This window comes from Zoogloea sp., assembly GCF_041908905.1.
Taxonomy (GTDB): Bacteria; Pseudomonadota; Gammaproteobacteria; order Burkholderiales; family Rhodocyclaceae; genus Zoogloea.
Window position 1 is genome coordinate 22805 of sequence record NZ_JAYREK010000015.1, and the last position, 55961, is coordinate 78765.

Below are 55961 nucleotides of genomic sequence, written 5' to 3' on the forward strand. Positions count from 1 at the left end.
GAGGCCGAGGGCTGGATCGCCGGCCCCGAGGACGAAGACCCCGGCTACGCCGAGGAATGCCGCAACCTCGCCGAGAGCCTCGGCCTCTCGGACAAGGTCAAGTTTTTGGGCTTCCAGCGCATCGACGAGATCCTGCCCAAGGTGGGCGCGCTCATTTTGTCGTCGATCTCCGAGGCCCTGCCGCTAGTGGTGCTGGAGGGCTACGCCGCCGGCGTGCCGTCGATCTCCACCGACGTGGGCTCCTGCCGCCAGCTCATCTACGGCTTCGGGCCGGACGACGAAGCCCTCGGCGCTGCCGGCCGCGTGGTGGGCATCGCCGACCCGGCGGCGCTGGCCGACGCCGCCGTCGAGATCATCGGCAAACCCGAGGTCTGGCGCGCCGCCCGCGCCGCCGGCATCGCCCGGGTCGAACGCTACTACGCCGACTCGATGATGTTCGGCGCCTACCGCCAGGTGTACGACCAGGCCCTCGGCATGGCGCCCCCTGCCGGAGGGCACGCCTGATGGCCGGCATCGGTTTCGAGCTGCGCAAGCTGCTCAAGAAGGACAGCCTGCTCGGCCTCGTCCAGGCCTACGCCTACGCCGGGGTGATCGGCTCCGGGCCGTGGGTGCTGTCCATCGTCGGCATGCTGCTGATCGGCTTCCTGTCGGCCTCGGTGGTGGTGCCGCCGATCCTCATCACCCAGTTCCAGGTGTCGGTGACCTGGCTGATCGCCAGCTCGCTGATCGTCACCGGAGTGGTGCAGCTCGCCTTCACCCGCTGGATCTCCGACCGGCTCTTCGAGAAGCGCGACAACCTCGTGCTGTCCAATCTCAACGGCCTGCTGCTGGCGGTGATCAGCGTCGGCGGCGCCCTCGGCGTGGTGCTGGCCTTCGTGGCCTTTCCCGGCCACGACCTGGTCTACCGGGTGCTGATGCTGGCCGCCTTCGTGCTGCTGTGCGGGATCTGGATCGTCACCATCCTGCTGTCGGGCCTCAAGCGCTACAAGCAGATCCTGCTGATGTACGCCCTCGGCTACGGCCTCACGGTAGTTGCCGCGCTCATCGCCCGGCCGTGGGGCCTCAACGGGCTGATGTTCGGCTTCGTGCTCGGGCACCTGGTGCTCTTCGTGGGCATGTGGGTGATCGTCGCCGCCGGCTACCCCAGCGACGAGGCCGTCAGCTTCGCCTTCTTCAAGAAGGAGACCCGCTACCCCAGCCTGATGATCATCGGCGTGCTCTACAACCTGGGCGTGTGGATGGACAAGTTCGTCTTCTGGCTCTACCCGCCCACCTCCGAGGGCGTCATCGGCCCCCTGCGCGCCTCGGTGATCTACGACCTGCCGGTGTTCATGGCCTACCTGTGCATCCTGCCCGGCATGGCGGTGTTCCTGGTGCGCATCGAGACCGACTTCGTCGAGTACTACGACGCCTTCTTCGAGGCCGTACGCACCGGCGGCTCGCTGGAATACATCGAGGACATGCGCGACGAGATGGTCTACTCGGTGCGCCAGGGCCTCGCCGAGATCGCCAAGATCCAGGGCCTGGCCCTGATCGTCGCCATCGTCCTCGGCCCCGCGGCGCTGGAGGCGCTGGGCATCTCCAGCCTCTACCTGCCGCTGTTCTACATCCAGACCCTCGGCGCCAGCCTGCAGGTGGGCTTCCTGGCGCTGCTCAACATCTTCTTCTATCTGGATCGCCGCCGCCTGATCCTCGGCCTCACCGCCCTGTTCTGCGTCGCCAACCTCGGCTTCACCGTCCTCACCCTCAAGCTGGGCGCCATCTACTACGGCTACGGCTACGCCGCCGCGGTGCTGCTGGCGCTGGTGTGCGGGCTGTACTTTCTGGACAAGCGGCTCGGGCGGCTGGAGTACGAGACCTTCATGCTGCAGTGAGGCGGTAGCGGCCGGGGGACCGGCCGGCTCGATCGCAAGGGCGGCGGACGGCAGCGGGCCGAGACCAGGGCTTCGGCCCCCGCTCACCGCAGCATCCCGTCGCAGCGGCGCGCAGGTGATGCCGCCTGCGGTTGGCGTGGCGAGCGGGTGGCAGAGTTCAGCCGTGGCCGGTTTCCGTCTCGGGGCAGCGCACTGCGCGCTTCCCCGCCAGGTCTTCGAGGTAGGCCCGGGCCACTGCGAGGGCACGGGCGTGGGGGCGGCCTTCGGGGGCGTTCTGGAGGATGATGATGCGTTGAAGCCACAATGCGGCCTTGCCGTCATGGGACCTCATCGCCTGTTCGATCACATCAATAATGTGGTTGGACGAAGTCATCGGGGCGTGTGTTGCAACCGGAGGCCGGTATTTTACGCCACCCGCCGCCGGTTCCGCCTGTGGAAAGCCCCAATCACGACGCCGCCCCTGAGCCCCCGCTCACCGGGCGGGCCCTCGCGATCGTGCCTCCGCGAAGGCCCGCCCGGCCGCTCAGGGCTGGCCGAGGTAATCCAGGGCCAGCGCGGTCATTGCGCGGGCGCCCACCGCCAGCGAGGCTTCGTCGATCTCGAACTTGGGCGAGTGGTTGGGCGCTGCGGTCTTGAGGTCGCGCTTGGGGTCGGTGGAGCCGAGGAAGAAGAACACACCGGGCACCTTCTTCTGGAACTCGGAGAAGTCCTCCGAGGCGCTCAGCTTGGGCGCCACCACGGCCTTGCCGCCGGTCACCTGCTGCAGGGTGGGCAGCATGCGGGCGGTGAGGTTTTCGTCGTTCACCGTGGCCGAGTAGCCGGGCTTGGCGAACTTCAGCTCGGCCTTGGCGCCGCTGGCCTGGGCGATGGATTCGGCGGTGGTGCGCATGCGGGCCAGGGCGTCGTCGCGCATGCGGTCGTCGAAGGTGCGCACGGTGCCGAGCAGCTCGACGCTCTCGGGGATGATGTTGTCCCGGTTGCCGCCGTGGATCGAGCCGACGGAGACCACCACCGGCTCCCGCGAGAGGTTCATCTGCCGGCTGACGATGGTCTGCAGGCCCATCACGATCTGGGCGGTGCTGACGATGGGGTCGATGCCGTTCCACGGGAAGCCGCCATGGGTCTGCCTGCCGGTGACCTTCAGCGTGAAGCTGTCGCCCGAGGCGAGGATCGGGCCGGAACGGTAGCCGATGGTGCCCACCGGGAAGGCCGGGATCAGGTGCAGGCCGAACACCGCGTCCACCTTGGGATTTTCGAGCACGCCGGCATCGACCATCGCCAGCGCGCCGATGTGCTGGTCCTCGCTGTGGGACGCCTCCGACGGGCCCTCCTCGGCCGGCTGGAAGATGAACTTCACCGAGCCGCGGAGCTGGCTCTTCATGCCGGCCAGCACCTCGGCGGTGGCCATCAGGATCGCCGTGTGGCCGTCGTGGCCGCAGGCGTGCATCACGTCGACCTCCTTGCCCATGTGCTTGCCCTTGGCCTTCGAGGCGAAGGGCAGGTCGGTCAGCTCCTTGACCGGCAGCGCGTCCATGTCGGCGCGCAGCGCGACGACCTTGCCCGGCAGCGCGCCCTTCAGCAGCCCGACCACGCCGGTGCCGCCCACGCCGGTCTGCACCTCGAGGCCGAGCTTCTTGAGGTGGTCGGCCACCAGCTTCGCGGTGCGGTGTTCCTGGTTGGAGAGCTCCGGGTGCTGGTGGATGTCCCGGCGCCAGCCGATCATGCGGCCCTCGACGGCGGCCACGCGCGTGTCGATGTCGGCCAGCACCGGGGCCTCGACGGCGCGGGTGGTGGTGCTCATGGCCATCAGGAGGGTGCTGAGGGCAAAGGCCGGCTTGGTGAATTTCATGGATCTCTCCTTCGGGATTTGTATCGATTCGATTTATATCTAGATAAATACAACTTGTTCCGAATGGTAGAAATCCGTACCGTATGCGTCCAATGCAAAGTTTTTTGGTATTTGATTACCAGAGGTAATACATGCACCTCAACCACCTGCGGCACCTGGTCGCACTGGCCGAGCATCAGTCCTTCCGCAAGGCCGCCGAAGCCCTGTTCCTCACCCAGCCGGCCCTGAGCCGCAGCATCCAGGCCCTCGAACAGGAGCTGGGGGTGAAGCTGGTGGACCGGGACGGCAAGCGCAACACCCTGACGGCCTACGGCGCCCTGGTCGCCGAACGGGCGAAACGCATCGTCTTCGAGGTCAAGGAACTAAAACGGGGCGTCGAGCTGCTCCAGGCGGGCCAGCTCGGCACCCTCAACGTGGGCCTCGGCCCGACACCGGCGGCGATCCTCACCTCGCCCTTCCTCACCCACATGGCCAGCCACCACCCGCGGATGCAGGTGAAGATCGCGCGCGGCTCGGTGGACCTGCTGGTGCAGGCGCTGCGCAACGAATCCATCGACATCGCGGCGGTGGACCGGCGCGCCCTGGTGCCGGCGGACGACCTCGCCATCGAGCCGGCCATCCGGCTGCGCGGCGGGTTCATGGGCCGCAGCGGCCACCCGCTGACGACGCGGGCATCGATCGACCTGACCGCGCTGCGCCAGTTTCCGGTGGCGTCCACGCCCCTCAGCGACGAACTGGCGCGGCGCCTCGTCGAGCAGCTCGGCCCCGACGCCCACCCGAGCCGGCTGGTTACCCTCAACAGCGAGGACATCCCCGGCCTGCTCGACCTGGTCGAGGCGACCGACACGCTGTTCTTCGGGATCTTTGCCTGCGCCCGGGCCCGCATCGGCGCCGGCCGGATCTGCGAGGTCCAGGTCCAGCCCCACGTCGAACGCTTCGGCGAATACGCCCTGGTCAGCCTCGCCCGGCGCAGCACATCACCGGCGGTGGAGGTGTTCCGGGGGTTCTTCCGCGACAACTTCCGCGAATAAGGGCGCGCCTCAGGCAAACACCCCGGCCACGTCCACCGTCTCGCGCCGGCCCACGTCGGCCCGGTGCATCCGGATCCAGCGGGCGGCACGGGCGCGGCCGAGGTCGCGCAGCTCGTGCAGGAAGGCGCGGGTGGCGTTGAGCTTGCTGCCCTTGCCGGCCTCGGCCAGCTCCTCGGCCTCGAGCAGGTGGAAACGCAAACCGGCCAGCTTGCGCTCCAGGCGGCCGCGGGGCAGCCAGCCACCGCCCTCCTGCAGGTAGGCGCGGGCCTGGGCCAGGGTGCGCATCTCGCGCAAGAAGGTGGTCGAGAAGCCCAGCTCCATGCTGCGCTGGGCGATCTCCTCGGCGCTGCGCGGGGCCTCCGGGTGGCGCAGCGGGTTGAGCAGCACCAGCAGGATGTCCGGCGTGGTGCAGTCGTAGATCAGCGGATAGACCGCCGGGTTGGCGGTGAAGCCGCCGTCCCAGTAGGCCTCGCCGTCGATCTCGACCGCGTGGTGGAGCGTGGGCAGGCAGGCCGAGGCGAGCAGCGCGTCGGCGCTGATCTCGTGGGTGTGGAACAGCCGGACCTTGCCGGTGCGCACCTGGGTGGCGGCGATGAAGAGGCGCAGCCGGCACTGGCTGCGGATGCGCTCGAAGTCGAAGCGCTTCTCCACCACGTCGCGCAGCGGGTTGAGGTCGAAGGGGTTGAGCTGATAGGGCGAGAACAGCCGGGTGAGGCCGAGCATCAGGTTCACCGGCGCCGGCAGGCCGCCGTCGGCACCGCCACCCAGGCTGCCCAGGCCATTGAGGCTGTGCAGCAGGTCGAGCTCGAAGGGCGTCGAGTCGGCCACCGCCTCCCAGAAGCCGGCCAGGCTCTCCCGCGCGCCCTCGGCGCCGCCGCGCACCCAGCCGTCGGCCAGCGCCACCGCGTTCATCGCCCCGGCGCTGGTGCCGCTGATCCCGTCGAGCCGCCAGTCGTCCTCCAGCAGCCGGTCGAGCACGCCCCAGGTGTAGGCCCCGTGGGCTCCGCCGCCCTGCAGCGCGAGGCTCAGCGCGGGCGCCGGCGCATCGGCGGCCTCTTTCCCCTTCCGTTTCCACCAGCTTCTGGCAAACATGCAAAGCTCCTTCCTGACATGGGCAAGCGATGGGTCAAATCGCATGCTGCACCGCACAATACCTGAAGGATGGACGGAAAAAGGTTTCAGAAGTTCAAGGGCGGGCTGGCACCCCCGCTCACTCCCCCACCCCGCCGCCGGCATTCTTGGCCAGCTGCACCGCGGCCAGCAGGCGGCGGGTGGCGATGTCGTTGGCGCTGCGGCGGGCGGCGAGGTGGGCGGCCTGGGCGGTGACGACGTTGAGGTAGCTCACCGTGCCGGCCCGGTACTGGTTGACGGCGATGGTCTCGGCCTCGGCGGCGGCGGTGACGGCCGCGGCCTGTTCGGCGGCGGCGGCTTCGAGCAGGCGCGCGCTGGCGAGGTTGTCCTCGACCTCCTGGAAGGCGGTCAGCACCGTCTGGCGGTAGGTGGCGATGGCCTTCTCCCAGCCGGCCTGGGCCTGGCCGACGGCGGCCTTCCTGGCGCCCCCGTCGAAGATCGCCGCCGCCAGCGTCGGGCCGAGGGACCAGTAGCGGCTGGGCACGGTAAGGAGATCCTCGATCCGCGCGTTGCGGAAGCCGGTGTTGCCCGACAGGCCCAGCACCGGGAAGCGCGCCGCCTGGGCCGCGCCGATGGCGGCGTTGGCGGCGGCGACGCGGCGCTCGGCGGCGGCGATGTCGGGGCGGCGTTCGAGCAGCGCGGACGGCAGCGTGACGGCCACCGGCGCCACCGGCAGCGGGGCTGCGGACGGCGCCAGGGTGAAGCCCGCCGGCGGCAGGCCGAGCAGCACCGCGATGGCGTGCTCGTACTGGCTGCGCGACAGGCTGGCGTCGAGGGCGGCGGCGCGGGTGCTGCGCAGCTGGCTCTCGGCCTGGGCCACATCGGCCTTGCCGGCGACGCCGGCGGCGTAGCGGTTGCGGGTGAGTTCGAGGGCGCGGGCGTAGGCGTCCACCGAGGCGTCGAGCAGGGCCTGCTGGCGCTCGGCGGCGCGCAGCTGGAAGTAGGTCTGGGCCAGCGTGGCCCGGGCCGACAGGCGCGCCGCGGCGAGGTCGGCGGCGCTGGCGGCGAGGCCGGCGTCGGCGCCTTCCACGGTGCGGGCGATGCGGCCCCACACGTCGAGCTCCCAGCTCACCGTGGCGCCCACGCTGAAGCTGTTGCGGGCCGGCGCGTTGCCGCTGGTGGCGGTGGCCGCCGAGCTGGCCGAGCGGGTTGCCCCGGCGCTGGCGTTGATGGCCGGAAACCACGCGGCCCGCGCCGCGTCGGCCAGGGCCAGCGCCTGGCGGTAGGCGGCCTCGGCGGCGCGCAGGTTCTGGTTGGAGATCTCGAGGCGGGCCTGCAGGTCGTCGAGCACCGGGTCGCCGAAGGCGGTCCACCAGTGATCGGCGGCGGGCTCGCGGGGCTCGGCGGGCTTCCAGTCGCCGAGCTCCTTGAAGGCCGCCGGCGTGTCGACGGTTGGGCGCTGGTAGTCGGGACCGGCGGCGCAGGCCGACAGCAGGACGGAAACGAGGGCGGGGATCAGGGCGGATGTCTTCATGGTCAGCGGGCGCTCTGGAGGCAGGCCTGCGGGGCGGCGGCGGGCTTCTTCCGCAGTTTGTCCATCATCACGAACACCACCGGCGTGGTGTAGAGGGTGAGGATCTGGCTGAGTATCAGCCCGCCGACGATGGCGATACCCAGCGGCTGGCGCAGCTCGGCGCCGTCGCCCGTGCCGATGGCGAGCGGGATCGCCCCGAACAGCGCCGCCAGGGTGGTCATCAGGATCGGCCTGAAGCGCAGCAGGCAGGCGTGGTGGATGGCGTCGCGGGCGGTTTCGCCGAGGCTGCGCATGCGTTCGAGGGCGACGTCGATCATCATGATGGCGTTCTTCTTGACGATGCCGATCAGCAGGATCACGCCGATCATCGCGATCAGGCTGAACTCGAAGTCCACCGCCATCAGCGCCAGCAGCGCGCCGACGCCCGCCGAGGGCAGCGTGGACAGGATGGTGATGGGGTGCACCAGGCTCTCGTAGAGCATGCCGAGCACGATGTAGATGGTCACCAGCGCGGCGAGGATCAGCAGCGGCTGGGTGCTCATCGACTTCTGGAAGGCGCCGGCCGAGCCCTCGAAGCTGGTGCGGATGCCCACCGGCACGCCGATGCTGGCCAGCGCCGCGTCGATCGCCACCGTAGCCTCGCCGATGGAGCGCCCCTCGGGCAGCGCGAAGCTGATGGTGGCCGCCGCCGAGCCGCCCTGGTGGCTCACCGACAGGGGCGCCAGCGTGGTCTCGAAGCGGGCCACCGCCGACAGCGGCACCAGGCCGCCGGCCGGGGTGACGAGGGTCAGCCGGGCGAGGGACTCGGGCCCCTGCAGGTAATCCGGCATCGCCTCCATCACCACCCGGTACTGGTTGAGGGGGTTGTAGATGGTGGACACCTGGCGCTGGCCGTAGGCGTCGTTGAGCGCCGTAGTCACCGCGCGCATGGTGAGGCCGTGGCGGGCCAGCGCGTCGCGGTCGATCACCAGGCTGGTCTGGGGGCCCTTGTCCTGGGTGTCGGAGCTGACGTCGGTAATCTCGTCGAGGCGGCTCATGGCGTTGCGGATGCGCGGCTCCCAGCGGCGCAATTCTTCGAGGCTGTCGGACTGCAGCGTGAACTGGAAGGACGAGTTGCCGGAGCGCCCGCCGATCCGGATGTCCTGCACCGGGCTGAGGTAGAGGCTGGCACCGGGCACCTTGGCGAGCTTCTTGCGCAACCGGCCGATCACCGCGTCGACGGGCTCGCGCTCGTCAACAGGCTTGAGGGTAATGAACATTGACCCGTAGTTGCGCTGACCGCCGCCGGTGAAGCCGGTGACGTTGGCCACCGCCGGGTCGGCACCGACGATGGCCAGGAAGCTGTCCATCTTGCCGCGCATGGCCTGGAAGGAGATCGCCTGATCCGCCTCCACGAAGCCGCGGACGCGGCCGGTGTCCTGCTGCGGGAAGAAACCCTTGGGGATGGTGGTGTAGAGGTACACGTTGGCGCCGATCGTCGCCGCCAGCACCAGCAGCATCAGCCACGGGTGGGCCAGCGCCCAGCCCAGGCTGCGCCGGTAGCCGCCGGCAAGACGCGCCAGCCCACCGCCCACCAGGCGGTCGAAGCGACCGCGCTCGGCCTCCGGCGGGCGGTGGCGCAAGAGGCGCGCGCACATCATCGGCGTGGCGGTGAGGGAGATCACCATCGACACCAGGATCGCCGCCGACAAGGTGACGGCAAACTCCCGGAACAAGCGCCCGACGATGCCCCCCATCGCCAGGATGGGGATGAAGGCGGCGATCAGTGACAGGCTCATCGACAGCACCGTGAAGCCGATCTCCCGCGCACCCTTCAGCGCCGCCCGGCGCGGCGACATGCCCTCGTCCACGTGGCGGGCGATGTTCTCCAGCACCACGATGGCGTCGTCCACCACAAAGCCGGTGGCGATGGTGAGAGCCATCAGCGACAGGTTGTCGAGGCTGTAGCCGGCCAGGTACATCACCGCGAAGGTGCCGATCAGCGACACCGGCACCACGATGCCCGGGATCAGCGTGGCCGGCAGGTTGCGCAGGAACAAAAAGACCACCATCACCACCAGCGCCACCGAGATCACCAGCGTGCGCTCGACCTCCTTCAGCGAACCGCGGATGGTGGGCGTGCGGTCCATCACCACGGTGAGGTCGATGGCCGGCGAGATACTCGCCGACAGGCGCGGCAGCAGCTCGTACACCCGGTCCACCGTCTCGATGATGTTGGCGCCGGGCTGGCGGTAGATCATCAGCAGCACCGCCGGGCGGCCGTTGGCGTAGCCGTAGTTGCGCTCGTTCTCCTCGCCGTCGCGCACCCGCGCCACGTCGGCCAGATGCACCGGGCTGCCGCCCTTCCACGAGACGATCAGCTGCCGGTAGTCGTCCGCCCGGCGGGCCTGATCGTTGGCGCCCACCTGCCAGGCGCGGTCCTCGCCCTCCAGCACGCCCTTGGGGCGGTTGGCGTTGGTGGCCACCAGCGCGCCGCGCACGTCGTCGAGGTTGAGGCGGTTGGCGGCCAGGCGATCCGGGTCCAGCTCGACGCGCACCGCCGGCAGCGAGCTGCCGCCGATGCTCACCTGCCCGACGCCCTCCACCTGCGCCAGGCGCTGGGCCAGCACCGTGGAGGCCGCGTCGTACATCTGCGGCCGGGCGAGGGTGGCCGAGGTCAGCGCGACGATGAGGATCGGCGAATCGGCCGGGTTCACCTTGCGGTAGGTGGGGTTGCCGGGCAGGCTGGTGGGCAGCTGGCTGCGCGCTGCGTTGATCGCCGCCTGCACCTCCCGCGCCGCGCCGTCGATGCTGCGGGAAAGGTCGAACTGCAGCGTCACGCGGGTCGAGCCGAGGGTGGAATTGGAAGTCATCTCGGTGACCCCGGCGATCTGCCCGAGCACCCGCTCCAGCGGCCCCGCCACCGTGGCCGCCATCACCTCCGGGCTCGCCCCGGGCAGGCTGGCCGAGACGGAGATCGTGGGGTATTCCACCTGGGGCAGCGGCGCCACCGGCAGCAGCCGGAACGCAATGATCCCCGCCAGCGCGATGGCCAGCGTCAGCAGGGTGGTGGCGACGGGGCGGAAGATGAACAGGCGGGAGAGGTTCATCCGGTGGCGCTCCGGAGGGTGTTTGCGGCGCCCTGCTTCTGCGACCGTGGGGAGTCACGGCCCTCGCTGCTTGATGTCCGCTGATGGGGACCAGCCGCGTTCCGTTCGCCGGGTTTGCACACCAAACGGTTTGCGGATCGCTGATGGAGACCAGCGGCTTTCCGTTGTTTGGCGTTCCGTTGGCCGGGTCGCGCCCCGGCGGGCGCCCTACTTCTTTGCGTCGCCAAAGAAGTAGGCAATAATGGCGACCCGGCTTCCCCGGTCGTCGGCTTCGCCGACGACTCCCCTGCGCTGCTCGCATCGGGCGGCCGGCGCAGAACTCGCCCGCTACGCGGGCTCAGACAGCTGCGCCGGAAGGCCCCGCCCGCTGCTGCGCTGCTCGGCGGCTCAGAAGGGGCTTTCACCCAGCACCGCGCCTTTACTGAAGAGGTTTGTGTAATCAGCGAATCGACCGGAACTTCTGCTTTTGCGTCGATCACACATGCCCGTGCTGAAACGCTCGGTGATTCCGAAAAGCCCCTTCCGGGGCGCCTGTTGCGAGCAGCGCAGGGGAGTCGTCTGATCAAGCACAGCTTGAGCAGACGACCGGCTCGGCGGGGTCGCCTTTCTTGGTTACTTCTTTGGCGACGCAAAGAAGTAACCCGCCCGCTGGGCGTAGGCGGGGTTTCGCGAAGCACCGCTTCGCGCCGCCGAAGCCGGCCGGGTGTGCAAACCCGGCCGTGGAACCGGGACCCGGCCAATGCAAGGCCAAACAACGGAAAGCCCCTGGTCTCCATCAGCGGACGATAAACAACAGCCGCCGGCCCAGCGCAGGGAGCCATCACTTCCTCCCCACCCGATCAAACGCCAGATAAATCACCGGCGTGGTGAACAGCGTCAGCACCTGGCTCACCAGCAGCCCCCCCACCAGCGTGATCCCCAGCGGCTGGCGCAGTTCCGACCCCACGCCGGAGCCCAGCATCAGCGGCAGCGCGCCCAGGAGTGCGGCGAGGGTGGTCATCAGGATCGGCCGGAAGCGCAGCAGGCAGGCCTGGAAGATCGCCTCGCGGGGGGGCAGGCCATCGTGGCGCTGCGCCTCGAGGGCGAAGTCGATCATCATGATGGCGTTCTTTTTGACGATGCCGATCAGGAGCACGATGCCGATGATGCCCACGATGCCCAGCTCGCTGCGCGCCACCAGCAGCGCCAGCAGCGCGCCGACGCCGGCCGAGGGCAGCGTGGACAGGATGGTGATCGGGTGGATGTAGCTCTCGTAGAGCACGCCGAGCACGATGTACATGGTCACCACGGCGGCGAGGATCAGCAGCAGCGTGCTGCTGAGCGAGGCCTGGAAGGCCAGCGCGGCGCCCTGGAAGCGGGTCTCGATGCTCGCCGGCAGGCCCAGCCCGGCCTCAGCGGCGCGGATCGCCTCGACGGCGTCGCCCAGCGCCACGCCCGGGGCGAGGTTGAAGGAGACCGTCGCCGCGGGGAACTGCCCCACGTGGTTCACCGCCAGCATCGCCGGCCGCTCGCTCACCTGCACCACCGCCGACAGGGGCACCTGCACGCCCCCGGTACCGGGCACGTAGAGCTTGGCGATGGCCTCGGGGCCACGGCGAAACTCCGGCGCCACCTCCAGCACCACCCGGTACTGGCTGGCCTGGGTGAAGATCGTCGAGATCAGGCGCTGGCCGTAGGCGTTGTAGAGGGCGTTGTCGATGGCCGCGGTGCTCACGCCCAGGCGGCTGGCGGCGGCGCGGTCGATCTGCAGCCAGGCCTGCAGGCCCTTGTCCTGCCAGTCGCTGGCCACGTCGGCGAGCTGCGGCAGGCCGCGCAGGTGCTCGACGAGGCGCGGCACCCAGGCGGCCAGCGCGTCGGCATCCGGCGAGCTCAGCGAGAACTGGTACTGGGTGCGGCTCACCCGGTCTTCGATGGACAGATCCTGCACCGGCTGCATGTAGAGCCGGATGCCGGCCACCCGCTCGAGTTCGGGGCCGAGGCGGCGGATCACCTCGGAGGCGCTGGCGTCGCGCTCGGCGAGCGGCTTGAGGCTGATCAGCATGCGCCCGCTGTTGAGCGTCGCGTTGCTGCCATCCACGCCGATGAAGGACGACAGCCCGGCCACCGCCGGGTCTCGGAGCACCACCTCGGCGACCGCCTGCTGGCGCTCGGCCATCGCGGCAAACGAGACCGACTGGTCCGCCTCGGTGATGCCCTGGATCGCCCCGGTGTCCTGCACCGGAAAGAAGCCCTTGGGCACCAGCACATACAGCAGCACCGTGAGCGCCAGAGTGGCGCCGGCCACGATCAGGGTGAGCCCCTGGCGCGCCAGCACCCACTCGAGCATCACCCCGTAGCGGGCGATCACCCGGTCGAAGAAGGCGCCGGTGGCCTTGTAGAAGCGGCCCTGCTCGGCCTCGGGCACGTGGCGCAAGAGGCGCGCGCACATCATCGGCGTCAGCGTGAGCGAGACGAAGGCGGAGATCAGGATCGCCACCGCCATGGTGATCGCGAACTCCCGGAACAGCCGCCCGACCACGTCGGCCATGAACAGCAGCGGGATCAGCACCGCGATCAGCGAGATGGTGAGGGAGATGATCGTGAAGCCGATCTGCCGGGCGCCCTTCAGCGCCGCGGCCATCGGCGACTCGCCCTCTTCCACGTAGCGGGCGATGTTCTCGATCATCACGATGGCGTCGTCCACCACGAAGCCGGTGGAGATGGTGAGCGCCATCAGGCTCAGGTTGTTGAGGCTGAAGCCGGCCAGGTACATCACCCCGAAGGTGCCGACGATGGACAGCGGCACCGCCACGCTGGGGATGATGGTGGCCGGCACGCTGCGCAGGAACAGGAAGATCACCATCACCACCAGCGCCACCGCCATCAGGAGCTCGTGCTGCACGTCGCGCACCGAGGCGCGGATGGTGGTGGTGCGGTCGTTGATGACCCGCACATCGAGCGAGGCCGGCAGGCTGGCGGTCATCTGGGGCAGCAGCGCGACGACCTTGTCGGCCACGTCGATCACGTTGGCGCCAGGCTGGCGCTGCACGTTGATGATCACCGCATCGCTGCGGTCGGCCCAGGCGGCGAGGCGCAGGTTCTCGGCGCCATCCACCAGCGTGGCCACGTCGGACAGGCGCACCGGGTTGCCGTTTTTATAGGCGACGATCAGGCGGGCGTATTCATCCGCCGAGCGCAGCTGGTCGTTGGCGTCGAGGGTCGAGGCCCGCCGCGGGCCGTCGAAGCTGCCCTTGGCCTGGGTCACGTTGGCGTTGGCGACGGCCGTGCGGATGTCCTCCAGGCCCAGCCCGTAGGCCGCGGCGGCGGTGGGGTTCACCTGCACCCGCACCGCCGGGCGGCGCCCGCCGGCGATGCTCACCAGGCCCACCCCCGGCACCTGGGCGATCTTCTGGGCCAGGCGGCTCTCGACGAGGTCGTGGATGCGGGTGATCGGCAGGCTGGGCGAGCTCACCGCGAGGGTCAGGATCGGCGTATCCGCCGGGTTCACCTTGCTGTAGGTGGGCGGCGCCGGCAGGTCGGTGGGCAGCAGGTTGGCCGCCGCGTTGATGGCCGCCTGCACCTGCTGCTCGGCCACGTCCAGGCCCATGCTGAGGGAGAAGCGCAGGGTGATCACCGAGGCGCCGCCCGAGCTCACCGACGACATGTCGTCCAGCCCCGGCATCTGGCCGAACTGGCGCTCCAGGGGCGCGGTGATCGCCGAGGTCATCACATCGGGGCTGGCCCCGGGGTAGAGCGTGCGGACCTGGATGGTGGGGTAATCCACCTCCGGCAGCGCCGAGATCGGCAGCAGCCGGTAGGCCACCAGCCCGGCCAGCAGGATCGCCACCATCAGCAGCGAGGTCGCCACCGGGCGCAGGATGAAGAGGCGCGAGGGGTTCATGCGGGCCGCCCCCTAAAGGCCAGATTGCCGGCGCCCACCTCAGTGCCCCGGCCGGCCGCCACCACCGCGCTTCGACTCGCGGCCCGGCGCGTCGACGGCCTTCGGGTCGATGGCCTCGACCTTGGCGCCGTCCTTCAGCTTGTCGAGCCCATCGACCACCACCCTGTCGCCGGCCGCGAGGCCTTCTTCGACCGCCGCCAGCGGGCCGTCGGCGGGCCCGAGCTTCACCGGCACCGCGGCCACCGTGCCGTCGGCCCCCAGCCTGTACACATAGCTGCCCTTGGCCCCCTGCTGCACCGCCGCGGTGGGCACCGCGACGACGCCGCGCAGGGTGTCGAGCAGCAGGCGCACATTGACGAACTGGTTGGGGAACAGGCTGCCGTCCCGGTTGGCGTATTCGGCCTTCAACTTGACGGTGCCGGTGGCGCTGTCGATCAGGCTGTCGACCGCCAGCAGGCGGCCCTCGGCAAGGCGGGTCTTCAGGTCCCGGTCCCAGGCCTCGACGGCCAGCGGCTGCCGGGCGCGCAGGCGCTGCAGGATCGCCGGCAGGCGGTCCTCCGGCACGGCGAAGACGGCGGTGATCGGGCTCAGCTGGGCGATGGTCACGAGGCCGGCGGCATCGGAGGCCTTCACGATGTTGCCCGGGTCCACCGCCCGCAGGCCGGCGCGGCCGGCGATCGGCGCCCGGATGGTGGTGTAGGAGAGCTGCAGCGCGGCGCTCTTCACCGCCGCCTCGTCGGCCTGCACGGTGCCCTGGTACTGGCGCACCAGCGCCGCCTGGGTGTCCACCTGCTGTTTGGCGATGGAGTCCTGGGCGAGCAGGCCCTGGTAGCGTTCGAGGTCGAGCTGGGCGTTCTTGAGGAGCGCCGCGTCGCGGGCGAGCTGGCCCTGGGCCTGGGCCAGCGCGGCCTTGAAGGGCTCCGGGTCGATGCGGGCCAGCACCGCGCCGGCGGCCACCGCCTGGCCTTCGGTGAAGGCCACCTCCAGCAGCGGGCCATCCACCCGCGTCCGCACCACCACCTGGTTGCGCGGCACCACGCTGCCGATGGCCGGCACCTGGACCCGGATGTCGGCGGTGCCGACGGTGGCGAGGCTCACCGGCGTCGGCCGATCCCCCCGCCCGCCCGGCCCGCCGGGGCGGCCCGAGGCGCTCTTGCCCTTGCCGTTCGGATTCGCCTCCCCCTCCGGCGCCGCGCCGCGCTGGCTGGCGTACCAGCCCCCCGCGGCGATCAGCGCAAGGCCGACGGCCCAGATCCACAGGCGGCGTTTTTTCGGGGAGGGGGCAAGGGACGACGGGGAGTCACTGGACATTTGGAGGTTTCCGGAACGCAAAGCGGCCCCCTCGGGGGCCGGCAAATCTGGGCCCAGTCACCGTGGGCCGTGGAGGATTCGGCTCGCCCCCAACCCCGCACCGCGCCGATCCGGGAAAGTGCACGACACCATTCACCGCGCGGGGACGAGGCGCGCAGCGGATCTCCGCCACCACGGCGGCAAACGGGAAAAGCAGGGGAAGAGCGCCAGAATCAACGCCGGCAATCCTACACCAAGCGCCCGGCGACCGGGTTTTCGGACAAGGTGAGGCGCCGGACGTTCCCGGCCCGGCGCAAGCGCGCGCCTCGCCGACGCGCAATCGGAAAAGCGCCGGCTGTGCGGGGTGCGGCCGCGCCGGCCTATTCGCCGAGGGCGCGGATCTCGGCGTCGAGGGCCTGGGCGAGGGCCTCGCCGAGTTGCGGGGCGAGCTGCGCGGCGGCCTCGGCCGTGGGATTGCGGGCGTAGGTCTCGCCCAGCCTGACGTAGGCGCCGTGGAGGGCGGCCTGGCAGGCCTCGGCGGCCCGCTGAAGGCCCTGCCAACGGGCCGTGAGCCCCAGAGCCCGGGCGAGGAAGCCCCGCTGGCCGTAGGCGGCCGCCCGCTGCGCGGCGCTGCCGGACATGAGACGCCCGATCTCGGCGCACAGGTCGGTCTCGGCCAGCCGGGCGCAGTCCATCGCCATCCGGGCCAGGGTGCGTCGTTGATCGGCCAGGAGGGCGGCGAGCTGCGCCAGCTCACCGTGCGCATCGAGCAGCGCCAGGACAGCCGCCTCCCCCAGCGCGTCGCCCTGGGTGGCGGTGGCCGGCTGCCGGGCGTCGCGGGCCATCGCCTGCAGCATCTGGCGCTGCTGTTGGCGCACGGCGCTGGCGTGGGCGGACGCGACGACGGCCACCCCCTGCCCGTCGAGCCGGGGCTCGGCGAGCGCCGCCACCAGCTCGACGCCCAGCGCCCGCTCCAGCCCCGCGCCCGGGTCGGCATCTCCCCGGGCCGCCGCGCGGAGGCGGAGCAGCTCGGCAAGGGCCGCATCGAGCTCGACGCGCCGGGCCGCGATGCGCTGGGCGGCCGGCCCACTGGCGGCGCAGGTTTCGGTGGCGAGGGCGATCACCTCGGCGGTCTCGTCGATGAGGCCACGCAGCCGGCCTTCGAGCGCCGCGGCGCCGTCGGCGAGCTTCCCGGCCTGGGTCCGGCAACGCTCCAGCCGGGTGAGCGCGTCGGCCTCGTAGAGCCCGTAGAGATCCTTCAGCGCCGCCTTCAGCATGCCCAGGGCCTTGCCCGCGCCCTCGCCATAGCTGGCGACGCTCAGTTCGAGGGCCGCGGCATCGCCCCGCAGGCGATACTGCAGCCCCATCACCCGGGCCCCGAGGGCCTGCCGGGTGGCAGGGTGCAGCCGGCCGGCCAGGCCGCAGGCGGCGATGTGCAGGAGATCATCCACCCGCAGCAGGTGGCGCGCGAGCGCGTCGATCTCCAGCGCCCGGGACATGGCCGCGGACACCCGCTGCACCAGCGGCGAGGCGCCGTCCGGCCCGGCGATCACGTCGTAGGCGACGCCGTCGAAAACAGCCTTCGAAACGGCCGATCCCGTTTCCGGCCCCGGATTGTCGGGCATGGGGAGCCCCCTTTCTTTGAACCTGAAAACGGCAGCTGCCGCTTTCCGCATTCCCGAAAAACGCACGAGCGCTTGCTTGCGCGCCTTCGCCGGCCCTCACCCGGAGGGTGGGCGCCGCCTCAGGGCGTGAGCAGGATGCTGCTGCGGTCGTCGAGCGTCCGCGCGAAATCCTTCAGGGTGTCCTCCAGGCTGCGCACTACCTCCTGGTCATAGCGGTCGAAGACGGGCGCCGGCGCGGTCGCCCCGGCCCGCTTCGCCAGCAGCTGGAGGCCCTGCTGCAGGGTGTCGATGGAGGCGATGCTGGAGTCGATCAGCGTGACGGTGTCGGTCCAGAACAGGGCCGCGTCCGACAGGCTCACCACCGCCGCGCGCAGGGTGCTCACCTGCTGTTCGAGGGCGCCGCGGCGGGTTTCGAGTTCCGCCTTCCGGGCCCGCGTCTCGCCGAGCGACGCCAGCTGGGCGGACACCTGCTCGCGCAGCTTCCAGCGCGCCGTCTCGATGTCGTTGCGCTGCAGGCGATTGCTCTCGATCTCGTTGTTGAGGTTGATCCAGCGGTGGGCGAACACGTCGGCGAAGCTGAGGCGCCAGCATTCGCCGCTATAGAAGATGCCCTCCATGAAGTGCGCCTTGCATTCCTGGCGCATCCTCACCTCCTGGGCGTGGACGGCCGCCTGGGCGACGAGCTGGTCGCGGGTGGCGTTGGCCTGGTTGAGCTGGGTGTTGAGGTCGGTGATGCGCGCCTCGAGGCCCTGGATCTCCTGGTCGGCGGCCTGCTCGGCGCGGAAAGTCTCGGTGATGCGCGCGGTGAGCTCGCGGGCCTCGGCCTCGCGCCGGTCGGCGGCAACGGCGGCCTGCTGGCCGAAGCCCTCGGCGCTGCGTCGCAGGGTCTCGGCCGAGCCCTTGATGTCGTCGAGCAGCCGGCGGGCCTGCGCGCTGTCGCCCTTGTCGAGGGCGGCGGCCGATTGCCGCAGGGCCTCGAAGCTGCGCTCGACGAGCAGGAGCTGGCTGGTGTCGGCCCGCGCCAGGCCGACGGCCAGCATCAGGCACACCACAAACGCATGGATCAGCTTGAACATCGTTGCCTCCCCTCGTGAGGCCGGCCGCCCCCGAAGGACGCCGGCGTGGCCCGGCTAGGCCGCCGCGGTGTCGATGAGCGCGGTGGCCTCGGCCTTCGCCGCCGCAATCTGCGCGGCCGTCTCGTTGGACTTTTCGATCTCCCGCTGCACCTGGTCGTCGAGCTGCAGGGCGAGCCGCTTGGCCTGGGCGCGGGCCTGCTCGATCGGCAGGTTCTGCTTGTAGGTCTCGCCGAGCTTGTCGTAGACCTTCATGGTGGCGGCGCGGTATTCGCTGGCGACCAGCTTGAGGGCGTGCCACTGGCCGGCCACTGTCAGCATGCGCAGGATGAAGTCCGGGCTGGAGTATTCCCTGATCCGGTCGGCGGCCGTGCGCTTCATGTAGATCTCGACGTCGGTGCGCAGGTCGTCGCTGGCCAGTTGCCGGCAGGCCACCGCCATCTGGGTCCAGAACTGGGTCACGTCCTGCAGGATCACGACAACGTACTTGAGCACGCCCACCGCGATGTGGAGCGACTCGACGGCCGCCTGCTCGAGCTGCTCGGTGCCCTTCTCGGCCTGCATCTGCACCGCGAACCTGGCGATCGCCCCCAGCGCCTCGCGCTCCTGCTTCTGCAGGTCCATCAGCATCTCGAGGTACTTGGCCTTGTCCTTGGCGTAGTTGGCGGCGATGTCCGCGTAGGAGCTGGCCGCGTCCTGGGCGCTGGCCCCCGCGGACTTGAGGCCGGCGGCCACGCCCGCCAGCGGCGCCTTGGCGTCCACGTCGTCCATCACGGCCTTGGCCTCGGACTCCTTGGCTTGCGCGGCCTCGAAGGCGGCCCTGGCTTCTTCCTCGGCGGCCTCTGCCGCTTCGAGGGCTTCCTCGGCGGCCTTGTAGGGGCCTTCCAGGGCCTCGAAGGCGGCCTTCTTGTCCGCTTCGTCCTGCTTGGCCTGGGCGTCCTTGGGCTTCTTCTTGCGGGCGGCCTCGTAGTCGTCGCGGGCCTGCTTGTAATCGTCCTCCAGCGCGTCGAGGGCTTCCTGCGCCTTGGCGGTCTTCGCCTGGGCCGCATCGTGCTTGCCCTTGGCCGCGGTCGTCGCGTCCTTGGCGACCCGGTAGGCTGCCTGGGTGGTCAGCACCTCGGCGGTCTTCTGCGACTTCTCGTCGGTCTTCCTGTCTTCCTTGGCCGGAGGCACCGTGGCATTGGTGGCGATCGCCGACGCCAGCTGGGCGCCCGCGATCGCCGGCGCGGCCTTGAACTGCAGGGCCGCCGACAGGCCGTCGCCGAGCGCCTTGGTGATGCTGCCGACGATCGCCAGGGTGAACATCCGCCCGTCGGCGGCGTTCTGGGCGGCCTTGGCCTCCTCGTACCAGCCCCTGACCTGGGGGATCTGCTCGGCGAGGGAGGTCTTCACCCGCTGCATCTCGGCGTCCTGGGCCTCGATCTCCTTCTGCCGCGCGATCGCCGCCAGGCGCGCCTTCTCGCGCAGGTCGCGGGTCTGGGTGGTGTCCTCGGCGATCTTCTGGGCCTCGTCGGCGAGGCCCTCGAAGGTGCCGCGGAGGGCTTCGGAGGTGTTGGCCATCTGGGTCGCCACCGCCTCGCAGCGGGCCAGCCGGGTGACGCAGTCGGCCTCGTAGAGCGCGTACAGATCCTTGAAGGCGCCGCGCAGGATGGGGATCATCTGCCCCGCCGACTCGCCGAAGCGCAGCAGCGCGGCGGCCATCTCCCCGGTGTTCTTGCGCAGCTTGTACTGCAGGCCCATCACCTGCGCGCTCAGGGACTTGCCGCTCTCCGGATTGACGAAACCGGCCACGCCGCAGGCGGCGATGTGGAGCAGATCGTCGGTGCGGTTGAGGTTGCGGACCAGCTTGTCGATCTCGATCGTCTGCAGGATCTGGGCGCGGGCCACCTGCACCAGGGGCGAGGTGTCGTCCGGCCCCTCCACCACGTTGTAGCTGACGGCATCCAGAACGATCACGGGGTTGGCTGCGCCGGCGACCGGTGCAGCATTCGGGTCGGTGTTCGACATTTGCGCGCTCCAGGTTGGATTGAACGCCACGGCGTCTGCCCCTCGCCGGCAAGGGACGGGGGCAAGGGAGCTCCGTCACGCCGGCGCCGGGAAGACAGTGGGCACCAACATGGCAAGGGGGTTTTCTCAGGGTAGTTCACGCCGAATGGAATACAAGGCTGCCATTTTTTCTGGTCCAGCCGCCGCCCCGCCCTGCCGTCCCAGCCCCTCCGCCCGGTTAACGCGCGGCCCGCAGACCGGTAAGATTCAGCCTTTACGCTGCGAGCGGCCCCGCGCCGCGCCCCCTGCGGCCCGAGACACGCCGGCCCATCGCGCCGGCCATCCCTCCGCGGTCCTGCGATCGCGCCCGAGACGACACAAGGAACTCCCATGACCCGACCCAACCCGTCCCTGCTGAGCCGGCTCGCCCTCGCCGTCTCCGTGCTGTTCCAGCCCGCGCTGGCCGCCCGCCTCCGCGACCTGCGCGACGGCGTCGCCGAACCCGCCCCAACGCCCCAGCCCGCCCCGGCGCCGGTCACCGTGACCGCGCCCGAACCCGCGCCCGCGCCGGCCCCTGCCGCCGCCCCGGCACCCCAGCTCCGCACAGCCCCCCACGAGGCCGCGCTGCAGCTCCTCGGCCTGCTGCAGCGGGACGCCCGCTTCATCGACTTCATCGAGGAGGACGTCAAGGCCTACTCCGACGCCGACATCGGCGCCGCCGCGCGGGTGGTGCACGAAGGCTGCCGCAAGGTACTGCGCGAGCACTTCAGCATCCAGCCCCTGCGCGCCGAGAATGAAGGCAGCCGGATCACCCTGCCCGAAGGCTTCGACGCCGCCGCGGTACGCGTCACCGGCAACGTGGTGGGCAAGGCCCCCTTCACCGGCACCCTCAGCCACCGCGGCTGGCGCGTCACCGACACCCGCCTGCCCCAGCTCGCCGCCGGCCACGACGCGGCCATCGTCGCCCAGGCCGAGGTGGAGCTGTGAGCGCCCCCCGCTACGCCATCGGGATCGATCTGGGCACCACCCACTGCGCCCTCTCCTACGTGGACGTGACCGCCAGCGACGGCGAGCAGGCGGCCCAGCAGGTGCTGGCCATCCCGCAGCTCACCGGCCCCGGCGCCGTCGAGGCGCGGCCGCTGCTCCCCTCCTTCCTCTACCTGCCCCACGAGAGCGAGCTGGCTCCCGGTGACCTGGCGCTGCCCTGGGCCACCGGCCAGGACTTTGCCACCGGCGAGTTCGCCCGCACCCGCGGCGCCGCCACGCCGATCCGCCTGGTGGCCAGCGCCAAGAGCTGGCTGTGCCACCCGGGCGTCGACCGCCGCGCGGCGATCCTGCCCGCCGAGGCGCCGCCCGAAGTAGCGCGCATCTCGCCGCTGACCGCCTCGATCCGCTACCTGTCGCACCTGCGCGACGCCTGGAACGCCGCCCACCCGGAGGCCCCCTTTGCGGAGCAGGACGTCACCGTGACGATCCCCGCCTCCTTCGACCCGGCCGCCCGCGAACTCACCGCCGAAGCTGCCCGGGCCGCCGGCTACGGCAGCATCACCCTGCTCGAAGAGCCCCAGGCCGCGCTGTACAGCTGGATCCAGCACAGCGCCGGCGAGTGGCGCAAAGAGGTGAAGAAGGGCGACATCATCCTGGTGGTGGACGTCGGCGGCGGCACCACCGACCTGTCGCTGATCGCCGTGCTGGAGCGCGATGGCAACCTCGAGCTGCACCGGGTCGCGGTCGGCGAGCACATCCTCCTCGGCGGCGACAACATGGACCTGGCCCTCGCCTACGGCGTGGCGCGCAAGCTCGCCGGCCAGGGCACCACCCTCGACCCGTGGCAGACCCGCGCCCTCGCCCACGCCTGCCGCGTGGCCAAGGAAACCCTGCTCGGCGACGCCAGCATCGACGCGGTGCCGGTGGTCGTGCCGAGCCGCGGCTCCCGGCTCATCGGCGGCAGCATCCGCACCGAGGTCACCCGCGACGAGCTCACCCGCAGCCTGCTCGACGGCTTTTTCCCCGAGGTGGCCGTCTCCGACGCGCCCCTCAGCCGCGCCCGCGGCGGCCTCACCCAGCTCGGCCTGCCCTACGCCCAGGACGCGGCAATCACCCGCCACCTGGGCGCCTTCCTGAGCCGCCAGCGCGGCGCCACCGCCGAGCTCGAAGGCTTCGCCGAAGCGGCTGGCGAGGCGAGCTTCCTGCACCCCACCGCGGTGCTCTTCAACGGCGGCGTGCTCAAGTCCGGCCTCGTCGCCGGGCGGGTGATGGATCTCATCAACCGCTGGCTGGCCGCCGAGGGCGCCGCCCCGGCGCGGCTGCTCGGCGGCACCGACCTCGACCTGGCGGTGGCCCGCGGCGCGGCCTACTACGGCTACGTGCGGCGCGGCCGCGGGGTGCGCATCCGCGGCGGCACGGCCCAGGCCTACTACGTGGCGGTCGAGTCGGCGATGCCCGCCATCCCCGGCATGGAACCGCCGGTGCAGGCCCTGTGCCTCGCCCCCTTCGGCATGGAGGAAGGCTCCGAGGCCGAACTGCCGCCCCAGCAGTTCGGGCTGGTGGTGGGCGAGCCGGTGCGCTTCCGCTTCTTCGGCTCGTCGGTGCGCCGCCACGACCAGGTCGGCACCTTGCTCGACTTCTGGGCGCCGGACGAGCTGCAGGAACTCGAGGAGATCGAGGCCAGCCTGCCCGCCGAGGGCCGCCGCGCCGGCGACATCGTGCCGGTGCACCTGCACGCCCGCATCACCGAGACCGGCACCCTCCAGCTCGAAGCCCTGCCGGTGGGCGGCAGCGAGCGCTGGAAGGTCGAGTTCGACGTGCGCGGCCAGGCCTGACGGCCGGCTATGGGCAGCGCAGGCACCGCCATGAGCCGCTACCTGGTCGGCATCGACCTGGGCACCAGCCACACCGTCGTCGCCTATGCGGCGGCGGGGAGCGAGGCCGTCCGGCTGCTGGAGATCCCCCAGCTGGTCGGCCCCGGCGAGGTCGCCGCGCGGCCGCTGCTGCCCTCGGTGCGCTACCACCCGGCCGCCGGAGAGCTCGACCCGGCCTCCCTCGCGCTGCCCTGGGCCGGTAGCGAGAGCGACACGGTGATCGGCAGCTACGCCCGCGACCTCGGCGCCCAGGTGCCGGGCCGGCTGGTGGCCAGCGCCAAGAGCTGGCTGTCCCACCCGGGCGTCGACCGCAGCGCGGCGATCCTGCCCTGGGGCGCCCCGGACGACGTCGCCCGGGTGTCGCCCCTCGCCGCCAGCGCCAGCTACCTGGCCCACGTGCGGGCGGCCTGGGACGCCCAGTTTGCGAGCCACCCGCTGGCCGAGCAGGACCTCGTGCTCACCATCCCGGCCTCCTTCGACGAAGGCGCCCGGGCCCTCACCGTCGAGGCCGCCCGCCTCGCCGGCCTGCCCCGCCTGCGCCTCATCGAGGAGCCCCAGGCCGCCTTCCAGGACTGGATCTTCCGCCACCGTGACACCCTCGCCGCCGAACTCGCCGAGGCCCGGCTGGTGCTGGTGTGCGACGTGGGCGGCGGCACCACCGACCTCACCCTGGTGCAGGTCGAGCCCGCCTCCGACGGCGGCCCGCCCAAGCTCACCCGCATCGGCGTCGGCGACCACCTGATGCTGGGCGGCGACAACATGGACCTGGCCCTCGCCCACCTGGCCGAGCAGCGCCTGGGCGGCGGCGAGCGCCTGTCGGCGGCCCGCTTCTCCCAGCTCGTCCAGCGCTGCCGTGCCGCCAAGGAGCAGCTGCTGGCCCCCGGCGCGCCGGAGCGGGTCACCCTCACGCTGCTCGGCGGCGGCACCCGGCTGATCGGCGCGGCACGCTCCATCGAGCTGACCCGGGCCGAGATCGAGCAACTCGTCGTGGACGGCTTCCTGCCCCCGGTCGAGGCCGACGCGCAGCCGCAAAGGCGGCGCGCCGGCATCGTCGAATTCGGCCTGCCCTACCCGGCCGATGCGGCGATCACCCGCCATCTGGCCGCCTTCCTGCAGCGCCACGCCGCCGCGGCGCGGGCCGCCCTGGGCGATGCGGCGCCGGGCGACGGCAGCCTGCCGCTGCCCGACACCCTGCTGCTCAACGGCGGCGTGTTCCGCGCCGGGCCGATCACGCGCAGGCTCGAGGAGACCCTCGCCCGCTGGCGCGGCGCCCCGCTGCGGGTGCTCCACAACGACGCGCCAGATCTGGCCGTCGCCCGTGGCGCGGTGGCCTGGGGGCTGGCGCGCAGCCATGGCAGCGGGCCGGCCATCGGCGGCGGCTCGGCGCGCAGCTACTTTTTGCTCCTGGACGACGCGGGCAGCCGCGGCGTGTGCGTGCTGCCCCGCGGCACCGAAGCCGGCCACGAGGTGCAGCTGCCCGGCCGCAGCTTCGCGCTGCGCCTCGGCCAGGCGGTGCATTTCCAGCTCGTCTCGTCGGTGGGCGACACGCCCTGGCAGGCCGGCGAGCTGGTCGAGGCGCTGGGCGATGGCTTCATCCGCCTGCCGCCGATTGCCACCGTCTTGCCCGCCGCCGAGGGCACCGGCCAGCGCGACGTGACGGTGCAGCTCACCGCCACGATGACCGAGGTCGGCACCCTCGAGATGCACTGCGTCAGCGCCGACGGCCGGCGCTGGCTGCTGGCCTTCCAGCTGCGGGGCGACGCGGCCAGCCAGCCGGCCGAGCCCACGGCGGCGGAACACCCCCGCCTGCCGGCGGCGCTGGCCGAGATCGAGCGGGTCTTCGGCGGGCAGGCCAAGGGCGTGGACGCCCGCGAGGTACGCGGCCTGCGCGCGCGCCTCGAACGCCTGCTGGGCCCCCGGGAAGACTGGGACCTGCCGCTGCTGCGCGCCCTCTTCGACGCGCTGATGGAACGCGCCGGCCGGCGCCGCCGCTCCGCCGAACACGAGCGCAGCTGGCTCAACCTGGCCGGCTACACCCTGCGCCCCGGCCTCGGCGCGGCCCTCGACGAGTGGCGCGTCGAGCAATTGTTCAGCCTGTTCGTCCAGGGCATCCAGTACCAGCAGGAGGGGCGCAACTGGTCCGAATGGTGGACCCTCTGGCGCCGCGCCGCCGGCGGCCTGCCCGAGGCCGCCCAGCTGGCGATCCTTGAGGTGCTGGCCGGCCACCTGGAAACCCTGGAGTCCAGCAAGCGCAACCGCGCCCTCGACAGCTACGACGACATGGTGCGCCTCGCCGCGTCCCTCGAGAAAGTACCGGCGATGCACCGCATCGAGGTCGGCAAGTGGCTGCTGGAGCGCCTCCAGCGCCCGGCCGAGAAGCCCCACACCTGGTGGGCCCTGGGCCGCGTCGGCGCCCGCCGGCCGCTCTATGGCAGCGCCCACACGGTGGTGCCGGCCGAGATCGCCGCCGGCTGGCTCGAGGCGATCCTCGCCCTCGACTGGAAGCGCGTCGAACCGGCCGCCTTCGCCGCCGCCCAGATCGCCCGCCTCACCGGCGACCGCGGCCTCGACCTGCCGCCCGAGCTGCGCGACACCGTGGTGCGCCGCCTCACCGCCGGCCGCGCCCCTTCGAGCTGGATCGCCCTGGTACGCGACGGCGGCCGGCTCGACGACGCCGACCAGCGCCGCAGCTTCGGCGAGGCCCTGCCCCCCGGGCTGCGGCTGATCGACTGAAGCACCGGGGCCGGGCAGATCCGGGCGCAAAGCCCTGGAGCCCGCCCATCCCGCCCTCGCCCAACCCCTGGACGACCGCGCGCCCACACTCCGCGCGCGGGGCGGCAACACCGAAGCGCCGGCCCTTCTCACCCGGGCGCAGGCGATCTGCGAGCACGCGCGGGGCCCCGGACTCCCGATGGTCACCGCGAACCTCGACAAGCCTGCGGTGATCCACACCGACGCGGCCACCCGGCGCGCCGCCATGATCAGCAGCCGGGCACCCTGGGCGCCCTGCCACCCAGCGGTGGCCACCAGCCCCACCGGCAGCAAGGGCTTCGGAGGCGATCAGACCACCAGCCCAGGCTCCGGGAGTCAAGAATCGGGCCGGCGTGACGTAATCGAGCTACCCGGTGGTGCAATGCATGTGCACCGCTGCCCGATCCCCGACCGAAGCCCGTCCGCCATGTTCAAACGCCTCAGCCTCACCCAGCGCCTGCTCGCCGGGACCGCCCTCGCCGTCACCCTCGCCTTCGGCATCCTGCTCGCCATCACCGTCCAGCAATCGCGCCAGAGTGCCGTGGAACAGGCGGAACTCGGCATGCGCACCCAGCTCGACCTGGTCGTCACGATGCTCGACTACGCCCAGGACGCCCTCAAGACCCGCGCCCGCGACCAGCTCACGCTGCTCGAACACGAGCTGCCCGGCAAGGCCAGCCTCGGCGCCCCGGTGGCCACCGGCAAGCTGGAGCTCCCGCGCCTGCGCTTCGGCGACCTCGAAGGCAGCAACAATCCGGAGTTCCTCGAGGCCTACCGCAAGCGCAACGCCGTCGATGCCGCCTTTCTGGTGCGCGAAGGTGACACCTTCTACCGGGCCTCGACCCTGCTCAAGGACGCCGACGGCAAGTATCGGGTCGGCGAGGTGATCAAGGACAGCTACGTGGCCACGCTGCTGCGCGGCGAGACCTACACCGGCACCCTGGAACGCGGCGGCCGCCTCTACGTGCTGGGTGCCAAGCCGGTGCTGGGCGCCGACGGCAAGGTGATCGGCGCGATCACCGTGCGTCTCGACGCCGAGGCCAACGTGACCATGCTGAAGGACCGTCTGCGCAACATCGCCGTCGGGAGCAGCGGCTACCTCTACGTGCTGGCCCCGCCCAGCGGCGACACCAAGGAGAGCCGCGTGCTGATGCACCCCCAGCACGAAGGCAAGCGCGTCTCCGAACTCGACGCCGAGACAATCCGCCCGGAGCTCGAAAAGCAGCTCGCCGAACGCAACGGCACGCACCGCTACACCTGGATCGACGCCAGCGGCCGGCAGCTCGAGAAGATCGCGATGTTCAAGGAGCAGAAGGAACTCGGCTGGATCGTCGCCAGCAGCACCGCGATCGGGGAACTCACCGCGGCCAGCGAGGCCCTGCGCAACCTGCTGCTGGGCCTCAGCGTGGGCTTCGGCCTGCTGCTGTGCGCCGGGATCGGCGGCTACATCTGGGCCAGCCTGCGGCGCCTGCAGCCGGTGATGCAGGGCATCGAGGCCCTCGCCGCCGGCGACCTGGGCCGCCAGCTGCCCTGCGACCCGGAAAGCCGCCACGAGGCCGACATGATGGCCCGCGCCCTCAACGAAGCCAGCGCCGCGCTGCGCCAGCTGATGGGCAGCGTGCAGACCACCGTGGGCGGTGTCGAGGGCAACGCGGCACAGCTCAGCGCCCTGATCCGCGGCGTCGATGCCGCCATGGGCCAACAGAGCGAGGCCACCAGCGGCATGTCGACCGCCACCGAGGAGCTGTCGACGAGCATCGACCAGGTGGCCCACAACGCCGCCCACGCCCTGGCGCTGACCCGCGACACCCGGGCCGCCGTGGATGAGGGCCGGATGGCCGTCCACGACACCATCGGCGCCATGGAAAACACCGCCGCCAAGGTGGCCGACGCCGCCGACAAGGTGCGCGACCTGGGCGAGCGCGGTCACAAGGTGCAGGACATCGCCGGCGCCATCCAGAGCATTGCCGATCAGACCAACCTCCTTGCCCTCAACGCCGCCATCGAGGCGGCCCGCGCCGGCGAGGCCGGCCGCGGCTTCGCAGTGGTCGCCGACGAGGTGCGCAAGCTCGCCGAGCGGGCCAAGAGCTCGGCCAGCGACATCAGCGCGATCCTCGCCTCGCTACTCGAACAGGTGGGCAACGTCGCCGCCGACATCGTCGAAGCCTCCGACCGGGCCCGCGACAGCGCGACCCGCTCGCGCCAGGTCGAGGACGCGCTGACGGCCATCGAGCAGCGCTCCACCCAGACGGTGGACGCGGTTGAAGACATCGCCCGGGCCGCCGACGAGCAGAGCCGCGCCGGTCACGACATCGCCCGCAAGGTGGAGTCGGTTGCCCACCTGGCCGGGACCATCGGCAGCCAGACCCGCGAGGTCGAGGATGTCGCCGGCGATCTGGCGGCCCAGGTGGCCGGCCTGTCCGACGCCGCCGCACGCTTCCGGCGCTGAGACGGCGGCCGGCCGGCACGGGTCAAGCCCCGCGGGCGCCCGGCTCCGGGCCATGGGCCGCCATCAAGACCGCGATCGCCCGGACGGTCACGCCGCGGATCTCCTAGCTTCAGGCGGCGGGAACAGGAAGCGGTCGATGAACCTGGCTTCGAGCAACGCATGGAGCTGCCGGATCACGATGGCGGGGTCGGCCCGGCGCGGCTTGCCCCGGGCCATCACCCGCGACAGCGGCGCCAAGGTCACCTTCTTCTGCACCGAACAGCGCTACCCGACGAGTTACCTGAGGGTGAGCGCGATCAGTGGCGGCGCCGCGCTGCGGGCATTCCAGAGCGCCGAGGCGGCGGCCGCGGCCGTTCCCGACCGCTGCGAACGGCTCGCCCGGGCCGCGGGGGTGGCCTGCCCCCCCTCGCCCTGGGGGCGCCGGGCCCTACGCGGCCATCATCGAGGCCGCCACCCGGATCGGCGCCGACGTGATCTTCATGGCCTCTCACGGCTATCGCGGCGTCAGGGCGCTGCTGCTGGGCAGCGAGACCCAGAAGGTGCTGACCCACTCGACGATCCCGGTGCTCGTCTCCCGCTGAACACCTGCGCCCGGCCTCCACGTTTTGCGGCGGCGATGCGATCAGCAGGCCACAATGGGAAGTGAGGCTGGCGTGATTCAGCCGGCCACAGCCAGGGAGACAGCGATGATCTTCAAAGACCGTATCGATGCGGCGCGCAGGCTGGCCGACGCGCTGGCGGCCTACCGCGGCCAGAACCCGCTGGTGCTGGCGATTCCACGGGGCGCGGTGCCGATGGGCGCGGCGCTGTCCGAGGCACTCGGTGGCGAGCTCGACGTGGTGCTGGTGCACAAGCTGTGTTCGCGCTGGAGCCCCGAATACGCGATCGGCGCCATCGACGAGGGTGGCGGGTTTTTCGTATCCGACCCCTCCGAGGCCGACGAGGGCTGGTTGAAGGCCGAGCGCGCCCGGCGGCTGCAAGGCCTGCGCGAGCGCCGGGCGCTGTATTCCCCCGAGCATCCGCCGATCGACCCGCACGGCCGGGTGGTGATCATCGTTGACGACGGCCTCGCCACCGGCGCCACGATGATCGCCGCGCTCCAGGCGGTGCGCGCCCAGGGCCCGCAAAAGCTGATCTGCGCGGTGCCGGTCGGCGCCCCCGACAGCCTGCACAAGGTCGAGCCCCTGGCGGACGAGGTGGTGTGCCTGCACGCCCCGCGGGGCTTCCAGGCGGTCGGGCAGTTCTACGTGCATTTCGACCAGGTCGAGGACGCCGAGGTGGTCGCCTGCCTGCGGGCCTGTCACGGCAAGGCAACGGGGCCCCCGGCGCCGGACGTGGGCGGCTGAGGCGCCGGCGCGGAGACGGCCGGGACACACACGGAGACACCCCGGGCTGGCGGGTAGCGCACCGCATCGGCCCGGGCGGCCGGCAGCGGACAGCCTCGGACCCAAGAAAACGGGCTCCCCGCAGGGAGCCCGTGTGCGTTAAGCCTGGAAACGACAGTGGACCGCTTAGCGCAACTTCAAGAGCCGCATGAACACTTTTGATAGTGCCTTCCCCGAGGTTCACCTGGAGGGTGAGAGCGCTACACGCCTGCGCCGGCGCCTGGCTTTGTCGCTCCGCCTTGCTGGCATGAGCCTGCCGCGTTGTCGCTTCGCGCCAGACACCCGCCGAGACTCGCCAGCAGGCGTGCCCAGCTAGCGTTTCTCGGTTGAAACGCCCGCGGTCAGCTCACGCCAGCATGTCGGCCCAGATGTTGCGCGCCCAGGCCATGGCGTACTTGCCTTCGAGCTCGTTGGCCGCCATCGACACCCCGCCGGAGCCGGGAACGGGGAGCAGCACCTTCTTGGCTTCGTCGTACTGGTGCACCGAAGCCACGTGGATCACGTTCTTTGAATCCACGAAGCTGTAGCAGGTGTTCATGACCACCGGCGTCTGGCTGGGCGCCTCGCCGGCAAGGAGGCGCAGGATCGCCGCCGCCGCCACCTTGGCGTGCTGGTTGGCCATGTGGCCGGACTTGGGCATGGTCGGCGCCGGGAAGATGGCGTCACCGAGCACATGCACGCCCGGGGTGTTGACCGACTCGAAGCTGAGCCAGTCGATGTCCACCCAGCGATTGTTGATGAGCTTGAGCCCCGACCGGGCCGCGATGTCGCCGGCGCGCTGGGGCGGCACCACGTTGAGCACGTCGGCCTTGACCTTGTCGAACTCGAGGATCGCCGTACGGCTGGCCGCATCGACCTCGCGCAGCTCGCTGTTGGGGCGATACTCGAGGATGCCGGCGTATTTCTCGAAGGCCTTGGTGAACAGCGCCTTCTTGGAGGTGATCTCCTCGTTGGCGTCGAGCACCAGCACCTTGGACTTCGACTTGGCTTTTTTAAAGTAGTTGGCGACCAGGCAGGCCCGCTCGTAGGGCCCCGGCGGGCAGCGGTAGGGCGCCTTGGGGATCGCCAGCGCGTACACGCCGCCATCCGGCATGTCCTCGAGCTGCTTGCGCAGCGCCACCGTCTGCGCACCGGCCTTCCAGGCGTGGAGCACGCTGGCGCGGGACGCCTCGGTCTCGAGGCCCGGCACCTGGTCGAACATGAACTCGATGCCCGGCGACAGCACCAGCCGGTCGTAGCCGAGCACACCGCCCGAGGCCAGGGTGAGCTTGCGGGCACCCGCGTCGAGACCGACCACGCTGTCGTGGATCACCTTGACGCCCCACTTGTCGCGCAGGCCGTCGTAGCCCAGGGTGATGTCGGCCAGGGTCTTGTCGCCGCCGATCACCAGGTTGGAGATCGGGCAGGAGATGAACTGCGGGTTGCGCTCCACGAGGGTCACATCCACGCCCAGGCTGCTCCACATGCGCAGGTATTTGGCGACGGTCGCGCCGCCGTAGCCGCCGCCCACCACCACCACGTGGCCGCGGGGCCGGGAGCCCAGCGCGCAGCCGGAGAGACCCGGCAGCGCCAGGGTGCCGGCGGCGAGGCCGGCGGTCTTCAGGAAATCGCGTCGATTCAGCATGGCTGGCCCCCGCTCACTTTTGAGCGGCGAAGTACGCCGCGACGAGTTCGAGTTGTGCTTCGGTATAGCCCTTCGAGATCTGGTGCATGATCGTCGCGGGCTTGGCGCCGGAGCGGAAATCCCTCAGCTTCTGCAGGAGCTTGTCCTTGGGGATGCCGGCGAGTTCCTCGTTGCCGGCCCCCGGCACCGCCCGGCCATTGGTGCCGTGGCAGTTGGCGCAGGTGGCCGCGAGGTTGCGGGCCAGATCGGGGTCGGGCCGCGTTTGCGCCTGGGCCAGACCGACGGTGCCGAGCAGGCAGATGCCGGCAAACCATTGCAAGACTTTCATAGGGTTCCTCCTGAGTTGCGGCGAGACGACGGCCAGAATGGGGCGGCTTTTTTATTGTTTTCCACAGAATGTTACCTCCACAAGCCGCCGTGGGCACCACGAAACCAATTTTTCATCATTATCTGTTTCGGATACCCGTTTCGTGCACCGCACAAATATTAGCGATTGACTATATAAGATTATGATTATAAATTGACCCAAATCAAGGGGCAGACAAGACCACGAGGCCGGGCGCCCAGACGCCGCAAACCCCACGAATTTCAACACCTGGAACGAGGGAGACAATCCAGATGGCTGACCACCCGACCCACCGGGGGCGGATCCGCCCTGCGCCCGAGAACTTCCTGAGCGAGGCGGACATCGCCGCGGTCAAGGAAGGCCGACGTGATTTCCTGCGCAAGGCATTCGTCACCGCCTCCGCCGCCATGGCCGCCCCCGGCCTCGCCCGCGCCGCCGACGGCGACCCCAACATCCTAAGCCTGCCGCCCTGGACGACCAGCCTGGGCCAGCCCGTCGCCGCCCGCCCCTACGGCCTGCCGTCGCAATACGAGAAAGGCCTGCAGCGCCGGGAATCGCCCGGCCTCACGCGGATGAGCCAGGTCTCGGTGGCCTTCACGCCGCTGCAGGGCCTGTTCGGCATCATCACCCCGTCGGGGCTGCACTTCGAGCGCCACCACCAGGGCTGGAGCGACATCGACCCGTCGCGCCACCGGCTGATGGTGCACGGCACCGACGAGGGCTTCGTGAAGCAGCCCAAGGTTTACACCATGGACGACATCCTGCGCCTGCCGCCGGTGTCGCGGATGCACTTCATCGAATGCGGCGCCAACACCGGCATGGAGTGGGGCAACGTGGCGGTGCCCACGGTGCAGTACAGCCACGGCATGCTGTCGTGCTCGGAGTTCACCGGCGTGCCGCTGCGCCTGCTGCTCGAAGACTGCGGCGTCGACTGGAAGAAGGCCAGGTACGTGCTGGCCGAGGGCGCCGACGGCTCGTCGATGACCCGCACGATTCCCATCGAACTCGTGCAGTCCGACGAGGTGCTGGTGGCCTACGGCCAGAACGGCGAGATGCTGCGCCCCGAGAACGGCTACCCGCTGCGCCTGGTGGTGCCCGGCGTGCAGGGCGTCAGCTGGGTCAAGTGGCTGCGCCGCATCGAGGTCGGCGACCAGCCCTGGGCCACCAAGGACGAGGCCATCCACTACATCGACCTGATGCCCGACGGCAAGCACCGCCAATACACCTCGATCCAGGAATGCAAGTCGGTGATCACCACCCCGTCGGGCGGGCAGATGCTCCTCGACAAGGGCTTCTACAACATCTCGGGGCTGGCCTGGTCGGGGCGCGGCAGGATCAAGCGTGTCGATGTGTCCTCCGACGGCGGCGTCAACTGGCGCCCCGCCCGCCTCGAGGGCCCGGTGCTCTCCAAGTGCCTGACCCGCTTCAACATCGACTGGGTGTGGGACGGCAAGCCGGCGATCCTGCAGTCCCGTGCGGTGGACGAAACCGGCTACGTGCAGCCCACCTACGGCCAGCTGCGCGCGGTGCGCGGCACCAAGTCGATCTATCACAACAACGCCATCCAGTCGTGGAAGGTCGTCGAAAGCGGGGAGGTGAGCAATGTCCAGGTTCTCTAAGACCACGCTGGCCACGCTGCTGGCGGTCGGGCTGGCGGGCGCCGCTGCCGGTGCCTTCGCCGAGGGCAAGTACAACGGCGTCGGCCGCCCGGCCACCCGGGCCGAGATCCACGCCTGGGACATCGACGTGCGCCCCGACTTCAAGGGCCTGCGCCCGGGCAGCGGCAGCGTCGCCCAAGGCGAAGAGGTCTGGGAGGCCAAGTGCGCCTCGTGCCACGGCAGCTTCGGCGAGTCCAACGAGGTGCATACCCCGCTGATCGGCGGCACCACGAAAGACGACATCAAGACCGGCCGCGTCGCCTCGCTGGCCAAGGGCGACGCCCCCCAGCGCACGGCGATCATGAAGGTCGCCACGGTGTCCACCCTGTTCGACTACATCAACCGGGCGATGCCCCTCACCGCGCCCAAGTCGCTCACCAATGACGAGGTGTATGGGCTGGTGGCCTACCTGCTCAACCAGGCCGAGATCGTGCCCGCCGACTTCACCCTCAGCGACAGGAACATCGCCGAGGTGCAGGCCCGCATGCCCAACCGCAACGGCATGACCACCGACCACGGCATGTGGCCGGGCGCAGCGGCCGCCCGGGGCGGGATCGGCAACGGCGGCAAGCCCGACGTCAAGAACACCGCCTGCATGAACAACTGCAAGACGGAGGTGAAGATCGCCTCGCTGCTGCCGGTGTATGCCGAGACCGCCCACGGCAACATCGCCGAACAGAACCGGCCGGTCGGCCCGGTGCGCGGCAAGGACACCAGCGGCAAGGCGGCGGCACCGGCCGCTGCGGCACCCATGGGCGACAACGCCGCGGCGGCCAAGCTCGCCGCCGACAACGGCTGCATGGCCTGCCACGGCACCGCGAGCAAGATCGTCGGCCCCGGCTACAACGAGGTCGCCGCCCGATACAAGGGCCAGGCCGACGCCGAAGGCAAGCTCGTCGCCAAGCTCAAGGCCGGCGGCCAGGGCGTCTGGGGCGCCATCCCGATGCCGCCGCAAACCCAGCTGAAGGACGAGGATGCCCGCCGCCTCGTCAAGTGGATCCTATCTGGCGCCAAGGCGCAGTAACCCGCTCACACAAGGAGAGAGACCCATGAACCTGCAACGCCGCGAAGCACTCAAGGCCGGTGGAGGCCTCGGCCTGCTCGGCCTCCTCGCCGCCGCCGGCCTGATCACCCCAGGCCAGGCACGCGCCGAATGGAACAAGGCGGCCTTCGACGCCAAGACCGTCGAGGAGACCCTCAAGGCCCTCGGCGCCGGCACGCCGGCCAACTCGGCCGACGTCCAGCTCACCGCCCCCGACATCGCCGAAAACGGCGCCGTGGTGCCGGTGGGTGTGGTGTCCACGCTGGCGGGCGTCGAGGCCATCGCAATCCTCATCGAGAAGAACCCCAACCCACTGGCCGCCAGCTTCGTGCTGCCCGCTGGCACCGAAGCCACGGTGCAGACCCGGGTCAAGATGGGCCAGACCTCCGACGTCTATGCGCTGGTCAAGGTCGGCGGCCAGTTCCTGATGGCCAAGAAGGAAATCAAGGTCACCCTCGGCGGCTGCGGCGGCTGACCCGGCGCGAATCGAACAAGGAGAGAAGAGAAAATGGCAGATCCGATGAAGATTCGCGCCAGCGCGAAGGACGGCGTCACCGAAGTGAAGATCCTGATGAGCCACGAGATGGAAACCGGCCAGCGCAAAGACGCCAATGGCGCCCTGGTGCCGGCCCACTTCATCACCGAGGTGAGCGCCGAGCACAACGGCCGCCAGGTGCTGGCCGCGCAGTTTGGCACCGCGGTGTCGAAGAACCCCTACCTGGCCTTCAAGTTCAAGGGCGGCGCCAAGGGCGACAAGCTGGCGGTGAGCTGGGTCGACAACAAGGGCGACAAGCGGACCGACGAAGTCCAGATCGCCTGAGGCCGGCGGCGGGGCGCCCTGCCCCGCCGACGCGCCGCGCTGCAGCACAGACCGTCCGCACCCCCAAGACGGCGGCAGCACCCCACAAAGGAGGAGATACACATGCATAGCATCGTGCGCGCGGCGCTGGCCGCAGCAACGCTCGGGCTCGCCGGGGCCGCGCTGGCCCAGGGCTCGACGATGGACGAGATCGCCAGATATCGCGAGATGCTGGCCGACGGCAACCCCGCCGAGCTGCTCGAGGTCAAGGGCGAGGGGCTGTGGAAGAAAGCCCGCGGCCCGAAGAACGCCAGCCTGGAGCAATGCGACATGGGCCTCGGCCCCGGCAAGCTCGAGGGCGCCTACGCCCAGCTGCCCCGCTACTTCGCCGACACCAAAAAGGTGATGGACGCCGAATCCCGCCTGGTGCACTGCATGGTGAGCCTGCAAGGCTTCACCCAGGAAGAAGCCACCAAGAACTGGTATTCCAAACCCGGCCGCGATTCCGACATCGAGGCGCTGATCACCTACATCGGGGCCCAGTCCAACGGCCAGAAGATCAACGTGCCGGCCCGCCACCCCGAAGAGGCGCGCATGGCGGCGATCGGCGAACACATCTTCTACCGCCGCAGCGGCCCGCAGGATTTCTCCTGCGCGATCTGCCACGGCCAGGAGGGCAAGCGCATCCGCCTGCAGGAGCTCGGCAACCTCACCACCCAGGCCGGCGCCGGCACCGCGATGGGCAACTGGCCGTCCTACCGCGTCTCCCAGGGGGCCGTGTGGACCATGCAGCGCCGCCTGATCGACTGCATGCGCCAGGCCCGCTGGCCCGAGCCGAGCTACCTGTCCGACTCCATCATCGCCCTCGAAGTCTTCCTGCAGAAGACCGCCACCGGCACCGTGATGCAGACCCCCGGCATCAAACGCTGACGAAAGGACGAGCGCCATGAAAGCCCGCCTCACCCGCCTCGCCCTGGCCGCCGCCGGCCTCGCCCTGCTCCCCGGCCTCGCCCAGGCCCAGAAGAGCCCCCCCAACAACACCATCGCGGCCCAGGCCGAGCAGGTCTTCCGCAGCGCCTTCCGCGCCGACAACCCCAGGTACTGGATGACCCGCCTCGACCAGGACGAGGCCATGCGCCTGTGCAGCCAGTACCGCGACAACCCGCCGGCCAAGGTGCGCGCGCAGATCGAGAAAGCCCAGGCCGCCACGATCCGCTACCCCGTGGACGGCAAGCTGATCGGCGACTGGAAGGAAGGCGAGAAGCTGGCGGCCGTCGGCACCGGCGGCCACATCGGCTTCATCCAGCCCGACCCGCCGGGCCGGGTGCGCGGCGGCAACTGCTACGCCTGCCACCAGCTCGCCCAGAAGGAAGTCGCCTACGGCACCATCGGGCCCAGCCTGCAGCACTTCGGCAAGCTGCGCGGCAACAGCGACGAGATCGTCAAATACGCCTATGACAAGATCTACAACTCCAACGCCTTCACCGCGTGCACCAACATGCCCCGCTTCGGGCTGCACAACTGGCTGACGCCGGAGCAGATCACCCACATCGTCGCCTTCCTCGTCGACCCGGAATCGCCGGTCAACAAGGATTGAGATCCTGACCACGGAGACCACCGCATGTCCATGAACCGCCGGGATTTCCTCCAGGTGCTGGCCGTCGCCGCGGCCGGCGGCCTGGCGCTGCACAGCAACCCGTCCGAGGCGGCGAAGGCCGCCGGGCGGCTGTACGACCTGCCCCGCTTCGGCCAGGTCAGCCTGCTGCACATGACCGACTGCCACGCCCAGCTGCTGCCGATCCACTTCCGCGAGCCGGACGTCAACCTCGGCATCGGCCCCATGGCCGGCCGGGTGCCGCACCTGGTGGGCGAGCACCTGCTGCGCCACTTCGGCATCCGCCCGGGCACGCCCGAGGCCCACGCCTTCACCTACCTCGACTTCGTGAAGGCCGCCAAGACCTACGGCAAGGTCGGCGGCTTCGCCCATCTGGCCACCCTCGTCAAGCAGCTCAAGGCCAGCCGGCCCGGCGCGCTGCTGCTCGACGGCGGCGACACCTGGCAGGGCTCCGGCCTCAGCCTGTGGACCCAGGCCCAGGACATGGTCGACGCCTGCAAGCTGCTCGGCGTGGATGTGATGACCCTCCACTGGGAAGCCACCTACGGCGAGGCGCGGGTCAAGGAGATCGAAGAGAAGGATTTCAAGGGCAGCGTCGACATCGTCGCCCAGAACATCAAGACCGCCGACTTTGGCGACCCGGTGTTCAAGCCCTACGTGATCCGCAACATCAACGGCGTGCCGGTGGCCATCGTCGGCCAGGCCTTCCCCTACACGCCCATCGCCAACCCGCGCTGGCAGGTGCCCAACTGGAGCTACGGCATCCAGGACGACAACCTGCAAAAGGTGGTCGACGAGGCCCGCGCCGCCGGCGCCCAGGTGGTGGTGGTGCTGTCCCACAACGGCATGGACGTGGACCTCAAGATGGCCAGCCGCGTGCGCGGGGTGGACGCCATCCTCGGCGGCCACACCCACGATGGCGTGCCAGCGCCGGTGATCGTCAAGAACGCCGGCGGCCAGACGCTCGTCACCAACGCCGGCTCCAACGGCAAGTATCTGGGCGTGCTCGACCTCGACGTGAAGGGGGGTAAGGTCGTCGACTTCCGCTACAAGCTGCTGCCGGTGTTCGCCAACCTGATCCCCGCCGACCCGGCGATGGACGCGCTGATCCGCAAGATGCGCGCCCCCTTCGAGGGCAAGCTGAACGAGAAGCTCGCCGTCACCGAGGGGCTGCTCTACCGCCGCGGCAACTTCAACGGCGCCTGGGACCAGCTCATCCTCGACGCACTGCTGGCCGAGAAGAACGCCGAGATCGCCTTCTCGCCGGGCTTCCGCTGGGGCACCAGCCTGCTGCCGGGCGACACCATCCGGATGGAACATCTCCTCGACCAGACCGCCATCACCTACCCGTGGACCACGGTATCGATGATGACCGGCGAGCAGATCAAGACCGTGCTCGAGGACGTCTGCGACAACCTCTTCAACCCCGACCCCTACTACCAGCAAGGGGGCGACATGGTGCGCGTCGGCGGGCTGCAGTACGCCTGCGATCCCAACGCCCGGATGGGCGCCCGCATCACCGACATGCGCCTGGCCGGCAAGCCGCTCGAGGCCGGCAAGACCTACAAGGTGGCCGGCTGGGCGCCGGTCTCCGAAGAGGCCGCCAAGGCCGGCGGCGAAGCGGTGTGGGATCTGGTGGCCCGCTACCTCAAGGCCCAGAAGGTGGTCCGCCCGCGGGCCCTCAACCTGCCCACCCTCAAGGGCATGGCAGGCAACCCCGGCATGGCCTGAGGAGACACACGATGACCCGCGGCAGATTCCTCCCCCGTCCCTGGCTGCGGGTCATCGTAGCCCTGGCCGTTTTCACCATCCTCGCCCCGGCGGCCCGCGCCGGGGCGCTGGAACTCCAGCCCGTCCGCGTCTCCCCGCATGCCTGGTACGTGCAGGGCGACAGCGGCATGGCCTCGGCGGCCAACCAGGGCTTCAACTCGAATGCCGGCTTCGTGGTGACCCGCGACAGCGTGGTCATCATCGACGCCCTCGGCACGCCGCCCCTCGGCGAGGCCCTGCTGGCGGCGATCCGCCGGGTGAGCGACAAGCCGATCCGCCGCGTCATCCTCACCCACTACCACGCCGACCACTTCTACGGCCTGGCCGCCTTCAAGGCCGCCGGCGCCGAGGTGTGGGCCCACCGGGCCGGCCGTGAATACTTCACCAGCGGCGAAGCCGCCGCCCGCCTCGCCCAGCGCCAGAAAGACCTCTTCCCGTGGGTGGACGAGCACACCCGCCTCGTCGAAGCCGACCGCTGGCTGGACGGCGACACCCGCTTCGAGGAGGGCGGCCTGCATTTCCGGGTCAGCTTCCTCGGCCCGGCCCATTCGTCCGAAGACCTGCTGGTGGGCGTCGAGGAAGACGGCGTGGTGTTCTGCGGCGACATCCTCTTCGCCGGGCGCATCCCCTTCGTGGGCAGCGCCGACAGCCGACGCTGGCTGGCGGCCATCGACGTGCTCGCCGGTCTCAAGCCGCAGATCCTCGTCACCGGCCACGGCGCCCACTCCACCGACGCCGGCGCCGACCTCACGCTGACCCGCGACTACCTGCTCTACCTGCGGGAACAGATGGGCCGGGCCGTGGACGAGATGATCCCCTTCGACGAAGCCTACGCCCGCACCGACTGGCGCCGCTTCAGCAAGATCCCGGCCTTCGAGGCGGCGAACCGCATCAACGCCTACGGCACCTATCTCACGCTGGAACGCGAGTCCCTTGCCAAGTGAGATGCCCACCATGCCCGCCCGCCTCAGCGCCCTGATTTCCGTGGCAACTTCCGCTGCGATTTCGGCAGCGTTTGCCGCCCCGATCATGCCCCTGGTCGCCGCCCTGCTGTTCAGCGCACCCGCGGCAGCGGCGGGCCCGGCGGCGCTGCCGGGCAATCTCCACGAAGCCGGCGGGCGGCCCGACCTGCTCTACGTGGTGCTGTTCAGCCTGCCCGACTGCCCCTACTGCGTGGCGGTGCGCGAGGCCTACCTGCCTGCCCTCCCCCACGACCCGCGCTTCGCCGAGCGGGTGCGCATCCGCGAGGTGAGCATCGGCAGCACTAGACAGCTCATCGACTTCGACGGCACGAAGACCAGCCACGCCGAGGTGGCCCGGCGGCTGCGGGTGAAGTTCGCCCCCACGGTGCTGTTCCTCGATGCCAGCGGCCAGCCGCGCGCCGAGGCCCTGCTGGGAGGCGACAGCGTGGGGCTCTACGGCGGCTACCTGGACAAGCGCGTCACCCAGGCCCTGGCAGCCATCCCCGCCGCGCGCTGACGTGCTCCGCCGCGGGGGCACGCCGCCGGTCGGCTAGAATTTGTAGTAGCGGTGGTTGAGCCAGGCCACGACGTGGGCCTCGTCCTCCGGAAACCAGCCGGTCTCGAGCTCGTTGCTGCAGTAGCGCACCTGGGCGTCGAGCTGCGGGAGCGTCTTGACCCGGCGCGAATCGCGGAGATAGATCTTCGAGCCGTCGCCGCCCACCAGGCGCTGGTGGCAGGCCGCGCAGTTCTTCTCGGCGACCATCTTCTCGCCGACGCCCGCGTCGGCGGCCCAGGCCGTGCCCGCGAGCAGGCCGGTGGCCAGGAACAGTATTGTTTTAGTCTTCATCATCAGCCTCTCTCTGGGTTGAGCCGAACGCGTATTACGGAGGAATTATGAGACATTTTGCCGCCAGTGCCATCCTCGCCGTCCTGGCCCTGGGTGTCGCCGTGCCCGGCCTCGCCCAGGGCGTCGACCCGGCCGCCGTGCCGGAGATCAAGCGCTCCCAGCTGCAGCTCTATCTCACGCCCCAGGAGGCCTACGAGATCATGCGCAAGGACGCCGCCCACACGCTCTTCCTCGACGTGCGGACCCGGGCCGAGGCCATGTACGTGGGCATGCCCACCATCGCCGACGCCCTGGTGCCCTACGTGGAACACCCCGAGATGATGACCGACTGGGACGAGCGGCGGCACATGTACTCGCTGATGGCCAACAGCGACTTCCTGCCCGAGGCCGACAGCCGGCTGAAGGCCAAGGGCCTCGCCAAGACCGACCGGGTGATCCTGATCTGCCGCTCCGGCGACCGCAGCGCCCGTGCCGCCGACCTGCTGGCCAAGGCCGGCTACAGGCGCGTCTACAGCATCACCGAGGGCTTCGAGGGCGACGCCGCCAAGGATGGCCCGAAGGCCGGCCAGCGGGTCGTGAATGGCTGGAAGAACGCGGGGCTGCCCTGGACCTACGCCCTCGACAGGCAAAAGATGTACTTCCCGCGCTGACGCCGCGCCGCCTGCTGCTTTGCACCAAACGGCCGAAGCCCGCTAAGCTACGGCCTTCACTGGTGTTTTCCGCTTCGATCATGTCCCGACCCGCTCTCCACAAGCCCTCCCGGGCCCGCCCCCGCCTCAGCCTCCGGTTGGGCGCCCTGGCCCTCGCCACCCTCGCCTGCGGCGTCACCCCGGCCCACGCCGGCAAGACCCTAGACGGGATCAAGTCCCGCGGCCAGCTCGCCTGCGGCGTGAGCACCGGGGTGATCGGCTTCTCGGCGGCCGACAGCCAGGGGCAGTGGCGCGGGCTGGACGTGGACGTCTGCCGGGCCCTCGCCGCGGCGGTGCTTGGTGACGCGAACAAGGTGCGCTGGGTACCCCTCAGCTCCCAGCAGCGCTTCACCGCGATCCAGTCGGGCGAGGTGGACATCCTCTCCCGCAATACCACCTGGAGCCTCACCCGCGACGCAGCCCTCGGGCTGCACTTCGCCGGCGTCACCTACTACGACGGCCAGGGCTTCCTGGTCGCAAAAAAATCGAAGGTGACCAGCGCGAAACAGCTGAAGAACGCCGAGATCTGCGTCCAGTCGGGCACCACCACCGAAAAGAACATGGCCGACTATTTCCGCGCCCAGGGCATCAAGGTCAAGCCGGTGGTCTTCGACAAGTTCGAGCCCTCCATCAAGGCCTTCTTCAGCGGGCGCTGCCAGGCCTACACCACCGACGCTTCGGCGCTGGCCTTCATCCGCGCCAAGGAAGCCCCCAGCCCCGACGACTATGTGGTGCTGCCCGAGATCATCTCGAAGGAGCCCCTCGGCCCGGCGGTGCGCCGCGGGGACGACGAGTGGTTCGCGATCGTCAAGTGGACGGTCAATGCGCTGATCGAAGCCGAAGAGCTGGGCATCACCCAGGCCCGCGTCGACGGGCTGAAGTCCTCGCCCGATCCGGCGATCCAGCGCTTCCTGGGGGTCGGCGAAGATCTCGGCAAGAGCCTCGGCCTCGACCGCGAATGGGCCGCCCGGGCGGTCAAGGCGGTCGGCAACTACGGCGAGATCTTCAACCGCAACGTGGGGGCCGACTCGCCCCTCAAGCTGCCCCGCGGCCTCAACGCCCAGTGGAACAAGGGCGGCCTCCTGTACGCCCAGCCCCTGCGCTGAGCGATGACGCCCCGCGCCACCGCCGGCCTCGCCCAGGGGCTGATCCTGGCGGCCTTCGTCGGGCTGGCCGTGCTGCTGGCCGTCACCACCGCCGACCACCTCGCCCAGCGCGGCATCCGCAGCGGCTTCGACTTCCTGCTCGAACCCGCCGGCTTCGCGCTGGGTGAGAGCCTGCTCCCCTTCGAGCCCGGTGACAGCACGCTGCGTGCCTTCGCCGCCGGCCTGGTCAACACCCTCCGCGTCGCCCTGCCCGGCGTGGCGCTGGCCCTCGCGGTCGGCATCCTGACGGGCTTCGCGCGGGTCAGCGACAACCCCCTGATGCGCGGCCTCGCCAGCGCGGCGATCGACGCCTTCCGCAACGTGCCCCTGCTGCTCCAGCTGCTGGCCTGGTATTTCATCCTCACCGACCTGCTGCCCGCGGCCGACGCGGCGCTGCGCCTCGGCCCCGGCATCTACCTCAGCAAGTCGGGGCTGGCCCTGCCCTGGTGGGGCGAGCAAGGCTTCGAGGTGCCCGAGATCGCCGGTTTCGGCATCGAGGGCGGCGCCAGCCTGACGCCGGAATACCTGGCGATGCTGCTCGGCCTGGTGCTCTACAGTGCCGCCTACATCGCCGAGACCCTGCGCGCCGCCGTCGAGGCCCTGCCGCCGGGCCAGCGCCTTGCCGCGCTGGCGATGGGCATGACGCCGCGCCAGGCCTTCCTGCTGGTGCTGCTGCCCCAGGCCTGGCGCGCGGCCCTGCCGCCGGTCACGAGCCAGCTCCTCAACCTGTTCAAGAACGCCTCGCTGGCCGTTGCCATCGGCTATCCGGACCTCGTCTCGGTGGCCGGCACCAGCCTCAACCAGACCGGCCGCGCCATCGAGTGCCTCACCATCGTGATCGCGGTGTATCTGCTGCTCTCGCTGGCCGCCGCGGCCGTCAGCCACCGCCTCGAGGCCCGCAGCCTGCGGAGCGCCCAACGATGAACGGCCTGCGACGCCTGTTCGGCGACCCGCTCAATGCCGCGCTGAGCCTCGGCGTGCTCGCCGCGGCAGCGGCCCTCCTGCCGGCCCTCGTCCGCTGGGGCCTGCTGGAGGCGGTCTTCCAGCCCGATACGGCGGCCTGCGAGGCCGCCCAGGGTCGGGGCGCCTGCTGGGGCGTGGTGGCAGAAAAGGCCCGCTTCATCCTGCTCGGCCGCTACCCCGCCGATGCCCTGTGGCGCCCGCTGCTGGCCGCCGGGCTGATCGCCGGCAGCTGGCTGGTGGCGGCCCTCGGCCGCCTTGCGGGCGGGCGGCTGGCGGCCCTGCTGGTCCTGCCGCCGCTGGCGGCGATCCCGGTCCTCGGCGGCGGCTTCGCCGGGCTAGCCGCGGTGCCCACCGAGCTGTGGGGCGGCCTGCCCCTCACCCTGCTGCTGACCGCGGCGGGGATGGCCGGCGCGCTGCCCCTCGGCATCGCGGTGGCCTACGGACGGCGCTCGCGCCTGCCGGTGCTGCGCGGCCTCCTCACCGGCTACGTGGAGCTGGCCCGGGGCATTCCGCTGGTCGCGGCGCTTTTTGTGGCGTCCTTCCTGCTGCCGCTGTTCTTTCCCGACGGCATGGCGGTGGACATGCTGTGGCGGGTGCTGATCGCCATCGTGCTGTTCGCGGCGGCCTACCTGTCGGAGATCGTCCGGGGCGGGCTGCAGGCGATCCCGCCCGGTCAGCTGGACGCGGCCGCAGCCCTCGGCTTCACACCCTGGCAGGCCCAGCGGCACGTGGTACTGCCCCAGGTGCTGGGCGCGGTTGCGCCGTCGCTGGCCAACAGCGCGATCGCCCTGTTCAAGGACACCTCCCTGGTGACCATCGTGAGCCTCTACGAGCTCACCGGCTCGCTGGGCCTCGCCCTCGCCGGCGACCCCCAGTGGCGGCCGTTCTACCTGGAGGCGTGGATCTTCCTGGCGGCGGTCTACTGGACAGGCTGCGCGCTGCTGGCCCGCCTGAGCCGGCAGCTCGGGCGCACCGCACCGCAACGCCGCCCGGCGACAAGCTGAGACGGGCCACGCCCACTGCTCGGACGGCATTGCGGGGGGCTATTCGTCCTCGGGCTCGTCCCGGAAATTCTGGGCGATCTCGGCAAACCTGTCGGCCACCTTTTCGAGCGCATCGACGATGTCGGGGTCGAAATGGCGCCCCCGCTCGGCCAGCATCATCTGGATGGCCTCCTGGTGGGGGATGGGCTGCTTGTAAACCCGGCGCGAAATCAGCGCGTCGTACACATCGGCGATCGCCATCAGGCGCGCCGACAGGGGGATGGCATCCCCGACGAGCCCCTGGGGATAACCACTCCCGTCCCAGCACTCGTGGTGGCCATAGGCAATCTCCGCCGCGTATTGCAGGAACGACGCGTCGGTAACGCCCCCCAGGGCCTTTTCGGCCTGCAGGATGGCGTTACGGCCATATTCGCAGTGCTGCTTCATCAGCACCCACTCGTCGGGCGTCAGTTTGCCGGGCTTGAGGAGGATCGCGTCCGGCGTGGCGACCTTGCCCACGTCGTGGAGGGGAGCCGACTTGAAGAGGAGCTGGATGATCTCGTCGCTGAGCTGGTCGCGGAACCGGGGGTGATCCCGCAGGGCTTCGGCGAGGATGTACACATAGTGCTGGGTGCGCCGGATGTGGTTGCCGGTCTCGTTGTCACGGGCCTCGGCGAGGGCGCAGAAGGCGGTGATGGTGGCCGCCTGGGCGGCGATCACCTCCTGCTTGCTGCTGACCAGACGCCGCGCCTGCTCGCTGATCTCGGCGGTGCGTTCGGCCACCAGCAGCTCGAGGTCGGCATTGCGACGCTCCAGCGCGCGGGTCGCCCGGGACAGGGCCAGGTGGGTGCGCACCCGGGCCCGCACCACCGGCGGCGAGATCGGCTTGTGGATGAAATCCTCGGCCCCCAGCTCCAGCCCCCGCTCCTCGTCCTCCGGGCGATCGAGCCCGGTGAGGAAGAGCACGGGGATCGTGCAGGTGGTCTCGGACGACTTGAGCCGCCGGCATACCTCGTAACCGTCGATCTCGGGCATCATCACGTCCAGCAGGATCAGGTCGGCGTGCCCGCCTTCGTTGAGGTAATGCAGCGCCTCCCGGCCGTTCATGGCGGGATGGACCTCGTAGAGGTCCGACAAGGCGTCTTCAAGTATCAACAGATTGTCTGCCTGGTCGTCGACGACCAGCACATGGGCGCGCTGCTTCATCCTTTGTTCTCCACCCCTTTCGAACTGTCACCTCACGTCGAAGGTCGAGCCCTCCGCGAGGCCCCGGCCGGACATCCACCTCACCCCGACACCAAAAGACAGACCGTGGCCCTGCTTCACTCTTTTCCGCCGGTTTCGGCGGCCGACGCCCATACGCTGATCCTCGGCAGCATGCCCGGCCAGGCGTCCCTCGCGGCTGGCGAATACTACGCCCATCCGCGCAATCTGTTCTGGCCGATCCTCGGCGAACTCTTTGGCGCGCCCCCGGCGCTGCCCTACGCCGAACGCCTTGGCAAGCTGACCACCGCCGGCCTGGCCCTGTGGGATGTCCTGCAGTGCTGCGAGCGGGAGGGCAGCCTCGACGGCAACATCGAGCCGACTTCGATCGTGGCCAACGATTTTGCCAGTTTCCTGGCCGGACATCCGCACATCGTCCGCATCTTCTTCAATGGCGCGATGGCGGAGACCTGCTTCCGGCGCCACGTGCAGCCGACGCTCCCGCCACGCCCCCTGCTCTTGACCCGCCTGCCCTCCACCAGCCCGGCCAACGCCGGCTACACCTTTGCCCGCCGGCTCGAAGCCTGGCGCGCGCTGGCCCTGCCACCGGGCGGTGAAGGGTCAGGTGCATGGCCCGACCGGAATCAGCGCTCGAGCACGTAGGTGCCGGGGGCGTCGGCGAGGGCCGGAAAGGCCTCGGTCGCCACCGGAGGCGCGTCGACGAGATCACCGCACTGGGGCTTCAGCCACGCCATCCAGTCGGTCCACCAGCTCCCCGTCTGGTGGCTGGCGCCGCCCTGCCAGCCATCGGCGGTGTCGGTGCGGCGCGCCGGACCGACCCAGAAATGGCGTTTCGGCGGATCGACGGGCGGATTGACGATGCCGAGAATGTGCCCCGAGCTCGACAGCACGAAACGCTTCGGTCCGCTCAGGTGGTTGAGGGTCTTGAAGGTCTGGCGCCACGGCGCGATGTGGTCGTCCTCGGCACCCACCGCATACACCGGCTGGGTGATCCGGCCCAGGTCGATGGGCTCGCCGGCCACGGTGAGGGCATCCTTGTCGATCAGGCGGTTGTGCAGGTAGAGCTCGCGCAGGTACCAGGCGTGCATCGCGTAGGGCATCCGCGTGGTGTCCATGTTCCAGTACAGCACATCGAAGGGCGGCGGCGTCTCGCCATACAGCCAGCCATGAACCACGTAATGCCAGATCAGGCTGTTGGAGCGGAGCAGGCGAAAGGCCGAGGCCATCTCGGCGCCATCGAGGTAGCCCTTCTTTTCCATGTTTTCGGTGAGATAGCGGATGCTGCCCTCGTCCACGAAAACCTCGATGTCGCCGGGCTTGTGGAAGTCGACCAGGGTCGTGAACAAGGTGCAGTGGGCCACCGGGACATCTTCCGGCGTGTGATGCCGGTTGGCCCAGGCCATGTAGGTGGTGAGCGCGGTGCCGCCGATGCAGTAGCCGATCGCATGCACCCTGGCAGCGCCGCTGACGCCCCGGGCGGTATCGACCAGGCTCTGGATACCCTCGGTCAGATAGTCGTCGAAGCGCACATCGCGCATGTCCTCGCCGGGGTTTTTCCAACTGGTGATGAACACGTCCAGCCCTTGATCCAGCAGGTAGCGGACCAGGCTTTTCTTCGGGTTGAGGTCGAGGATGTAGAACTTGTTGATCCACGGCGTGACGATCACCACCGGCACCTGATGCACCCTGGGCTGGCTGGGCGCGTAATGGATGACCTCAAGCAGCCGGTTGCGGAACACCACCTTGCCGGCGGTGAGCGCAAGGTTCTTGCCGACCTTGAAATCACCGGGGTCGGTCATCCGGATGTTGCCCGCATGGAGGTCGTCGAGGTAGTTCCGCAGGCCCTTGACCAGACTGTCGCCACGGGTCTCGATCGCCCGCTGCATGGCCACCGGGTTGGTCATCAGGAAATTGGTGGGCGCGACCGCGTTGAGCCACTTCCGCCACCAGAACGCCGCCCGCCGTCGCTCCTTCTGCGACAGGCCCGGGGTTTCGTAGAGCATGTCCTGGACGTGATGGGTCAGCACCAGGTACCACTCCTTTACCAGATCCCAGGTGGGCGACTCCTCCCACACCTTGTCGGCAAAGCGCATGTCATCGGCGTTCGGCTTGAGGGGGTCGTCGCTGGGCAAGCCCATTGCCCGCCGCCAGCTGTGCCACTGCAGGGCCCACAGGCTGCTGGAGACGTTGGAGATTCGATCGGCGAGCTCCTGCGGATGGGCCAGCCAGGCAAGCTGCGCATGCACCAGCGGCGCCGCCATGCCGAGGGGGTCGATGGACGACTCGACGCTGTCGTGGATCTGCCGGAGAGACTTGCGCGCGAGCTCGATCGGCGCTGCGGGAACATGTTTATTCACGAGGATTCTCCTTCACGGATGGAACATGCACGCCACGAACGGCGCATCACCATCATGGCATACGGCCGGATACTCGCCTTTCATCACCCGCATTCGATTGACCTGCGTCAAACGACCAAAGGACACAAGCAGTCCTATAATGTGCTTGTTCCCTTCTCCCTCGGAGTGCTCATATGTTCAAGAATATTCTCGTTCCTACCGACGGCTCCGAACTCTCGGACTCCACAGTCGAGCGGGCGATCAGCTTCGCCAAGGATGCCGGCGCGAGGATCACGTTCTTTTACGCCCAGCCCGACTTCCCGACGCCGCTGTATGGTGAAGGCGCCCTCTTTGACCCGACCACCCCGGAACAGTTCGCCCGCGCAGCCGCCGCCGAGGCGGACAAGATCCTCGGCCGTTACAACGCCGCCGCGACCGCAGCGGGTATCGAATCCAACGGTGACACCGTGATCAGCGAAGTCCCCTTCGAGGCGATCATTGCCGCCGCCCAGCGTAACGGCAGCGACCTCATCTTCATGGCCTCCCACGGCCGCCGCGGCCTGAGCGGCCTGCTGCTCGGCAGCGAGACCCAGAAAGTCCTGACCCACAGCAAGATCCCGGTTCTCGTCTATCGCTGATACGTCTGTCGCAGCCCCCGAATGCAACAAGGCCCCGCATCCTTCGATGCGGGGCCTTGTTTTTGGACACGGGCAAGCGGACCAGCGTTAAGGACTAGCCCGGGTCCGAATTGTTGATTTCTTCGGAGGTACGCTGGAAGAACAGGGTCACCAGGCTGGATGCGGCACAGATCAGCCACAGACACAGGAAGCCGATCGAATAGGTCGCGATCGCCGTGAAATGTACCGGTTCTCCCATGAAATACAGCTCCTGGGGATTCACCACCGTAAAGAAGACAATCTCGGCAATCCCGGCAACCAGAAAAGACGGCCACAACACCTGGATCAGCTTCAGCATCCTTCAGTTTCCTCCAAAAAAATCACGGGCGCATGCTCAATCAGCCGTGCGCGTGCTTCTCGTCTTCGGCAATATGCCGCTTCGCGAAACGGTACAAGAAACCCGCCATCGCGATGATGAAAGCGATGGTGAACAAGCTCAACAGACCAATATCCGTCGTGAAAAGCTCTTGCCAAGCCATGACAACCTCCTAGTCAGTCTACAGGTTTTAGATCCGCCGAATCGATCCGGATCTCGGTCTCTGCCGGGAGGAACGCGGCCCCTGACAGCCTCCAGCTGTGGGACTCATCTTCTATTAGGACTTTCCAGTGGGCGCTGCTCAGCGCCGCACGCACGGCGCCACGGTAGACATCACCGCTGCGCTCCAGCACGAGTTGCTGATCCAGCCCACCCTTGGTCGGGTGGGCGAGGGTCACCAGCAGGCGCGAGGGCAACTCGACGCCCGGCCGCGCGCTCAAACTGACGGCAATCTCTTCAGCCGAGAAGTTCACCCGACCGACCAGCCCGCGCTCCTGCGCAGCGCTGGCCCGCGCCAGGGTCTGGTTGATGGCCAGCCCCTGCTTGTAATAGTCGTCCGCCACAAGTCCATCGAAGGACGTGATGGCGAGCCACAGGGTGATGAAGCCCGCCACGATCGCTGTTGCCGGCATCAGCATCAGGAGCCAGGTCCAGCGCTCCTTGTACCAGGGAAGGGAATCACGACGGGTCTGGGTTGCACTCATGGTTCTGGGGATCCTGGGTCAGCGGGGCATGAGGAAGGAGGTCTTCTCGCGGACGGAGACCTTCTCGTCGTCGAGCGCCTTGACTTCGATATAAACGGTATTGGAGCCCGGCTTGCCCGACTCCGGCGGGGCGGCAACTTCCACCGTCACCGACTTCATGCCTGCGGCGTCCACTTCGAACGGCTCGTTCGGGGTGATCTGGATGCCGTCCAGCCCGCTGGCCGACAAGGCAAAGCGGCGCGCGCCCTCGGTCATGTTCATGACCTGGAGGTTATAGACGTTGGCGATCAGGCCCCCTTCGATCTCACGGCTGAGGGTTGAGCGGTCCTTGATGACGTCGACACGCAGCGTTGAACGTGTCGCAAGCCCCCACACCAGCGCAACGCAAAGGGCCACCAGCACCGCAGCATAGATGATGATGCGCGGGCGCATCATGTGCCCGATGATCTCCTTGCGCCCCCAGTGGCGCTTCATGGCGTTCTCGGTTGTGTAGCGGATCAGCCCCTTCGGGTAATCCATCTTTTCCATGACCTGGTCACAGGCGTCGATACACGCCGCACAACCGATGCACTCATACTGCAGGCCGTTACGGATATCGATACCGGTCGGGCAGACCTGCACGCAAATGCCACAATCCACGCAATCGCCCTTCCCGGCAACCTTCAGATCGATACCTTTCTTGCGCGGGCCACGCGGCTCACCGCGCTCCGGGTCGTAGGTGATGACCAGGGTATCGGGGTCGAACATGACCCCCTGGAAGCGGGCGTACGGGCACATGTACTTGCAGACCTGCTCACGCATCACGCCGGCAAACAGGTAGGTGAAACCGCCGTAGAAGAAGATCCAGAAGAGCTCCCACGGGCCGAAACTGAAGGTCAGGGCTTCCTGGACAAGATCGCGGATGGGCGTGAAATAACCCACAAGGGTAAAGCCGGTCCACAAGGACAGCAGGCCCCAGGCACCGTACTTGGCCGACTTGATCGCAAACTTGCGACCACTCATGGGCGCCTCGTCGAGCTTCATGCGCTTGGAACGGTTGCCCTCGATCTTCTCCTCGATCCACATGAAGATCTCGGTGTAGACCGTCTGCGGGCAGGCATAGCCACACCACAGACGCCCTGCAACGGCGGTAAAGAAGAACAAAGAATAAGCGCTGATGATCAGCAGGATCGCCAGGAAGAACACATCCTGCGGCCAGAAAATCCAGTCGAAGATGTAAAACTTGCGGTTAACGACATCCAGCAGAACGGCCTGGCGGTCGTTCCACGGCAGCCAGCACAGGCCGTAAAAGATCAGTTGGGTCGCCCAAACCAAGATCCACCGCCACTTTGCGAAGACTCCGGTGACTGCACGGGGATAGACCTTCTGCCGGACGGCGTAAAGGGTTTCTTCGTTCTCGGCACTCGCCTTCGCCTTGACGTCAGCGGCCTTGGGGGGTTGGGTGTCAGGCTGACTCATGATCTATATATCGTTATATTCTAATATTCGGTTTCGAAAACACCCCGGGGCCAGCCCGGGGAGTCTTCATTTTGCAACGCGGGCACTTCTTCCGACAGTTTACTTCTTTGCTTCCGCCACTGCAGCACTGTTCTTGGACAGGCTCAGAACGTAGGCGGCGAGCAGATGCACCTTGTCTTCGCCAAGGAACTCCTTGAACGCCGGCATCTGGTTGCTGCGGCCGTTGGTGACGGTCTCGATGATCGTTGCCTCGGCAGAACCGTACAGCCAGGTCTTGTCGGTCAGGTTCGGAGCGCCGAGGGCCTGGGTACCCTTCGCTTCCGGGCCGTGACAGGCCACACAGTTCTGGGCGAACAGTTCCTTGCCGCGCTGGGCGCGCAGGGAGTCGTGGGCCAGACCGGAGAGCGAACGAACATAGTTCGCCACGTCCTTGACGCCGTCAGCACCGAGGGCCGGGCCGAACGGCGGCATCATGCCCTGACGGCCGCCAAGCAGCGTGGTCTTGATGGTTTCCGGCTCACCGCCGTACAGCCAGTCGCTGTCGGTGAGGTTCGGGAAGCCCTTCGCACCCTTCGCATCCGCGCCGTGACACTGGGCGCAGTAGGTCAGGAACAGACGCTGGCCCATCGCATTGGCTTCCTTGTCGCCAGCAACGGCGTTGAGGTCCATGGTGCGGAACTTGGCGAAGATCGGGCCGTACTTCTCGGCCGCGGCCTTCTGCTCGGCTTCCCACTGGCCGCCGGACGACCAGCCCAGCTTGCCCTGGTTGTTACCGAAGCCGGGGTACATGGCCAGATACGAGATCGCAAAGATGATCGTGATCCAGAACATGTACATCCACCAGCGGGGCAGCGGGTTGTTGTACTCCTGCAGGGTCTCGTCCCAGATGTGGTCATGCAGCCCCACCGGACCGGAGGTCCGCGCCTTGTTGTTCGACACCAGCACGAACACGCAGAACGCAATGCTCAGGAACACCAGCACCATCACATAGGCGTTCCAGAAACCGCTAACAAAGTCAGCCATTTTTATTTCCTTCCTTGGTTTGCCCGCCCTTCGGAGCGGGCAAGTCGTCCTCGCTGAACGGCAGGAGTGCTGCCTCGTCAAATCCCTTGCGTGCCCGCCCGCTGTAGGCCCACAGGGTGATGGCGATGAAACACACCAGCCCCAGGACGGTCACCACCGTACGTGCTTCATTGATATCCAAGGTCACACTCCTTCGTTCTCAGAATGCTCGTCCCGAAGCGGCTCAGCTGCCCGAGTTGGTGGCGGGCGCAGGTGCGGCCTCGGCGGTGGGCGCCGGAGCGGCGGCCTTGCCGGACTTCAGCGCGGTACCGAGACCCTGCAGGTAGGCGATCACGGCGTCGAGTTCGGTCTTGCCCTCAAGAGCCTTGCGGGCGCCCTGAATGTCCTCGTCGCTGTAGGGCACGCCCACCTTGCGCAGCGCGGTCATCTTGGCCTCGATGTCGTCGATCTTGGCAGGACGATCAAGCCACGGGAAAGCCGGCATGTTGGACTCGGGTACCACGTCACGCGGGTTCAGCAGGTGGATGCGATGCCACTGGTCCGAATACCGGCCGCCGACACGGTGCAGGTCCGGGCCGGTACGCTTGGAGCCCCAGAGGAAGGGGTGGTCATAAACGTACTCGCCGGCGACGGAGTAATGACCGTAGCGCTCGGTTTCAGCACGGAAGGGGCGAATCATCTGCGAGTGACAGTTATTGCAGCCCTCGCGGATATACACGTCCCGCCCGACCAGCCGAACAGGATCGTAGGGCTTGAGCCCTTCGACCGGCGTGGTGGTCGAGTGCTGGAAGAACAGCGGAACGATTTCGACAAGGCCGCCGACGCTCACGGTGAGGAGCGTGAGGACGATGAGCAAGCCAACCTTGCGTTCGATGATGTCGTGAGTCGATTGAGCCATGATTATTTTTCCTCCCGATCAGGCGTGCGCGCCGGCAGGTGCCAGCACCGGAGCGTTGTAGGCCTTCTGACCGGCGATCGTCTTCACCATGTTGTAGAACATGATCAGCATGCCGGTCAGGAACAGCACGCCGCCCACGACACGGATGGTCCAGAACGGGTAGCTGGCCTTGACAGACTCGACGAAGGAGTAGGTCAGGGTACCGTCCGGGTTGGTGGCACGCCACATCAGGCCCTGCATCACACCAGAAATCCAAAGCGAGGCGATGTAAAGCACGACGCCGATTGTCGCGACCCAGAAGTGGGCCGTGATCAGCTTGGTGGAATACATCTCGGTCTTGCCGTACATGCGCGGGATCAGGTAGTACATGGAGCCGATCGACACCATCGCAACCCAGCCCAGCGCACCGGAGTGCACGTGGCCGACGGTCCAGTCAGTGTAGTGGGACAGGGCGTTGACCGTCTTGATGGACATCATCGGACCTTCGAAGGTCGACATGCCGTAGAAGGACAGCGAGGTGATCAGGAACTTCAGGATCGGGTCGGTGCGCAGCTTATGCCAGGCGCCGGACAGGGTCATGATGCCGTTGATCATGCCGCCCCAGGACGGTGCCAGCAGGATCAGGGAGAAGACCATGCCCACGGACTGGGTCCAGTCGGGCAGCGCGGTGTAGTGCAGGTGGTGCGGACCCGCCCACATGTAGGTAAAGATCAGCGCCCAGAAGTGCACCACCGACAGACGGTAGGAGAACACGGGCCGGCCGGCCTGCTTCGGCACGAAGTAGTACATCATGCCCAGGAAGCCCGCCGTGAGGAAGAAGCCCACGGCGTTGTGACCATACCACCACTGGATCATCGCATCCTGCACACCGGAGTAGGCGGAGTAGGACTTCGTCAACGTGACCGGGATCTCGGCGCTATTGACCAAGTGCAGCAGCGCGACGGTGATGATGAAGGCTCCGTAGAACCAGTTGGCCACATAGATATGGGTGGTCTTGCGCTTACCGATCGTACCGAAGAACACGATGGCGTAGGAGACCCACACCACGGTGATCAGGATGTCGATCGGCCACTCGAGTTCGGCATACTCCTTGGATGAGGTGTAACCGAGCGGCAGGGTGATCGCCGCAAGCAGGATGACCAGCTGCCAGCCCCAGAAGGTGAAGGCAGCAAGGCCCGGGGCGAACAGCGTGGTGTGGCAGGTGCGCTGGACGCAGTAGTACGACGTTGCAAAGAGAGCGCAGCCACCAAACGCGAAAATAACCGCGTTGGTGTGGAGCGGCCGGAGCCGTCCAAAGTGGAACCATTCGGCAACGTTCAATTCGGGCCACACGAGCTGTGCTGCGGCGATGACGCCGACCAGCATGCCCACGATGCCCCATACCACCGTCATGATGGCGAACTGCCGCACGACTTTATAGTTGTAAGTCTGCGATTGCATGTGAGTCACCTCAATAAAGAAAAACAAAACCCCCCGTGCCTGCGCGGCAGAATGTCGGCAGGCTTCCGCGGAAGGATACCCCGCGATAAGGGCGACATTTTGACATAGATCAACTTGGTTGCACCGCGGGATCGGCCGAACTCGTTGCACTGTGTGGCTTTCCGGCCGATTGGTGGCCGCATGCCGAAAAGCCGGACTTTATGCTTTTCGGCCAGACACTTAGAGCACCCCAAAGTGGTTCCATGGCGCTTCGGACGCCCCCAGGAAGTCACGATATTCAGTTTTTATCGAACAATAAGTACCAACAATTCTGATTTTATTTAGAATTCCGGCCCGCTATCCTTCCGCGGTTATCCCCAACAACAGGAGACTTTCCATGAAATCCTTCGCCCTGCTCACCGCCGCGCTTGCCCTGGGCCTGACGCTGGCGACTGGCGACGCGGACGCCGCCAAGCGCTTCGGCGGCGGCAAATCCTCCGGCATGCAGCGCCAGGAACTGAACCAGCCGCACTCCGCGACGGCGACGCCCGCCTCCCCTGCCCAGGCTCCGACGGCCGCCGCGGCGCAGGCCCGCACCCAGCAGGCGGGCGCCCCGGCCGCCGCCCAGGCGCAGCCGAAGCGTTCGTGGATGGGCCCGCTGGCCGGCCTGGCCGCCGGCATCGGCCTGGCCGCTCTTGCCTCCCACTTCGGCTTTGGCGAAGAGCTGGCCTCGATGATGATGATGGGTCTGGTCGCGGTGGCGGTCTTGATGGTGGTCGGCTTCTTCATGCGCCGCCGCGCGGCCGCCCAGCAGCCGGCACTGGCCGGCGCGGGTGCGATGAACTATAGCGGCTCGGAGCCGGCCCGTTACGACGCGAACCAGCCGGCCTTCAACGCCGGTGGCGGCAGCGCCGCACCGGCAGCCGCAGCCCATGCGCCCGTAGCGGCGGGCACGATCCCGGCCGACTTCGACGCCGAAGCCTTCGTGCGTAACGCCAAGGTCAACTTCATCCGCTTGCAGGCCGCCAACGACGCCCGCAACCTCGAGGACATCCGTGAATACACCACCCCGGAGCTGTTCGCCGAGATCAAGATGAACTGGATGGAACAGGCCAGCGGCCCGCAGAAGACCGACGTGGTGTCGCTCAACGCCGAGGTCGTGGACGTCACCGAGGAAGCCGCCCGCTACATCGTCAGCGTGCGCTTCACCGGCCTGCTGCGGGAAGACGCCAACACGGCGCCGGAAGCCATCGACGAAACCTGGCACCTCACCAAGCCCCGCAGCGGCAGCTCCGGCTGGCTGGTGGCCGGCATCCAGCAAAACGCCTGATACGTCGGGCTGTCACAACACGCCCCCGCGCGAGCCCCGGCTCCCGCGGGGGTTTTTCAATTGGCGGCGGCGGGCGGCGGCGTGTCGTACTCCAGCACCCCCAGCCCGGCGCGGGCCGCCTCGGAGATCGCCAGCACGCAGGGATGGGTCAGCCGGCGCTCCACCGAGATCGCAAAGTATTCGATGCGCACGTCCTCGGCCCGACCGAGCAGCACCAGCTCACCGCCGGCGAGCGTCTCCGCCTCGATGGCCGTCGGGACGGCGAAGGCTCCAACGCCCGCCCGGCCGAAGGCGGTCATCAGGGCCGTGTCGTCGAACTCGCCGGCGATGCGCGGGCGCAGCCGCTTGCGGTCGAGCCAATCGACAAACTTGCGCCGGATCGCCG

At 69.1% G+C, this 55961-nt stretch carries 49 protein-coding genes and 1 pseudogene (1 of these 50 cut by a window edge); 25 read left to right on the forward strand and 25 right to left on the reverse strand.

From position 1 onward, the window contains the following. Positions 1-504: GT4 family glycosyltransferase PelF (gene pelF, locus ACE3OU_RS10180; protein WP_374241448.1), on the forward strand; the 504-nt coding region annotated here is incomplete at its 5' end. Next, positions 504-1874, forward strand: coding sequence for an exopolysaccharide Pel transporter PelG (gene pelG, locus ACE3OU_RS10185; protein WP_374241449.1), 1371 nt, complete (start codon positions 504-506; stop codon positions 1872-1874). The genes pelF and pelG, both read left to right, overlap by 1 nt. Before the next feature lie 157 nt (positions 1875-2031). Here pelG and ACE3OU_RS10190 read toward each other — a convergent pair whose 3' ends face one another. Both ACE3OU_RS10190 and ACE3OU_RS10195 read right to left on the reverse strand, forming a co-directional pair. Continuing rightward, entirely contained in the window at positions 2032-2205 is a 174-nt protein-coding gene (locus ACE3OU_RS10190) for a hypothetical protein (protein ID WP_374241450.1), read from the reverse strand. Between the two features lie 192 nt (positions 2206-2397). Further along, on the reverse strand, positions 2398-3723 hold the full coding sequence (locus ACE3OU_RS10195) for an amidohydrolase (protein ID WP_374241451.1): 1326 nt from the start codon (positions 3721-3723) through the stop codon (positions 2398-2400). Between the two features lie 131 nt (positions 3724-3854). On the opposite strand from ACE3OU_RS10195, the gene ACE3OU_RS10200 reads away from it, so the two are divergent. Beyond that, positions 3855-4754: a LysR family transcriptional regulator gene (locus ACE3OU_RS10200; protein ID WP_374241452.1), complete on the forward strand. Its 900-nt coding sequence runs from the start codon at positions 3855-3857 to the stop codon at positions 4752-4754. 9 nt (positions 4755-4763) lie between these two features. Here the strand turns inward: ACE3OU_RS10200 and ACE3OU_RS10205 are convergent, their stop codons facing one another. From ACE3OU_RS10205 to ACE3OU_RS10240, 8 genes are all read right to left on the reverse strand, one after another. Next, positions 4764-5846 carry a patatin-like phospholipase family protein gene (locus ACE3OU_RS10205; protein ID WP_374241453.1) on the reverse strand — a complete coding sequence of 361 codons (1083 nt, stop codon included), beginning with the start codon at positions 5844-5846 and terminating at the stop codon, positions 4764-4766. A gap of 118 nt (positions 5847-5964) precedes the next feature. Then, positions 5965-7359: an efflux transporter outer membrane subunit gene (locus tag ACE3OU_RS10210; protein WP_374241454.1), complete on the reverse strand. Its 1395-nt coding sequence runs from the start codon at positions 7357-7359 to the stop codon at positions 5965-5967. A gap of 2 nt (positions 7360-7361) precedes the next feature. After that, positions 7362-10448 carry a multidrug efflux RND transporter permease subunit gene (locus ACE3OU_RS10215; RefSeq protein ID WP_374241455.1) on the reverse strand — a complete coding sequence of 1029 codons (3087 nt, stop codon included), beginning with the start codon at positions 10446-10448 and terminating at the stop codon, positions 7362-7364. 820 nt (positions 10449-11268) lie between these two features. Next, on the reverse strand, positions 11269-14328 hold the full coding sequence (locus ACE3OU_RS10220) for an MdtB/MuxB family multidrug efflux RND transporter permease subunit (protein WP_374241456.1): 3060 nt from the start codon (positions 14326-14328) through the stop codon (positions 11269-11271). A 39-nt stretch (positions 14329-14367) separates the two neighbouring features. Next, positions 14368-15639 (reverse strand): MdtA/MuxA family multidrug efflux RND transporter periplasmic adaptor subunit, encoded by a 1272-nt coding sequence (locus ACE3OU_RS10225; protein ID WP_374241457.1) that lies wholly within the window; start codon positions 15637-15639, stop codon positions 14368-14370. A gap of 359 nt (positions 15640-15998) precedes the next feature. Continuing rightward, positions 15999-17243 (reverse strand): hypothetical protein, encoded by a 1245-nt coding sequence (locus ACE3OU_RS10230; protein WP_374241458.1) that lies wholly within the window; start codon positions 17241-17243, stop codon positions 15999-16001. A 119-nt stretch (positions 17244-17362) separates the two neighbouring features. Further along, positions 17363-18319: a hypothetical protein gene (locus ACE3OU_RS10235; RefSeq protein WP_374241459.1), complete on the reverse strand. Its 957-nt coding sequence runs from the start codon at positions 18317-18319 to the stop codon at positions 17363-17365. Positions 18320-18373: 54 nt separating this feature from the next. Continuing rightward, positions 18374-20323 (reverse strand): hypothetical protein, encoded by a 1950-nt coding sequence (locus tag ACE3OU_RS10240; protein WP_374241460.1) that lies wholly within the window; start codon positions 20321-20323, stop codon positions 18374-18376. Between the two features lie 369 nt (positions 20324-20692). Between ACE3OU_RS10240 and ACE3OU_RS10245 the strand changes: the two genes are divergently transcribed. The 4 genes from ACE3OU_RS10245 (at position 20693) to ACE3OU_RS10260 (ending at position 28363) form a co-directional block, all read left to right on the forward strand. Beyond that, positions 20693-21289: a DUF2760 domain-containing protein gene (locus ACE3OU_RS10245; protein WP_374241461.1), complete on the forward strand. Its 597-nt coding sequence runs from the start codon at positions 20693-20695 to the stop codon at positions 21287-21289. Then, positions 21286-23124 carry an Hsp70 family protein gene (locus ACE3OU_RS10250; protein ID WP_374241462.1) on the forward strand — a complete coding sequence of 613 codons (1839 nt, stop codon included), beginning with the start codon at positions 21286-21288 and terminating at the stop codon, positions 23122-23124. Before ACE3OU_RS10245 ends, ACE3OU_RS10250 begins: the two co-directional genes overlap by 4 nt. A gap of 30 nt (positions 23125-23154) precedes the next feature. Beyond that, complete coding sequence (locus tag ACE3OU_RS10255; protein ID WP_374241463.1) at positions 23155-25896, forward strand: Hsp70 family protein; 2742 nt, start codon at positions 23155-23157, stop codon at positions 25894-25896. 178 nt (positions 25897-26074) lie between these two features. Further along, a complete protein-coding gene (locus ACE3OU_RS10260) occupies positions 26075-28363 on the forward strand; it encodes a methyl-accepting chemotaxis protein (RefSeq protein ID WP_374241464.1) in 2289 nt (762 codons plus the stop codon). An 87-nt stretch (positions 28364-28450) separates the two neighbouring features. On the opposite strand, the gene ACE3OU_RS10265 is transcribed toward ACE3OU_RS10260, so the two are convergent. Further along, complete coding sequence (locus tag ACE3OU_RS10265) at positions 28451-28606, reverse strand: hypothetical protein (protein WP_374241465.1); 156 nt, start codon at positions 28604-28606, stop codon at positions 28451-28453. Positions 28607-28662: 56 nt separating this feature from the next. On the opposite strand from ACE3OU_RS10265, the gene ACE3OU_RS10270 reads away from it, so the two are divergent. Together ACE3OU_RS10270 and ACE3OU_RS10275 are read left to right on the forward strand one after the other, a co-directional pair. After that, positions 28663-28944 carry a universal stress protein gene (locus ACE3OU_RS10270; RefSeq protein WP_374241466.1) on the forward strand — a complete coding sequence of 94 codons (282 nt, stop codon included), beginning with the start codon at positions 28663-28665 and terminating at the stop codon, positions 28942-28944. Positions 28945-29049: 105 nt separating this feature from the next. Next, positions 29050-29709: a phosphoribosyltransferase gene (locus ACE3OU_RS10275; RefSeq protein WP_374241467.1), complete on the forward strand. Its 660-nt coding sequence runs from the start codon at positions 29050-29052 to the stop codon at positions 29707-29709. 385 nt (positions 29710-30094) lie between these two features. On the opposite strand, the gene ACE3OU_RS10280 is transcribed toward ACE3OU_RS10275, so the two are convergent. Then, positions 30095-31372, reverse strand: a complete 1278-nt coding sequence (locus ACE3OU_RS10280) for an FCSD flavin-binding domain-containing protein (RefSeq protein WP_374241468.1) — start codon at positions 31370-31372, stop codon at positions 30095-30097. A 13-nt stretch (positions 31373-31385) separates the two neighbouring features. Further along, the gene (locus ACE3OU_RS10285; protein WP_374241469.1) at positions 31386-31700 is read right to left on the reverse strand and encodes a cytochrome c; all 315 of its coding nucleotides are present in this window, start codon (positions 31698-31700) and stop codon (positions 31386-31388) included. A 290-nt stretch (positions 31701-31990) separates the two neighbouring features. On the opposite strand from ACE3OU_RS10285, the gene soxC reads away from it, so the two are divergent. From soxC to ACE3OU_RS10330, 9 genes are all read left to right on the forward strand, one after another. Next, positions 31991-33337 (forward strand): sulfite dehydrogenase, encoded by a 1347-nt coding sequence (gene soxC, locus ACE3OU_RS10290; RefSeq protein ID WP_374241470.1) that lies wholly within the window; start codon positions 31991-31993, stop codon positions 33335-33337. Continuing rightward, the gene (locus ACE3OU_RS10295; protein ID WP_374241471.1) at positions 33321-34400 is read left to right on the forward strand and encodes a c-type cytochrome; all 1080 of its coding nucleotides are present in this window, start codon (positions 33321-33323) and stop codon (positions 34398-34400) included. Before soxC ends, ACE3OU_RS10295 begins: the two co-directional genes overlap by 17 nt. Positions 34401-34425: 25 nt before the next feature. Beyond that, positions 34426-34893, forward strand: coding sequence for a thiosulfate oxidation carrier protein SoxY (gene soxY, locus ACE3OU_RS10300; RefSeq protein ID WP_374241472.1), 468 nt, complete (start codon positions 34426-34428; stop codon positions 34891-34893). Between the two features lie 33 nt (positions 34894-34926). Beyond that, complete coding sequence (gene soxZ, locus ACE3OU_RS10305) at positions 34927-35238, forward strand: thiosulfate oxidation carrier complex protein SoxZ (RefSeq protein ID WP_374241473.1); 312 nt, start codon at positions 34927-34929, stop codon at positions 35236-35238. 102 nt (positions 35239-35340) lie between these two features. Continuing rightward, complete coding sequence (gene soxA / locus ACE3OU_RS10310) at positions 35341-36147, forward strand: sulfur oxidation c-type cytochrome SoxA (protein ID WP_374241474.1); 807 nt, start codon at positions 35341-35343, stop codon at positions 36145-36147. 16 nt (positions 36148-36163) lie between these two features. Continuing rightward, entirely contained in the window at positions 36164-36814 is a 651-nt protein-coding gene (soxX, locus tag ACE3OU_RS10315; protein ID WP_374241476.1) for a sulfur oxidation c-type cytochrome SoxX, read from the forward strand. A gap of 24 nt (positions 36815-36838) precedes the next feature. Next, the gene (gene soxB / locus ACE3OU_RS10320) at positions 36839-38563 is read left to right on the forward strand and encodes a thiosulfohydrolase SoxB (RefSeq protein WP_374241477.1); all 1725 of its coding nucleotides are present in this window, start codon (positions 36839-36841) and stop codon (positions 38561-38563) included. Positions 38564-38574: 11 nt separating this feature from the next. After that, positions 38575-39546: an MBL fold metallo-hydrolase gene (locus ACE3OU_RS10325; protein ID WP_374241478.1), complete on the forward strand. Its 972-nt coding sequence runs from the start codon at positions 38575-38577 to the stop codon at positions 39544-39546. Between the two features lie 10 nt (positions 39547-39556). Then, on the forward strand, positions 39557-40081 hold the full coding sequence (locus ACE3OU_RS10330) for a thioredoxin fold domain-containing protein (protein ID WP_374241479.1): 525 nt from the start codon (positions 39557-39559) through the stop codon (positions 40079-40081). 33 nt (positions 40082-40114) lie between these two features. Here ACE3OU_RS10330 and ACE3OU_RS10335 read toward each other — a convergent pair whose 3' ends face one another. Then, the gene (locus tag ACE3OU_RS10335; RefSeq protein WP_374241480.1) at positions 40115-40414 is read right to left on the reverse strand and encodes a cytochrome c; all 300 of its coding nucleotides are present in this window, start codon (positions 40412-40414) and stop codon (positions 40115-40117) included. Between the two features lie 44 nt (positions 40415-40458). Between ACE3OU_RS10335 and ACE3OU_RS10340 the strand changes: the two genes are divergently transcribed. The 4 genes from ACE3OU_RS10340 (at position 40459) to ACE3OU_RS10355 (ending at position 44212) form a co-directional block, all read left to right on the forward strand. Further along, complete coding sequence (locus ACE3OU_RS10340; protein WP_374241481.1) at positions 40459-41061, forward strand: rhodanese-like domain-containing protein; 603 nt, start codon at positions 40459-40461, stop codon at positions 41059-41061. Positions 41062-41141: 80 nt separating this feature from the next. Continuing rightward, positions 41142-42206: an amino acid ABC transporter substrate-binding protein gene (locus ACE3OU_RS10345; RefSeq protein WP_374241482.1), complete on the forward strand. Its 1065-nt coding sequence runs from the start codon at positions 41142-41144 to the stop codon at positions 42204-42206. A gap of 3 nt (positions 42207-42209) precedes the next feature. Continuing rightward, positions 42210-43169 (forward strand): ABC transporter permease subunit, encoded by a 960-nt coding sequence (locus ACE3OU_RS10350; protein WP_374241483.1) that lies wholly within the window; start codon positions 42210-42212, stop codon positions 43167-43169. Beyond that, complete coding sequence (locus tag ACE3OU_RS10355) at positions 43166-44212, forward strand: amino acid ABC transporter permease (protein ID WP_374241484.1); 1047 nt, start codon at positions 43166-43168, stop codon at positions 44210-44212. The genes ACE3OU_RS10350 and ACE3OU_RS10355 overlap by 4 nt, the downstream gene beginning before the upstream one ends. 39 nt (positions 44213-44251) lie before the next feature. On the opposite strand, the gene ACE3OU_RS10360 is transcribed toward ACE3OU_RS10355, so the two are convergent. Next, on the reverse strand, positions 44252-45397 hold the full coding sequence (locus tag ACE3OU_RS10360) for an HD domain-containing phosphohydrolase (protein ID WP_374241485.1): 1146 nt from the start codon (positions 45395-45397) through the stop codon (positions 44252-44254). Positions 45398-45502: 105 nt separating this feature from the next. Between ACE3OU_RS10360 and ACE3OU_RS10365 the strand changes: the two genes are divergently transcribed. After that, on the forward strand, positions 45503-46057 hold the full coding sequence (locus ACE3OU_RS10365; protein ID WP_374241486.1) for a DNA-deoxyinosine glycosylase: 555 nt from the start codon (positions 45503-45505) through the stop codon (positions 46055-46057). Here the strand turns inward: ACE3OU_RS10365 and ACE3OU_RS10370 are convergent. Next, complete coding sequence (locus ACE3OU_RS10370) at positions 46039-47676, reverse strand: PHA/PHB synthase family protein (protein ID WP_374241502.1); 1638 nt, start codon at positions 47674-47676, stop codon at positions 46039-46041. The genes ACE3OU_RS10365 and ACE3OU_RS10370 overlap by 19 nt on opposite strands. Positions 47677-47945: 269 nt before the next feature. Here ACE3OU_RS10370 and ACE3OU_RS10375 point away from each other — a divergent pair, with 269 nt between their 5' ends. Then, positions 47946-48389, forward strand: a complete 444-nt coding sequence (locus tag ACE3OU_RS10375; RefSeq protein WP_374241487.1) for a universal stress protein — start codon at positions 47946-47948, stop codon at positions 48387-48389. 94 nt (positions 48390-48483) lie between these two features. Here ACE3OU_RS10375 and ACE3OU_RS10380 read toward each other — a convergent pair whose 3' ends face one another. The 8 genes and pseudogenes from ACE3OU_RS10380 to ccoN all read right to left on the reverse strand — a co-directional run bounded on the left by ACE3OU_RS10380 (position 48484) and on the right by ccoN (position 54267). Continuing rightward, positions 48484-48726, reverse strand: coding sequence for a hypothetical protein (locus tag ACE3OU_RS10380; protein ID WP_374241488.1), 243 nt, complete (start codon positions 48724-48726; stop codon positions 48484-48486). 40 nt (positions 48727-48766) lie between these two features. Next, positions 48767-48907: a DUF3149 domain-containing protein gene (locus ACE3OU_RS10385; RefSeq protein ID WP_374241489.1), complete on the reverse strand. Its 141-nt coding sequence runs from the start codon at positions 48905-48907 to the stop codon at positions 48767-48769. Between the two features lie 13 nt (positions 48908-48920). After that, positions 48921-49448 (reverse strand): FixH family protein, encoded by a 528-nt coding sequence (locus ACE3OU_RS10390; RefSeq protein ID WP_374241490.1) that lies wholly within the window; start codon positions 49446-49448, stop codon positions 48921-48923. A gap of 18 nt (positions 49449-49466) precedes the next feature. Continuing rightward, a complete protein-coding gene (gene ccoG / locus ACE3OU_RS10395; protein ID WP_374241491.1) occupies positions 49467-50906 on the reverse strand; it encodes a cytochrome c oxidase accessory protein CcoG in 1440 nt (479 codons plus the stop codon). 99 nt (positions 50907-51005) lie between these two features. Beyond that, a complete protein-coding gene (gene ccoP / locus ACE3OU_RS10400) occupies positions 51006-51929 on the reverse strand; it encodes a cytochrome-c oxidase, cbb3-type subunit III (RefSeq protein ID WP_374241492.1) in 924 nt (307 codons plus the stop codon). After that, positions 51922-52110, reverse strand: a complete 189-nt coding sequence (locus ACE3OU_RS10405) for a cbb3-type cytochrome oxidase subunit 3 (RefSeq protein ID WP_374241493.1) — start codon at positions 52108-52110, stop codon at positions 51922-51924. Before ACE3OU_RS10405 ends, ccoP begins: the two co-directional genes overlap by 8 nt. Positions 52111-52221: 111 nt before the next feature. Continuing rightward, positions 52222-52827 (reverse strand): annotated as a pseudogene (gene ccoO / locus ACE3OU_RS10410) (cytochrome-c oxidase, cbb3-type subunit II); the annotation flags it as partial. An 18-nt stretch (positions 52828-52845) separates the two neighbouring features. Next, positions 52846-54267 carry a cytochrome-c oxidase, cbb3-type subunit I gene (gene ccoN, locus ACE3OU_RS10415; protein WP_374241494.1) on the reverse strand — a complete coding sequence of 474 codons (1422 nt, stop codon included), beginning with the start codon at positions 54265-54267 and terminating at the stop codon, positions 52846-52848. 376 nt (positions 54268-54643) lie between these two features. On the opposite strand from ccoN, the gene ACE3OU_RS10420 reads away from it, so the two are divergent. Next, complete coding sequence (locus tag ACE3OU_RS10420) at positions 54644-55576, forward strand: Tim44 domain-containing protein (RefSeq protein ID WP_374241495.1); 933 nt, start codon at positions 54644-54646, stop codon at positions 55574-55576. Positions 55577-55632: 56 nt separating this feature from the next. On the opposite strand, the gene nhaR is transcribed toward ACE3OU_RS10420, so the two are convergent. Next, positions 55633-55961 carry the 3' portion of a transcriptional activator NhaR gene (nhaR, locus tag ACE3OU_RS10425; protein ID WP_374241496.1) on the reverse strand. It continues 598 nt past the right edge of the window, so 329 of the gene's 927 nt are visible here — the last part of the coding sequence; its start codon lies off the right edge, out of view; it ends in the stop codon at positions 55633-55635.

What these genes read in the sequence shown, in the direction of transcription:
- ACE3OU_RS10190 (WP_374241450.1), bottom strand. Translation starts at nt 2,205, where the DNA reads ATGAGGTCCCATGACGGCAAGGCCGCATTGTGGCTTCAACGCATCATC.
- soxY (WP_374241472.1), top strand. Translation starts at nt 34,426, where the DNA reads ATGAACCTGCAACGCCGCGAAGCACTCAAGGCCGGTGGAGGCCTCGGC.
- ACE3OU_RS10230 (WP_374241458.1), bottom strand. Translation starts at nt 17,243, where the DNA reads ATGCCCGACAATCCGGGGCCGGAAACGGGATCGGCCGTTTCGAAGGCT.
- ACE3OU_RS10210 (WP_374241454.1), bottom strand. Translation starts at nt 7,359, where the DNA reads ATGAAGACATCCGCCCTGATCCCCGCCCTCGTTTCCGTCCTGCTGTCG.
- ACE3OU_RS10350 (WP_374241483.1), top strand. Translation starts at nt 42,210, where the DNA reads ATGACGCCCCGCGCCACCGCCGGCCTCGCCCAGGGGCTGATCCTGGCG.
- ACE3OU_RS10420 (WP_374241495.1), top strand. Translation starts at nt 54,644, where the DNA reads ATGAAATCCTTCGCCCTGCTCACCGCCGCGCTTGCCCTGGGCCTGACG.
- ccoG (WP_374241491.1), bottom strand. Translation starts at nt 50,906, where the DNA reads ATGAGTCAGCCTGACACCCAACCCCCCAAGGCCGCTGACGTCAAGGCG.
- ACE3OU_RS10390 (WP_374241490.1), bottom strand. Translation starts at nt 49,448, where the DNA reads ATGAGTGCAACCCAGACCCGTCGTGATTCCCTTCCCTGGTACAAGGAG.
- ACE3OU_RS10215 (WP_374241455.1), bottom strand. Translation starts at nt 10,448, where the DNA reads ATGAACCTCTCCCGCCTGTTCATCTTCCGCCCCGTCGCCACCACCCTG.
- soxB (WP_374241477.1), top strand. Translation starts at nt 36,839, where the DNA reads ATGTCCATGAACCGCCGGGATTTCCTCCAGGTGCTGGCCGTCGCCGCG.
- ACE3OU_RS10275 (WP_374241467.1), top strand. Translation starts at nt 29,050, where the DNA reads ATGATCTTCAAAGACCGTATCGATGCGGCGCGCAGGCTGGCCGACGCG.
- ccoN (WP_374241494.1), bottom strand. Translation starts at nt 54,267, where the DNA reads ATGCAATCGCAGACTTACAACTATAAAGTCGTGCGGCAGTTCGCCATC.
- ACE3OU_RS10355 (WP_374241484.1), top strand. Translation starts at nt 43,166, where the DNA reads ATGAACGGCCTGCGACGCCTGTTCGGCGACCCGCTCAATGCCGCGCTG.
- ACE3OU_RS10360 (WP_374241485.1), bottom strand. Translation starts at nt 45,397, where the DNA reads ATGAAGCAGCGCGCCCATGTGCTGGTCGTCGACGACCAGGCAGACAAT.
- ACE3OU_RS10340 (WP_374241481.1), top strand. Translation starts at nt 40,459, where the DNA reads ATGAGACATTTTGCCGCCAGTGCCATCCTCGCCGTCCTGGCCCTGGGT.
- soxA (WP_374241474.1), top strand. Translation starts at nt 35,341, where the DNA reads ATGCATAGCATCGTGCGCGCGGCGCTGGCCGCAGCAACGCTCGGGCTC.
- ACE3OU_RS10260 (WP_374241464.1), top strand. Translation starts at nt 26,075, where the DNA reads ATGGTCACCGCGAACCTCGACAAGCCTGCGGTGATCCACACCGACGCG.
- ACE3OU_RS10370 (WP_374241502.1), bottom strand. Translation starts at nt 47,676, where the DNA reads ATGGCGGCGCCGCTGGTGCATGCGCAGCTTGCCTGGCTGGCCCATCCG.
- ACE3OU_RS10330 (WP_374241479.1), top strand. Translation starts at nt 39,557, where the DNA reads ATGCCCGCCCGCCTCAGCGCCCTGATTTCCGTGGCAACTTCCGCTGCG.
- ACE3OU_RS10375 (WP_374241487.1), top strand. Translation starts at nt 47,946, where the DNA reads ATGTTCAAGAATATTCTCGTTCCTACCGACGGCTCCGAACTCTCGGAC.
- ACE3OU_RS10205 (WP_374241453.1), bottom strand. Translation starts at nt 5,846, where the DNA reads ATGTTTGCCAGAAGCTGGTGGAAACGGAAGGGGAAAGAGGCCGCCGAT.
- soxZ (WP_374241473.1), top strand. Translation starts at nt 34,927, where the DNA reads ATGGCAGATCCGATGAAGATTCGCGCCAGCGCGAAGGACGGCGTCACC.
- ACE3OU_RS10380 (WP_374241488.1), bottom strand. Translation starts at nt 48,726, where the DNA reads ATGCTGAAGCTGATCCAGGTGTTGTGGCCGTCTTTTCTGGTTGCCGGG.
- ACE3OU_RS10255 (WP_374241463.1), top strand. Translation starts at nt 23,155, where the DNA reads ATGAGCCGCTACCTGGTCGGCATCGACCTGGGCACCAGCCACACCGTC.
- ACE3OU_RS10385 (WP_374241489.1), bottom strand. Translation starts at nt 48,907, where the DNA reads ATGGCTTGGCAAGAGCTTTTCACGACGGATATTGGTCTGTTGAGCTTG.
- ACE3OU_RS10245 (WP_374241461.1), top strand. Translation starts at nt 20,693, where the DNA reads ATGACCCGACCCAACCCGTCCCTGCTGAGCCGGCTCGCCCTCGCCGTC.
- ACE3OU_RS10345 (WP_374241482.1), top strand. Translation starts at nt 41,142, where the DNA reads ATGTCCCGACCCGCTCTCCACAAGCCCTCCCGGGCCCGCCCCCGCCTC.
- ccoP (WP_374241492.1), bottom strand. Translation starts at nt 51,929, where the DNA reads ATGGCTGACTTTGTTAGCGGTTTCTGGAACGCCTATGTGATGGTGCTG.
- soxX (WP_374241476.1), top strand. Translation starts at nt 36,164, where the DNA reads ATGAAAGCCCGCCTCACCCGCCTCGCCCTGGCCGCCGCCGGCCTCGCC.
- pelG (WP_374241449.1), top strand. Translation starts at nt 504, where the DNA reads ATGGCCGGCATCGGTTTCGAGCTGCGCAAGCTGCTCAAGAAGGACAGC.
- ACE3OU_RS10200 (WP_374241452.1), top strand. Translation starts at nt 3,855, where the DNA reads ATGCACCTCAACCACCTGCGGCACCTGGTCGCACTGGCCGAGCATCAG.
- ACE3OU_RS10285 (WP_374241469.1), bottom strand. Translation starts at nt 31,700, where the DNA reads ATGAAAGTCTTGCAATGGTTTGCCGGCATCTGCCTGCTCGGCACCGTC.
- ACE3OU_RS10195 (WP_374241451.1), bottom strand. Translation starts at nt 3,723, where the DNA reads ATGAAATTCACCAAGCCGGCCTTTGCCCTCAGCACCCTCCTGATGGCC.
- ACE3OU_RS10225 (WP_374241457.1), bottom strand. Translation starts at nt 15,639, where the DNA reads ATGTCCAGTGACTCCCCGTCGTCCCTTGCCCCCTCCCCGAAAAAACGC.
- ACE3OU_RS10295 (WP_374241471.1), top strand. Translation starts at nt 33,321, where the DNA reads ATGTCCAGGTTCTCTAAGACCACGCTGGCCACGCTGCTGGCGGTCGGG.
- ACE3OU_RS10280 (WP_374241468.1), bottom strand. Translation starts at nt 31,372, where the DNA reads ATGCTGAATCGACGCGATTTCCTGAAGACCGCCGGCCTCGCCGCCGGC.
- ACE3OU_RS10240 (WP_374241460.1), bottom strand. Translation starts at nt 20,323, where the DNA reads ATGTCGAACACCGACCCGAATGCTGCACCGGTCGCCGGCGCAGCCAAC.
- ACE3OU_RS10325 (WP_374241478.1), top strand. Translation starts at nt 38,575, where the DNA reads ATGACCCGCGGCAGATTCCTCCCCCGTCCCTGGCTGCGGGTCATCGTA.
- ACE3OU_RS10335 (WP_374241480.1), bottom strand. Translation starts at nt 40,414, where the DNA reads ATGATGAAGACTAAAACAATACTGTTCCTGGCCACCGGCCTGCTCGCG.
- ACE3OU_RS10220 (WP_374241456.1), bottom strand. Translation starts at nt 14,328, where the DNA reads ATGAACCCCTCGCGCCTCTTCATCCTGCGCCCGGTGGCGACCTCGCTG.
- ACE3OU_RS10235 (WP_374241459.1), bottom strand. Translation starts at nt 18,319, where the DNA reads ATGTTCAAGCTGATCCATGCGTTTGTGGTGTGCCTGATGCTGGCCGTC.
- soxC (WP_374241470.1), top strand. Translation starts at nt 31,991, where the DNA reads ATGGCTGACCACCCGACCCACCGGGGGCGGATCCGCCCTGCGCCCGAG.